The 57,302-nt window shown below is 69.1% G+C and carries 47 protein-coding genes and 1 tRNA gene (2 of these 48 running past the window's edge); 29 read left to right on the forward strand and 19 right to left on the reverse strand.

Annotated features, from left to right (window positions below; translation table 11 throughout):
* The 8 genes from HUA75_RS27795 to HUA75_RS27830 form a co-directional block, all read left to right on the forward strand.
* Nucleotides 1–133 carry the 3' end of a hypothetical protein gene (locus HUA75_RS27795; RefSeq protein ID WP_174457099.1) on the forward strand. 695 nt of this gene lie to the left of the window's left edge, so the window shows 133 of its 828 coding nt (coding positions 696–828); its start codon lies off the left edge, out of view; it ends in the stop codon at nucleotides 131–133.
* A complete protein-coding gene (locus HUA75_RS27800) occupies nucleotides 130–1,791 on the forward strand; it encodes a M48 family metalloprotease (RefSeq protein ID WP_174488067.1) in 1,662 nt (553 codons plus the stop codon). Before HUA75_RS27795 ends, HUA75_RS27800 begins: the two co-directional genes overlap by 4 nt.
* Complete coding sequence (locus tag HUA75_RS27805) at nucleotides 1,791–2,357, forward strand: hypothetical protein (protein ID WP_174488068.1); 567 nt, start codon at nucleotides 1,791–1,793, stop codon at nucleotides 2,355–2,357. Before HUA75_RS27800 ends, HUA75_RS27805 begins: the two co-directional genes overlap by 1 nt.
* The gene (locus tag HUA75_RS27810; protein WP_174488069.1) at nucleotides 2,345–3,670 is read left to right on the forward strand and encodes a coenzyme synthetase; all 1,326 of its coding nucleotides are present in this window, start codon (nucleotides 2,345–2,347) and stop codon (nucleotides 3,668–3,670) included. Before HUA75_RS27805 ends, HUA75_RS27810 begins: the two co-directional genes overlap by 13 nt.
* A gap of 213 nt (nucleotides 3,671–3,883) precedes the next feature.
* Nucleotides 3,884–5,080, forward strand: a complete 1,197-nt coding sequence (locus HUA75_RS27815) for a serine hydrolase (protein ID WP_174488070.1) — start codon at nucleotides 3,884–3,886, stop codon at nucleotides 5,078–5,080.
* 105 nt (nucleotides 5,081–5,185) lie between these two features.
* Entirely contained in the window at nucleotides 5,186–5,542 is a 357-nt protein-coding gene (locus HUA75_RS27820) for a hypothetical protein (RefSeq protein WP_174488071.1), read from the forward strand.
* A 295-nt stretch (nucleotides 5,543–5,837) separates the two neighbouring features.
* Nucleotides 5,838–8,018, forward strand: a complete 2,181-nt coding sequence (locus HUA75_RS27825; RefSeq protein WP_217446299.1) for an ATP-binding protein — start codon at nucleotides 5,838–5,840, stop codon at nucleotides 8,016–8,018.
* A gap of 54 nt (nucleotides 8,019–8,072) precedes the next feature.
* Nucleotides 8,073–9,071, forward strand: coding sequence for an aldo/keto reductase (locus tag HUA75_RS27830; protein ID WP_141641140.1), 999 nt, complete (start codon nucleotides 8,073–8,075; stop codon nucleotides 9,069–9,071).
* 9 nt (nucleotides 9,072–9,080) lie between these two features.
* On the opposite strand, the gene HUA75_RS27835 is transcribed toward HUA75_RS27830, so the two are convergent.
* Nucleotides 9,081–9,869, reverse strand: coding sequence for a radical SAM protein (locus HUA75_RS27835; RefSeq protein WP_174488073.1), 789 nt, complete (start codon nucleotides 9,867–9,869; stop codon nucleotides 9,081–9,083).
* 54 nt (nucleotides 9,870–9,923) lie between these two features.
* On the opposite strand from HUA75_RS27835, the gene HUA75_RS27840 reads away from it, so the two are divergent.
* The 10 genes from HUA75_RS27840 to HUA75_RS27885 all read left to right on the forward strand — a co-directional run bounded on the left by HUA75_RS27840 (nucleotide 9,924) and on the right by HUA75_RS27885 (nucleotide 20,964).
* Nucleotides 9,924–11,315, forward strand: coding sequence for an asparagine synthase-related protein (locus HUA75_RS27840; RefSeq protein WP_371746202.1), 1,392 nt, complete (start codon nucleotides 9,924–9,926; stop codon nucleotides 11,313–11,315).
* A complete protein-coding gene (locus HUA75_RS27845) occupies nucleotides 11,300–12,493 on the forward strand; it encodes a glycosyltransferase (RefSeq protein ID WP_174488074.1) in 1,194 nt (397 codons plus the stop codon). Before HUA75_RS27840 ends, HUA75_RS27845 begins: the two co-directional genes overlap by 16 nt.
* Nucleotides 12,494–12,540: 47 nt before the next feature.
* Complete coding sequence (locus HUA75_RS27850; protein WP_371746203.1) at nucleotides 12,541–13,347, forward strand: ROK family protein; 807 nt, start codon at nucleotides 12,541–12,543, stop codon at nucleotides 13,345–13,347.
* A 54-nt stretch (nucleotides 13,348–13,401) separates the two neighbouring features.
* On the forward strand, nucleotides 13,402–14,073 hold the full coding sequence (locus HUA75_RS27855) for a TIGR02269 family lipoprotein (RefSeq protein ID WP_141641136.1): 672 nt from the start codon (nucleotides 13,402–13,404) through the stop codon (nucleotides 14,071–14,073).
* A 6-nt stretch (nucleotides 14,074–14,079) separates the two neighbouring features.
* Nucleotides 14,080–14,799, forward strand: a complete 720-nt coding sequence (locus tag HUA75_RS27860; RefSeq protein WP_141641135.1) for a double-CXXCG motif protein — start codon at nucleotides 14,080–14,082, stop codon at nucleotides 14,797–14,799.
* A gap of 164 nt (nucleotides 14,800–14,963) precedes the next feature.
* Nucleotides 14,964–15,656, forward strand: a complete 693-nt coding sequence (locus HUA75_RS27865) for a hypothetical protein (RefSeq protein ID WP_174488076.1) — start codon at nucleotides 14,964–14,966, stop codon at nucleotides 15,654–15,656.
* A gap of 20 nt (nucleotides 15,657–15,676) precedes the next feature.
* A complete protein-coding gene (locus HUA75_RS27870; RefSeq protein WP_174488077.1) occupies nucleotides 15,677–18,403 on the forward strand; it encodes a hypothetical protein in 2,727 nt (908 codons plus the stop codon).
* A gap of 120 nt (nucleotides 18,404–18,523) precedes the next feature.
* A complete protein-coding gene (locus HUA75_RS27875; RefSeq protein WP_174488078.1) occupies nucleotides 18,524–19,423 on the forward strand; it encodes a S1C family serine protease in 900 nt (299 codons plus the stop codon).
* 16 nt (nucleotides 19,424–19,439) lie between these two features.
* Nucleotides 19,440–20,354 carry a S1C family serine protease gene (locus HUA75_RS27880; protein WP_141641131.1) on the forward strand — a complete coding sequence of 305 codons (915 nt, stop codon included), beginning with the start codon at nucleotides 19,440–19,442 and terminating at the stop codon, nucleotides 20,352–20,354.
* 166 nt (nucleotides 20,355–20,520) lie between these two features.
* Nucleotides 20,521–20,964 (forward strand): type II secretion system protein GspG, encoded by a 444-nt coding sequence (locus HUA75_RS27885; RefSeq protein ID WP_174488079.1) that lies wholly within the window; start codon nucleotides 20,521–20,523, stop codon nucleotides 20,962–20,964.
* On the opposite strand, the gene HUA75_RS27890 is transcribed toward HUA75_RS27885, so the two are convergent.
* Nucleotides 20,961–21,254, reverse strand: a complete 294-nt coding sequence (locus HUA75_RS27890; RefSeq protein WP_174488080.1) for a UBP-type zinc finger domain-containing protein — start codon at nucleotides 21,252–21,254, stop codon at nucleotides 20,961–20,963. The genes HUA75_RS27885 and HUA75_RS27890 overlap by 4 nt on opposite strands.
* Nucleotides 21,255–21,484: 230 nt before the next feature.
* Between HUA75_RS27890 and HUA75_RS27895 the strand changes: the two genes are divergently transcribed.
* Complete coding sequence (locus tag HUA75_RS27895) at nucleotides 21,485–22,915, forward strand: MFS transporter (RefSeq protein ID WP_371746204.1); 1,431 nt, start codon at nucleotides 21,485–21,487, stop codon at nucleotides 22,913–22,915.
* Here HUA75_RS27895 and HUA75_RS27900 read toward each other — a convergent pair.
* From HUA75_RS27900 to HUA75_RS27925, 6 genes are all read right to left on the reverse strand, one after another.
* Nucleotides 22,903–25,152, reverse strand: a complete 2,250-nt coding sequence (locus tag HUA75_RS27900) for a zinc-dependent metalloprotease (protein WP_254627824.1) — start codon at nucleotides 25,150–25,152, stop codon at nucleotides 22,903–22,905. The genes HUA75_RS27895 and HUA75_RS27900 overlap by 13 nt on opposite strands.
* A gap of 305 nt (nucleotides 25,153–25,457) precedes the next feature.
* Nucleotides 25,458–26,039, reverse strand: coding sequence for a thioredoxin family protein (locus HUA75_RS27905; RefSeq protein ID WP_174459055.1), 582 nt, complete (start codon nucleotides 26,037–26,039; stop codon nucleotides 25,458–25,460).
* Between the two features lie 46 nt (nucleotides 26,040–26,085).
* The gene (locus HUA75_RS27910; protein WP_174488083.1) at nucleotides 26,086–28,398 is read right to left on the reverse strand and encodes a protein-disulfide reductase DsbD; all 2,313 of its coding nucleotides are present in this window, start codon (nucleotides 28,396–28,398) and stop codon (nucleotides 26,086–26,088) included.
* A 208-nt stretch (nucleotides 28,399–28,606) separates the two neighbouring features.
* Nucleotides 28,607–29,860: a VWA domain-containing protein gene (locus HUA75_RS27915; RefSeq protein ID WP_174488084.1), complete on the reverse strand. Its 1,254-nt coding sequence runs from the start codon at nucleotides 29,858–29,860 to the stop codon at nucleotides 28,607–28,609.
* A 220-nt stretch (nucleotides 29,861–30,080) separates the two neighbouring features.
* Nucleotides 30,081–30,404: a hypothetical protein gene (locus HUA75_RS27920; protein ID WP_174488085.1), complete on the reverse strand. Its 324-nt coding sequence runs from the start codon at nucleotides 30,402–30,404 to the stop codon at nucleotides 30,081–30,083.
* A gap of 226 nt (nucleotides 30,405–30,630) precedes the next feature.
* Nucleotides 30,631–30,795 (reverse strand): hypothetical protein, encoded by a 165-nt coding sequence (locus tag HUA75_RS27925; protein WP_174460170.1) that lies wholly within the window; start codon nucleotides 30,793–30,795, stop codon nucleotides 30,631–30,633.
* Nucleotides 30,796–31,370: 575 nt separating this feature from the next.
* Between HUA75_RS27925 and HUA75_RS27930 the strand changes: the two genes are divergently transcribed.
* Entirely contained in the window at nucleotides 31,371–33,584 is a 2,214-nt protein-coding gene (locus HUA75_RS27930; RefSeq protein ID WP_141641122.1) for a (Fe-S)-binding protein, read from the forward strand.
* A 73-nt stretch (nucleotides 33,585–33,657) separates the two neighbouring features.
* Here the strand turns inward: HUA75_RS27930 and HUA75_RS27935 are convergent, their stop codons facing one another.
* The 7 genes from HUA75_RS27935 to HUA75_RS27965 form a co-directional block, all read right to left on the reverse strand.
* The gene (locus tag HUA75_RS27935; RefSeq protein WP_141641121.1) at nucleotides 33,658–34,212 is read right to left on the reverse strand and encodes a DUF2378 family protein; all 555 of its coding nucleotides are present in this window, start codon (nucleotides 34,210–34,212) and stop codon (nucleotides 33,658–33,660) included.
* A gap of 116 nt (nucleotides 34,213–34,328) precedes the next feature.
* The gene (locus HUA75_RS27940) at nucleotides 34,329–34,805 is read right to left on the reverse strand and encodes an ankyrin repeat domain-containing protein (RefSeq protein ID WP_174488086.1); all 477 of its coding nucleotides are present in this window, start codon (nucleotides 34,803–34,805) and stop codon (nucleotides 34,329–34,331) included.
* 72 nt (nucleotides 34,806–34,877) lie between these two features.
* Complete coding sequence (locus HUA75_RS27945; protein ID WP_141641119.1) at nucleotides 34,878–35,852, reverse strand: PD40 domain-containing protein; 975 nt, start codon at nucleotides 35,850–35,852, stop codon at nucleotides 34,878–34,880.
* Between the two features lie 110 nt (nucleotides 35,853–35,962).
* A complete protein-coding gene (locus HUA75_RS27950; RefSeq protein ID WP_141641118.1) occupies nucleotides 35,963–36,490 on the reverse strand; it encodes a non-proteolytic archaemetzincin-like protein in 528 nt (175 codons plus the stop codon).
* Between the two features lie 66 nt (nucleotides 36,491–36,556).
* Nucleotides 36,557–36,627 (reverse strand) — tRNA-Gln (locus tag HUA75_RS27955).
* A gap of 222 nt (nucleotides 36,628–36,849) precedes the next feature.
* Complete coding sequence (locus tag HUA75_RS27960) at nucleotides 36,850–38,007, reverse strand: RtcB family protein (RefSeq protein ID WP_174488087.1); 1,158 nt, start codon at nucleotides 38,005–38,007, stop codon at nucleotides 36,850–36,852.
* The gene (locus HUA75_RS27965; RefSeq protein ID WP_174488088.1) at nucleotides 38,004–38,498 is read right to left on the reverse strand and encodes a ribosome-binding factor A; all 495 of its coding nucleotides are present in this window, start codon (nucleotides 38,496–38,498) and stop codon (nucleotides 38,004–38,006) included. The genes HUA75_RS27960 and HUA75_RS27965 overlap by 4 nt, the downstream gene beginning before the upstream one ends.
* A 573-nt stretch (nucleotides 38,499–39,071) precedes the next feature.
* On the opposite strand from HUA75_RS27965, the gene HUA75_RS27970 reads away from it, so the two are divergent.
* The 8 genes from HUA75_RS27970 to HUA75_RS28005 all read left to right on the forward strand — a co-directional run bounded on the left by HUA75_RS27970 (nucleotide 39,072) and on the right by HUA75_RS28005 (nucleotide 49,622).
* Nucleotides 39,072–40,463, forward strand: coding sequence for an NAD(P)/FAD-dependent oxidoreductase (locus HUA75_RS27970; protein WP_174488089.1), 1,392 nt, complete (start codon nucleotides 39,072–39,074; stop codon nucleotides 40,461–40,463).
* Nucleotides 40,464–40,954: 491 nt separating this feature from the next.
* A complete protein-coding gene (locus HUA75_RS27975; RefSeq protein ID WP_141642073.1) occupies nucleotides 40,955–42,217 on the forward strand; it encodes a glycosyltransferase family 87 protein in 1,263 nt (420 codons plus the stop codon).
* Nucleotides 42,218–42,299: 82 nt separating this feature from the next.
* Nucleotides 42,300–43,073, forward strand: coding sequence for an energy transducer TonB (locus tag HUA75_RS27980; RefSeq protein ID WP_174488090.1), 774 nt, complete (start codon nucleotides 42,300–42,302; stop codon nucleotides 43,071–43,073).
* A gap of 43 nt (nucleotides 43,074–43,116) precedes the next feature.
* Nucleotides 43,117–43,869 carry a MotA/TolQ/ExbB proton channel family protein gene (locus HUA75_RS27985; protein WP_141642072.1) on the forward strand — a complete coding sequence of 251 codons (753 nt, stop codon included), beginning with the start codon at nucleotides 43,117–43,119 and terminating at the stop codon, nucleotides 43,867–43,869.
* The gene (locus HUA75_RS27990; RefSeq protein WP_174459044.1) at nucleotides 43,853–44,257 is read left to right on the forward strand and encodes a biopolymer transporter ExbD; all 405 of its coding nucleotides are present in this window, start codon (nucleotides 43,853–43,855) and stop codon (nucleotides 44,255–44,257) included. Before HUA75_RS27985 ends, HUA75_RS27990 begins: the two co-directional genes overlap by 17 nt.
* A gap of 9 nt (nucleotides 44,258–44,266) precedes the next feature.
* Nucleotides 44,267–44,698 carry a biopolymer transporter ExbD gene (locus HUA75_RS27995; protein WP_141642070.1) on the forward strand — a complete coding sequence of 144 codons (432 nt, stop codon included), beginning with the start codon at nucleotides 44,267–44,269 and terminating at the stop codon, nucleotides 44,696–44,698.
* Nucleotides 44,699–45,021: 323 nt separating this feature from the next.
* Entirely contained in the window at nucleotides 45,022–48,219 is a 3,198-nt protein-coding gene (locus HUA75_RS28000; RefSeq protein WP_371746225.1) for a TonB-dependent receptor domain-containing protein, read from the forward strand.
* A gap of 26 nt (nucleotides 48,220–48,245) precedes the next feature.
* Nucleotides 48,246–49,622 carry a hypothetical protein gene (locus HUA75_RS28005; protein ID WP_174488092.1) on the forward strand — a complete coding sequence of 459 codons (1,377 nt, stop codon included), beginning with the start codon at nucleotides 48,246–48,248 and terminating at the stop codon, nucleotides 49,620–49,622.
* Between the two features lie 149 nt (nucleotides 49,623–49,771).
* On the opposite strand, the gene HUA75_RS28010 is transcribed toward HUA75_RS28005, so the two are convergent.
* From HUA75_RS28010 to HUA75_RS28020, 3 genes are all read right to left on the reverse strand, one after another.
* Nucleotides 49,772–50,290: a hypothetical protein gene (locus tag HUA75_RS28010; RefSeq protein WP_141642067.1), complete on the reverse strand. Its 519-nt coding sequence runs from the start codon at nucleotides 50,288–50,290 to the stop codon at nucleotides 49,772–49,774.
* 157 nt (nucleotides 50,291–50,447) lie between these two features.
* On the reverse strand, nucleotides 50,448–51,557 hold the full coding sequence (locus HUA75_RS28015) for a metallophosphoesterase (protein WP_174459040.1): 1,110 nt from the start codon (nucleotides 51,555–51,557) through the stop codon (nucleotides 50,448–50,450).
* Nucleotides 51,554–53,011: a hypothetical protein gene (locus tag HUA75_RS28020; RefSeq protein WP_174488093.1), complete on the reverse strand. Its 1,458-nt coding sequence runs from the start codon at nucleotides 53,009–53,011 to the stop codon at nucleotides 51,554–51,556. Before HUA75_RS28020 ends, HUA75_RS28015 begins: the two co-directional genes overlap by 4 nt.
* 437 nt (nucleotides 53,012–53,448) lie before the next feature.
* Here HUA75_RS28020 and HUA75_RS28025 point away from each other — a divergent pair, with 437 nt between their 5' ends.
* Entirely contained in the window at nucleotides 53,449–56,319 is a 2,871-nt protein-coding gene (locus HUA75_RS28025) for a serine/threonine-protein kinase (protein WP_174488094.1), read from the forward strand.
* Between the two features lie 763 nt (nucleotides 56,320–57,082).
* Here the strand turns inward: HUA75_RS28025 and HUA75_RS28030 are convergent.
* Nucleotides 57,083–57,302, reverse strand: partial view of an FMN-binding negative transcriptional regulator gene (locus HUA75_RS28030; protein WP_141642063.1) — the 3' end only. Its footprint extends 410 nt past the window's final position; 220 of the gene's 630 nt are visible here — the last part of the coding sequence; its start codon lies off the right edge, out of view; the stop codon is at nucleotides 57,083–57,085.

A 57,302-nucleotide genomic window follows, 5' to 3' on the forward strand; every position in this document is an offset into this window, starting at 1 on the left:
GAGCCCGCACCTGTCCACCGTGGCGTGGAGGGATGCGCGCGTGGACTCCTGGTTCGCCACCGTGACGAATGACTGGCGCGCCGCCGGCACGCTGGACACCTCGCAGCACGTCGTGGTGCTCGTGCCCGTATGAGCACGTCGCGCTTCACGCCAGAGCACATCGCGGGATGCTGGCGGGACGCGCTGGCGCTGTGGGACGTGCAGGTGCGGCTCAGCCCTCCGGAGCCTCACATCCCCTTCCGTCCGGACGCGGACCACGCGAACGAGCCGCTCGCGTACATCGACCTCACGAAGCGTCAGGTCTTCGTCCACTTCGAGCTGCTGGAGTCCATGGGCGCGGCGGACAGCTTGATGGCGGTGCTCGCGCACGAAATCGGCCACCACGCGCGCTTCCCGCACACGCTGGGTTGGGACGCGGAGCTGCGCGTCATGGAGCAGCGGCTGCTCCCTGGCCTGAAGCAGTCCCTCACCAACCTCTTCTACGACCTCCAGGTGAACGAGTTCGTGGGTCGCACGCACCCGGAGGACCTGTGCCGGGTGTATCGCGGGTTCCAGCGCACGCAAGGCGGCGGCGAAGTCTCGCCGATGTTCTTCTTCTATCTCGCCATCTACGAGGAACTGTGGGGACGCGAGCCTGGAGACCTGGTGCCTCGCGCGGCGATGGCGCCGATGGAAGAGCGGTTCCCTGGCCTGCGCGCGGAGGCACGCATGTTCGCGCAGACCTTCTATGCGCTGCCGCACCCGCGCCTCCAGTTCCTCTACTTCTGCGCCACGTTCATCCGCTACCTCGGCAAGCTCCACGAGACGACGTACACCCTGCCGCTGGGTGACGACGTGTCGCTGCCGGACGTGGATGACTGGGACTCCGCGCTCCAGAGTGGTGGCAGGTGGGACGACGCGCTGGAGGAGGCTCGCGCGAAGGGCTGGCTCGACGAGGCCCACGACACGAAGGCGCCGGACGCGCTGGACCACATCAACCGCGTCACCCAACACCTGCCGGGCACGGGCAGAGGAAAGCTGCGCCGCGCGCTCGTGGCTCGGCACTACCGGCGGCTCGTCGACCAGCACCTGCTGAAGCTCCCCTCCGTACCCTCGAAGCCGGAGCCGTACCTGCGCACCACACCCGAGGCGTGGGAGTACGGCGATGACCCCTCCGCCATCGACTGGACCTTGACGGTGCTCACCCAGGGGCACCTCGCTGCGGTGTCGCCGCTGCGTCGCGAACTGGAGGCCGACGTGCCTCCCGCGTCCGAGCTCGGTGTGCCCTCCGTGGAGCTGTACCTGGACACCAGCGGCTCCATGCCGAACCCGGATGCACAGCTCAACACGATGACGCTGGCCGCGCAGGTGCTGTCCGCCTCGGCGCTGCGCAAGCAGGCGAAGGTGCGCGGCATCATCTACTCACACACCGACCCCAAGCTCTCCCCGTGGATGTACGACGAGGAGACGGCGCGCGAGTTCCTCCTGCACTACATCGGCGGGGGGACGATGTTCCCCTTCGACGTACTGGGCACGCTGTCCAAGGAGCGGCCGGACGCGCTGCGCGTCATCATCTCCGACAGCGACCTCCTGTCGAACGTGGCGACGGACGAGAACATGAAGATGCTGGTGGAGGCGACGCGGCGCTCTCGCCTGCTCGTCGCGCTCCTCGCGCTGCCGGACGAGCACCGGGCGCGGCAGGTGCTGGCGCCCGCGCTGAAGGAGCGCAACTTCCGCCTGGTGGTGGTGAAATGGCTGTCGGACTTCGGCCCCGCCGCCGCGGCCTTGTCCCAGGCTTTGCTGGAGAAGTGATGGCCTTCGACGTCAAGAACATCCAGAAGCAGCTCACCGACGTGCCTCTCGTTTCGCCGTATCCGCACGAGCTCGCGGTGGCCATCATCTGCGACACCTTCCGCCTCGCGGGCGTGCGTCCTCCGTCGCGCGCGGACTGGGAGGACATGGAGCGCAGAGCGAAGACGCCAGCGCTCTGGAGGGAGCAGGTGGTGATGCTCGCGTACGTGCTGACGTCGTCCTCGCTGGGTGCGGACACGGCGGCGATGCTGAGGAAGAACGCGGACGCCGCCACCGTGATGCGGGGGTTCTTCGTGTGGGTGGAGCCCCTGACGGCGGAGATGGTGCGCTCCAACGCCTTCCGTCAGGAGGAGTTCCTGCGCAAGTGGGTGCACGCGGTGGACGGACAGGTGAAGGACGAGTCATCCCGTGACACCTCCGCGCGGCTGAAGCAGCTCGACTACCGCGCCGCGCTTCAGGAGATGGAGCGAGCGGAGCAGGCCCGCCGCCGGGAAGCGGACAAGCGCGCCAAGGACCTCGCGGATGCGGCCCAGCGCGCCGCCGACGCTCGAGGATGGCGCGAGTGACGTTGGGGCTCCCTTCGGATGCACGCGTGGCTCCCCGCGCGAACATCCGCCGGGACACCGCCACCCAGCGTCCCCATGTTCCGTGGGCGGAGTCCATCGCCCGGGGCCTGTCGCGCTTCGCCGCCCTCCCTGACGAGGCAGCGGCCCGCGCGGAGCTGGAGTCGCGACTGGAAGGGCTGCGCGCCGCGCTGCTCGCCTCGCCCTATTACACACAGCGCTTGCGGGAGGCAGGGTTGCACCCTGGAGACCTCCGGACGCTCGCGGACCTGAGGCACTTCCCCACGCTGGAGCGAGGCACGCTGGCGCGACACTGGGATGAAGTGCCCACGCCGCTGTCCCGTGAGGACGAGAGCGTGGTGGTGAGAAGCTCCGGCTCCACGGGCGAGCCGGTGAAGGTGGTGAGAGACAGGCGCGACTGCCTGCACATGTGGGCGGTGCTGCGGTTCTGGCTGGAGCGCGCGCGGGCCATGCTGCCACCGCGTCCCCGCGTGGTGCTGCTGGATGCCCTGCCGGGTGGACTCGAGTACTCGGTGCGGCTGCCCATCCTCCAGGACGGTGCGCTGCACCGCATCTCCGTGCTGCGAGACAATGCACGCGAGCGGCTGAGCCGCGTACGTCCCGCCGTCATCTTCTCGGACCCGGAGGGACTGCGGTGGCTCTCCGAGCAGCGCGACCTCCCGGCCCCCGCGCTGCTGCTCACCTCCGCGCAGTACCTGCCTCAGGACACCCGGGACGCCCTGGCGCGCACGGTGCCCGCGCCGCTGCTGAACTACTACGCAACGACGGAGACGGGGCCCCTCGCCTGGGAGTGCCTGGAAGGGCCGGGGCGCTTCCATGTCCTCGCGCCCGACGTGTGGCTGGAGCCGGGACTCGACGAGGTGGTGGTGACGCGGCTGCGTCCCAGCGTGCTGCCGCTCCTGCGCTATCTGCCGGGTGACTCGGGCACGGTGGACAGGGACGCGTGCGCGTGCGGCTTCCACGGCTGGACGCTGGAGCACTTCGGCGGTCGCGGCGCGTGCCACTTCACGACGCCTACGGGCCGGACGGTGGATGCGTGGGCGCTCGCCTGGGTGTTCAAGCACCACGCCCTGCGCGCCTTCCGGCTGACGCAGATGACACCCTCTTCCTTCGAGCTGGAGCTGGCCGGCGCGGACGCCTCCGAGGTAACGCCACTGTGTGAGCGACTCGTCGCCGCCCTGCGCAACCTCGGGTGGAGCGGGTCACCGCGACTGGACGTGCGGCACGTGAGCGCGGAGGACCTGGCCACCGGCACCAAGCCCCTGCCGTTCCGAAGCCGCGTCCGCGTTCCGTAGGGCCGGCTCCACTCGCGCGGCGCGGGTCCTGCCCCCAATGACAGACACCGCGCGACGGCCTGAATCGCGCGGCCGCACCACAGGTCATCCCTCCGGGGCAGACCCGCACGCGTCGTCTCGCACGACTCAGTCATCGCGTAACAACCACCTCGGCGTGTCGGCACGAGACCGCTCGGAATTGCGACAACCTGGCCGTCACCACATTCTCCAGGCATGCCCTCCTCGCTCGTTCGTCCCCTCGCCCGTCTCCTCCTCCCGAGCCTGCTGGGTCTGCTGGGCCTGCTCTCCGCGTGCACCAGGGTGTGTTCCCTGCCCGAGCCTGAACCCGTGCGCCACGGCCCGGACATCGATGCCACCGCCGTGCGCCTCATGACCGAGGCGAAGCTGCCCGGGCTCGCGCTGGCCATCATCGAGGAGGGCCAGGTCGTCGCCGTGAAGGCTTACGGACTGCGCGACGTCGAGCAGGCCGCGCCCCTCAAGACCGACACCGTCATGTACGGCGCATCACTGACCAAGCTCGTCTTCGGCTACCTCGTCATGCAGCTCGTCGACGAGGGCGTGCTGGACCTGGACACGCCCATCGCGCGCTACCTCAAGAAGCCCCTGCCCGAGTTCAAGAAGTACGAGGACCTCGCGGCGGACCCTCGCTGGAAGCAGCTCACGCCGCGCATGCTGCTGAGCCACTCGCCTGGCTTCCCCAACTTCCGCTTCGTCAATCCGGACGGGAAGCTCGACTTCAAGTTCGACCCGGGCACGCGCTACGCCTACTCCGGCGAAGGCATCAACCTGCTCCAGTTCGTCCTCGAGGACGCGGGCCTCGGACTCGACGCCGGCCAGGAGTTCCAGCGGCGCGTCTTCGACCGCTTCGGCATGCGCCGCACCAGCATGGTCTGGCGGGACGACTTCGCCCCCAACGTCACCACCGGCTACGACGAGCACGGCGTGGCCAAGGCCCACCACCAGCGCGGCAGCGTCCGCGCCGCCGGCTCCATGGACACCACCATCGAGGACTACGCGAAGTTCCTCGCCGGCCTCATGCGCGGAGAAGGCCTCTCCTCCAAGGCGCGCGCGGAGCTGCTCTCCCCGCAGCTCGCCATCCCCTGGGCCCACCAGTTCCCCACCCTCACCGAGGAGAAGGACCCGCGCAACCAGGCCATCGCCCTGTCCGCCGGACTGGGCATGGTGCTCTTCAATGACCGCTCCGGCCCCGCCTTCTTCAAGGGCGGCCACGACGAGCACACCGACAACTTCGCCCTCTGCCTGGAGCGCGGCGCGCGCTGCGTCGTCCTGCTCGCCAACAGCGTGAAGGGCCCCCACGTCTTCCCTCCGCTCATCGAAGCCGTCCTGGGCCCCACGGACATGCCCTGGCGCTGGGACTACAACCCGTATCCGCCGCCCACCGTGAAGTGACGCACCGGGCCGCGCTCACGCCAGCGCGGCCCCTGTCGAGGCGATGTAACCGTGTGCGCGTGTGCGCCGTAATGAAGCCACACCGCCCACTTGGAGGTACACGCCATGACCCCGAAGCTCTCTTCCGCCAGGCACACGCTTCACATGCGGCAGGTCCAGAAGCAGCCGGCCATGCAGGAGCCCATCACCATCCAGGGCGCCACGGGCAACGGTGGCTCCGCACCTCCGGGGAGCTTCATCGGCAATCCCATGCTGATGCGGGACCGCTTCGACATGGGCCCGAGCAACATGGGCGGCCCGAGCATGGGCATCGATGGTCACTGCTGCCCCACCCGGAAGTACAACAAGGGCATGTCCCAGGGCCCCGGCCTCCTGTCCCAGTCGGACTCGTTCAGCATGGGGAGGCCTCAGGACCGCGATTCGATGCGCATGCGTGACATGCTCGAAGCTCCAATGATTTGACGCCAGCCCTCACACGGCGCCATTCACAAACAACATACCTGAAAGACTTCATCGTCAGCGTCAGGGAACACCGGGTCGGTGGTGCCCCGTCCCTCTCGGGGGAGCTGTCCACTCAACAAGTCGGAGCAAGAAGTCGCGCGTTGAACCGCCGAGCGTGCTCCTTCAATCACTTGCATCCGAGAAGAAGGCAGACGAGCGCCAAGTAGGACCATCATGCGCGGACCCCGCCTCGCGCCGGGAGCGTTTCGATTCCGGACGCTCGCGGTGCTCCCTCGCCGTGAGGAGGCCCCTCGCCTTGCCCACGCCCGTCTCGCATCTGGAAACCACCCGTCCGTCGGGGAGCACGCGCTCCCTGTCGGCTCCGCTCGAGCAGCGCCTCACGCAGGACCCCCGGAAGGCCTGGAGCTGGCTTCAGAAGTCCCGACTGGGCCGCTATGGCGTCGCCCTGCTCTTCTTCCTCTGCGCGCTGCTGCTCCAGATGGAGCTCGCGTCGCTGATGTCCACCAGCCCCTTCCTCTTCTTCTATGGCGCCGTCATGGTGGCCGGCTGGTGGGGAGGCTGGGGGCCCGCGCTCCTGGTGACGGCGCTGTCGCTGGGGGCCGTGGACCACGAGTTCCTCCCGCCGCGGCTGACACTCCAGATGAGGTCCGCGGATGTGCTGTCCCTGGGCATCTTCGCCCTGCTCGCCATCTTCATCACCAAGCTGAACGTGTCGCTCAGCCGGGCCATGGAGGAGCGTGCGGGGCTGCTGGAGAGCGAGCGACAGGCCCGCGCCGCGTCCGAGGCCGCGAGGACTCGCCTGCACACCATCTTCATGCAGGCCCCCGCGCAGATTTTCTTCCTGCGCGGCGCCACGCACGACTTCGACTTCTCCAACGCGCGCAACAGCTCGCTCTTGAAGAGCCGGGACACCCTGGGCATGCCCTTCCAGGAGGGCGTGGTGAAGGTGGCGGAGCAGGACGCGCGCGACGTGCTGGACCGCGTCTTCGCCACGGGCGAGCCCTTCGTGGGCAACGCCGTGCCGCTGCGCTTCCTCCAGACGGATGGGATGGAGAAGGAGACCTTCCACAACCTCGTCTACCAGCCCACCCGCGACACCCAGGGACAGGTGGACGGCATCGCGGGCTTCGGCTTCGACGTGACGGACCTGGTGCATGCACGCCAGCGCGCGGAGGCCCTGGCCATCGAGTTGCGCCAGGCCGAGTTCCGCACCCGCGTCCTCGCCGAGGTGAGCACGGTGCTCGCGTCCTCGCTCGACTACGAGGCGACGATGCGCAACCTGGCCAAGCTCGTGGTGCCCGCGCTCGCGGACTGGTGCTTCGTGGACCTGGCGCAACCCGATGGCAACTTCCGCCGGCTGGAGGTCGCCCACGCACGCCCCGAGGACGCCGCCACCGCCGCGGAGGTCCTCAACTTCCAGCTCATGCCGGAGGGCAACCCGCGCCATCCGCCCACCGCGGCGCTCCTGCGCGGCGAGGCCATCCTCCTGGAGGAGATGACGCCCGCGCACATCAAGCGCAGCGCCCACAACGAGAACCACGCCCGGGTGATGCTGGCCACCGGCCTGCGCTCCTTCATCGCCGTGCCGCTGGTGGTGCGCGGCCACACGCTGGGAGTCTTCAGCTTCTTCACCTCGTTCTCCAACCGCCGCTACACCCAGGCGGACCTCGCCTTCGGGCTGGAGCTGGCGTACCGCGCCGCGCTCTCCATGGAGAACGCGCGCCTGTACCGCGAGGCCCAGGAGGCCATCCGCCTGCGCGACGAGTTCCTCTCCATCGCCAGTCACGAGCTAAAGACGCCCCTCACCCCGCTGAGCCTCAAGCTCCAGGCGCTCGCGCGCGAGCTGGAGCGCCACCCCGACGCCATCCCCTACTCCGTCGTGAAAGGCTACGTGGACACGGGCGCCCGGCAGGTGAAGAAGCTGGCGGAGCTCGTGGGAGATTTGCTCGACGTGTCGCGCATCGCCGCGGGCAGGCTGGCCCTGGAACTGGAGGACGTGGACCTGGGCGCGCTCATCCGCGAGGTGGTGGTGCGCTACGAGCCCCATGCAACCCGGGCCGGCTCCACGCTGGAGGTGGAGGGCGGTGAGTCGGGCCTCATCGGTCGATGGGACCGGCTCCGGCTGGAGCAGGTCGTCACCAACCTCATCGACAACGCGGTGAAGTACGGCTCGGGCAAACCCATCCAGCTGAGCCTGGAGCAGGGCCCCACCCGTGCGCGCTTGCGGGTGAGGGACCAGGGCATCGGGATTGCGCCCGAGCACCTGCCGCGCCTCTTCGGCCGCTTCGAGCGCGCCGTGTCGGAACGGCACTATGGCGGCCTGGGCCTGGGCCTCTACATCACCCGGACGCTGGTGGAGGCCATGGGAGGGCGGGTGCGCGTGGAGAGCGAGCAGGGGCGCGGCTCCACCTTCACCGTCGATTTGCCTCGGGAGCGAACGCTTCCAGTTGACGTGTCGGTGGCCCAGCCACAGTAAAGGCTCCGCGCGAAAACGGACGCCATGTCGGCGGCCGGCGAAGGGGCTGTCGACATGGAGACACGGACTCTCGGAAAGCAGGGCCTGAAGGTGTCCGCCTTGGGCCTGGGCTGCATGGGGATGTCGGATTTCTACGCGGGGCGGGATGACGCCGAGTCGGAAGCCACGCTGCTGCACGCGCTGGACAAGGGCATCACCTTCTTCGACACGGCGGACATGTACGGCTCCGGAAGCAACGAGGAGCTGGTGGGCCGGGTGCTCAAGCCCCACCGCGCGAAGGTCGTCCTGGCCACCAAGTTCGGCATCGTCCGGGACCCGAACAACCCGCAGGCGCGCGGCATCAACGGCAGCCCCGAGTACGTGAAGCGCGCGTGCGAGGCCAGCCTGCGCCGGCTGGGCGTGGACGTCATCGACCTGTACTACCTGCACCGGCTGGACGCGTCGACGCCCATCGAGGACACGGTGGGGGCCATGGCGGACCTGGTGCGCGCGGGCAAGGTGCGGCACCTGGGGTTGTCGGAGGTGGATGCGGACACGCTGCGCCGGGCCTCCAAGGTGCACCCCATCGCCGCGCTCCAGAGTGAGTACTCGCTGTGGAGCCGCGAGCCGGAGGACGGGGTGCTCCAGGCCTGCCACGAGCTGGGCATCGGCTTCGTGCCGTACAGCCCGCTGGGGCGCGGCTTCCTGACGGGGCAAATCAAGCGCTACGAGGACCTGGCCGCGGACGACTACCGCCGCCACTCGCCGCGCTTCCAGGGGGAGAACTTCACGCGCAACCTGGAGCTGGTGGTGAAGGTGGAGCGACTGGCGAAGGACAAGGGCTGCACGCCGGCGCAGCTCGCGCTCGCGTGGGTGATGGCGCGCGGCCAGGACGTGGTCCCCATCCCGGGCACCAAGCGGCGCAAGTACCTGGATGAGAACCTGGGCGCGCTCGACGTGAAGCTCACGGAGAAGGACCTGAAGGACATCGACCTCGTGGCGCCTCCGGGCGTCGCGGTGGGAGACCGCTATCCGGCGTCGATGCAGCGCGCGCTGTCGAAGTCCCGAGAGTAGCCTCGGGGGTCAGCCGTGGGCCCGTGGGAGCTGCGCGTGCGGCTGCCACGGGCCACTGGCGCCCAGGCAGTAGCGACAGGTGGCCAGCGGCGTGTCCCGCTCCAGGTGGCCGAGCATCCGCTCCAGCAGCTCCGGAGCGTCGAGGCGCACACCATCCACCTCGGCCAGCGCGGGCATCTCCGGGTGCGAGGGGCCCAGCACCGTGGCCACGTGGGGCGGACGGGTGCAGGTGTAGAAGTGGCCCCGGTGGACCAGGTGGCAGCGGACCTTGAGCCAGCAGCGCGCGTGGACGTCGCGGACCTCCGCGTCGGTGGCCAGGGGCGCATCCGGGGTGAGCTGCTGGAAGGCGTCGATGTGCTTCACCGTGAGGAGGACATCGTGTCGCGCGCAGCGCTCGGTGATGCGGGCCAGGGACTTCTCTGGCAGCGGCGCGGAGGAGTAGACGGACAGGGTCATCCGGTCCAGGCGCTCGTAGGCGGCGTCGGGCGCGCTCTGGGCGAGGAAGCCGTTGGTGGTGACGGAGAGCTGCTCGGAGATGCCGGATGCGCGGACGGCGTCGAGCACGGCGGGCAGGTCCGGGTGGAGGAAGGGCTCGCCGCCGGTGAGCTTGAAGATGTTGGGCTTGAGCACGCGGGCGAGCCGGGTGAGGTCGGCGCCGAGCACGGCGGGCTCCACGGCCCAGGCGGGCAGGTGGGGCGACATGGGGCAACACTGCACGCAGCGCAGGTTGCAGTGGGTGACGACGTGCGTCTCCAGGGACCAGGTGAGGATTCGGCCGTCGTGCAGCTCGTAACGCACGGAGGGACTATAGCGGGGTTGCCGGGTGCCCCCGGGGCTTGCGACAGTCCCCGCGTGTCCGACGCCCCCGGCGACCCGAGCGGCCCGCTCGCCGCCCTGCCCTCCTACCAGCCGACAGCCGGACCCCGGACGAGCGCTCCCGTGGAGTCGGTGTGGCGCCTGCTTCCGCTCCTGAGCGGTGAAGTCGTGGGCCTGGAGCCTGCCTCCGTCACGGCATTCCTGCGACACAGCCTGCCGGCGACCTGGAGCCTCTTTCGAGGCGTAAGCCGCGTGGCGCCGCTCCCGCCGCGAATCCGCCGCGAATCCGCAGCGCGACACCCGGAAGAAGAAGATGACGAGCCACGAGCACGGGCGCTCCTGGCCACGTGCTCCGACGCTGTCGGTACCCGGGTGGCTTCGGGCGCGCTGGACGTGAGCCTGAGCGGCGGCGTGGACAGCGCAGTGCTGTGCACGCTGGCGGCGCGGCATGCACCAGGCCAGGTTCGCGCGTGGAGCATGGATGTCCACTTCGCCGACGCGGTCGAGCGACACAACGCGAGGACAGTGGCCCGGCTCGCGGGCGTGGAGCAGGTCGACGTTCCGATTCCGGATGCCCTCCTGCCGGACCTGTTCGAGCCCGCCGTCATCGCCAACGAGAGCGCCATCCTCAATGCACGGGCGGTGGCGAGCTTCGCGTTCTACGCGGAGGCGAAGCGGCTCGGAGCCTCGGTGATGCTGAGCGGAGCCGGCGCGGATGAGGTGTTGAGGGGCAATCCCCTGGCGCTCGCCTCGGCGCTCGCGCGCATCGAGGAAGACCGACGACTCGCACGGACGGTCCTACGCGCCGCTGTGGACAACTTGGGGAGGAGTCCAGACGAGGCCCGTGGCGGGCCCTGGTCCCAGGAGGACGGCCCGGCGCTCTCCGATGCGGCCCGTGGCGGGCCCTGGTCTCTCCAAGACACGGAGGTCTCCGAGGAGGTCCGCTACGCGGAGTGGGTACTGCGCGAGCTGGTGCTTCCTCCCGAGCTGAGGGGCGCGCGGGCCCACGGACTCACGGTGCACACGCCGTATCTCGACTCCCGGTTCGCGGACGTGGCGCTCTCGCTGCCCAAGTCCTCGCTCGTCCGCGAGGGAGTCGGCAAGTGGCTCTTCCGCCACGCGGTGCGAGGACTCGTCCCCGACGAGGTCCGGCTCGCGCGCAAGACGCCGCGCTATGGGCACACGGCACTCTCAAGCCCCGTGCGTGCCCGGTGGCTGGAGCTGTACCGCGCCTGGCTTGCGGCCTCGCGACTGGAGCCGCTGGAGGTCATCGACCCGAAGGCCGTGCTCACGCTCCTGGAGCGCTACACGCGAATGGAGCCCGAGGCTCCGGAGGCGGATGGCGTGGATCGCCTGTTGATGCGGCTGTGCTCCCTCGCCATGCTCCACGCGCACGCAGCGCACGGCTCCCCATGTCCCGAATCCTGATTGCGACCTCGCCCGAGAAGGGCCACATCAACCCGATGATGGGCGTCGCGCAGTGGCTGCGCCGCCTGGGCCACACCGTGGGCTGGCTCTGCATCCCCGAGCCCGCGCCGCAGCTCGCGAAGCTCGGTGTGGAGGTGCTGCACCTGCCTCACTCGACGAGGGATGCTCCCACCATTGAAACGGGCGGCGAGGCGCTGGCCCGACTGGTGCGTGACGAGGTGGCACTGGGGAAGTGGATTCGCGGCCTGTTGCTGGATGCGGTGCCCGCGCTCATCGAGCCCGTGCGCGAGGTGGTGCGTCGCTTCCGTCCGGACGTCATGGCGCTGGATGGGATGCAGTATGCGGCGGTGCTGGCCGCGCATCAGGAGCGGATACCGTGGGCCGGAGTGTCCTCCGCGCTCTCGCTGCTGGAGCCCATGGAGGACTACGGGCTGCGCCGCAACGTGCGCGCCCTGGCGAAGGAGCGCGCGGAGCTGTTCGCACGACATGGCTTCGTGGCGAGCTTCCGCAACTGCGAGGCCCTCTCGCCCCACCTCAACATCCTCTTCGCCACGGAGGCGTTCCTCGGACCGGAGGTGGACCTTCCTCCCGCCGGGCGGCTGGTGGGCCCGTCGATTCCGCCCGAGCCTCGGGGAGACGAGGTGGATTTCCCGTGGGAGCGATTGGGTTCGAAGCCCGTGGTGTACGTGTCCTTCGGCAGTCAGATTTCATGGCAGCCCACGCTGTTCCGCACCATCGCGGAGGCCGCCGCGCCGCTGGGCGTCACGGTGGTGTTGAGCGCGGGTGAGCTGGCGGACACGGACTTCTCGCGCGCGTTGCCAGGGGACGTGGTGGCGGTGCCCTATACGCCGCAGCGGCAGCTCCTGCCGAGGGCGTCTGTCTTTGTCTCGCATGGCGGCGCCAACTCCGTGATGGAGGCGCTGACAGTGGGCGTGCCGCTGCTGCTGTTGCCTGTTTGCAATGACCAGCCCATCCAGGCGCACTTCCTCCGGGCCTCGGGGGCGGGACTCACGCGGGAGCTGGACACGTTGACGGTGGAGGACTGTCGCGCCGCGCTTCGCCAGCTCCTGGAGCCGGGAACGCCGTTGCGCGCGAAGGTGGCGGCCATCTCGGAGTCGTATCAATCCCGAGACGGCGCGAAGGATGCAGCGGAGCGAATCGCCGGGCTCGTCGCGTGAGTTCCGCGCCGCGAAGGTGGACGGCCCGTCGTTACCACGCGGAGAGAGTGACACCGCTGGAGGTGTGGAACCTCCCGGTGTTCGGACGCGAGTTGTGGGAGTTGATTGGCGCGCCGCGAGTGGAGGCGGACCGACGCGCGGGGGTGCCCGAGGACCAGCTCGCGGAGCAACTGTTTCCAGCGCTCACGAGCGCCCTCGAACAATTGGTGCATCGGCATGCCGTGGACGCGGTGTGGTTGAGCGGAGGACTGGCATGCCTGGAGGGCTTCGAGGTGGGGGTGGCGAAGGCCACTGCCGCGCTCGGGTGTCCTGTCTATGTCTCGGAGTCGCCGCGCTTCGCGCCCGCGTACGCGGGCTTCGCGCTTGTGGCGGCGCGAACGCCGCTGGTGCTCGACGTGGGCCAGACGAGCATCAAGTGCGCGCGCCCTGGAGTCCAACGTGTCTTCGAGCGGGACCTCCACACGCTGCCCCGCCTCTTCATCGGGATGCCTCGCCCCACGGATGGGCACCACATCGTCGCGGCGGTGCACTTCATCGCCAACGCGCTGCGGGCCTGTACACGAAACCTCGGTCACCTGGCCGTGGAGGGCGTGTGTCTCGCGCTTCCCTGTCCCCTGGATGAGGCTCTCGTTCCCGGAGGCTGCACCTATGGTTGGGAAGGGCATGCATCGCTGGTGACCGACATCCTGGAGGAAGCAGCCCTGCCGGGCGGCGGAGAGGTGCTCGTGCTCAACGACGCGGAGCTCGCGGCCGAGGCAGCGCGAGTGGAGCTCAGACGGCACAGGCATCTTCGCATCCTCTGTCTGACGCTGGGCTTCGGCCCTGGAGGGGCTCTGCTCACGCACTCCACATGACCCAAAGGGTAGGGAGCGCGTCCGGTGACCAAGACATGCTAGCTTTCGCGTCCAATGCGAATCCCTCACGCACTCTGGCTTTCGCTGTTCGCCGTGTCCTGGCTGGGTTGCTCCACTGTCAGCAAGCCGCCCAGTCAACAGGCCTGGGCAGGGGCGGAGCAGGAATGCGACGACCCTGGGGAAGACCAGTGCGTCACCCTCTTCTGCGTGGAAGACCTCTGCGGTTTCTACCCCTGCGAGGACACACCGGCAGAGGTCGAGCTGGCGCGCTTCCCTCCTTCGCGTCCTCCTGCGGCAGCAGCAGCGCCGGGCAGCGGCCCTCGGAGGAATTGGGGTGGCGCGCAGAAATTGCCGCCGGGCTCCGTCATGACGTTCCCCAACTGGAACGGCGCTCCGACTGCAGTCATCCCTCCGTCCCGGCAACTCACGCCGGGGCGATGGGAAAAGCACCACATCTTCCCCCAGTCAAAGGATTTGGCGGAGTGGTTCGCGCGCCAGGAAGTGAAAATCCACGACTACACCATGCCCATTCCGCTTTCCGTTCATCGAAGGATTCATGACGGTTCCCCGCGTGGAGGGGCATGGAACGATGCGTGGCGGGACTACATGATGGCCAAGCCGTTCGCCTCTCCGGCAGAGATTTTCAGGCATGCAGGAGAGCTGATTCATCGCTTCGAGCTCATGGGCGGCCCGATCCAGCCCTACTATTCCCGGCCAGGAGCGTAGGCACGAATGAGTCGTTTCTATTGGGTCAACGAGGACAGGGCCGCCAGAACGAAGCACGGTGGCTACCTCGACGCGGCACACACGTGGGGCCTTCCCGGCATACGGTGTCACGCATGCGGAGCCACCTGGAGTGCCGTGGCACACGACTTTCCCTCGATTGACCTCTCGCTGCTTCCGGAGAGCCCTGAGTTCCTCAAGCCGAGAGCCGAACCCTTCCCCGAGTTCGTGCGCCTGCGCGAGTTGGTCCAGCCCCTCATGCCGCCCCACGTCGAGCTGCCGCCTGGAACGAGCTTCGGTCCATTGAAGGGAAGCGCCGCTGGGGAGTTCGGGGCCATGGCATGGCTGGGACCCAGACTTCTTCTGCGCCGTGACGCACTGGAGAGTCTGCAAGCAGAAGGAGTGCGCGGCCTGCTGGGCTGTCGCACGGAGCTGCGGTTCCGGAAGAAGAACGCGCCGGAGCTGCTGGAGCTCCAGATTGAGCCGCGAGGGCGCTTTCATCCGGACTGCATTCCCTCGGATGTTCCCCCGCCGTGCACGACCTGTGGCCGACACGGCTTCGGGCGCCCCGACGAACCCATCCTCGACGCCGCTTCGCTCCCCCAGGAACTCGACCTCTTCCGCGTAGGGAACTTCGCCACGATGATCATCGGCACCGAGCAGTTCATGGACGCCGTGCATCGACTCGGGCTCGTCGGCATGACCTTCCGCGAGCTGCCGACACGCTGACCCATTCCAGTCCGAACCGCGGCAACGAGGGGCAGTGGCTGAACACGCCGGGCTCCCAAGAGCGGCGTGTGCGCTGCGGAGCCGGACGGGCGGCGCGCGTGAAATTGCGCAAGAAAAGGCCCTCGGGTGTCTCCTCGCCATGAACGGGGAAGGGAAGCATCCGGATGCGCCCTGAGCTGCTGGGCGGAGGACTGTGTCTGCTGGGGGCGCTCCTGGCCTGCGGGCCTGGCGTCGATGAACGGGACTCGCCCGACGGAGACACCTACGAGGAGGAGGGGGTGCTTCAGAAACCCCTGCGAGTCGACGTGGAGGTCCTGGACCCCGAGAGCGCGGATCTCCACTTCCGGGTCTGGGGCATCGACTTCACCCCCTCCATGAATGTGCATGTCATCGGGGTGGGACTGACGACCGAGTTCGTGAGCAAGACGCAGCTTCGCGCCCGATTGAACCCCCTCCTGGTGAAGGACATGCCGGAGTTCCCGGTCGAGGTCCGCGTGGAGCCGGGCGACGTGGTCTACATGTCGGGCGCCAGGTCCCCCTCCATCACCGTGTCCATGCCAGTCCCGGAGCTGCACTCGCTCACGCCCGATGTGCTCGAGGCCAACCCCACGGCCCCCGTTCACATCGCCGTGCTCGGAAAGAACCTGGTCCATGGCACCCAGGCGGTCTTCCGGGGCATCTGGTATCCCGTCACCCTGTCGAGCACGCGCCTGGGCGAGCTGTGGTTACCTCCCGAGGCCCTGACCCCTACGTCGGGCAAGCAGTCGCTGTACCTGGAAGTCCCCCGCCCTCGCCTCCTCGACACGCCCGCCCTGTCGTTGACCGTGACGACTTCGCCCCCTGTGGCATCCCCCTGACCTCGAGAGGAATCATCCGGATGCGACCAGACGTGACACGAGGGTGGTTGTGTCTGCTGTGGGTCCTCTGCTGTGCCTGTGGGCCAGGCCTCCAGAGCCACCCGGCACCTGTCGAGGAACCTGACGCGGGCTCCCCTCCCGCGGAGGCGGAGCTGCCCTTCGTCACCCTGGGAGAGGTGGTGGTGTCGGACGTGGAGGGCTCCGAGATGAGCATGCAGGTGCTCGGCGTCGGCTTCGCCCGGTTCAGTGACGTGTTCCTGAACGACCAGCGCCTGACGACCCAGTTCGTGAGCGCCACGGAGCTGCGAGCCGTGGTTCCGTCCTCGTTCGTCACGGGCGCAACGGACCTCTTCTTCGAGGTGCGGGTTGCCCGAGGCGACCCCGAGTACGGGGAAGGCGCCCGGTCCGCTCGCATCCCGTTCACCGTGCCCGCGCCCGAGCTGACCTCCGTGACTCCAGACGCCCTGCCCTCGGAGCCCGAGGACGCCGTTCAAATCACCGTGACGGGGAAGAACCTCGTGCATGGCAGCCAGGCCCTCTTCCGCGGCACGTCCTATCCATTGACACTGACCAGCTCCCGCGAAGGGAGCTTCCTGCTTCCACCGTCGGCCCTGAAGCCCCTGGCGACACAAGACCCGCTCGTCATCCAGGTCTCGCGCCCGCGCACAGCCACCACGCAGCCCCTGCCCCTGACTGTGACGAGCCCCACCCCGGAAATCACGGGCGTGTGGCCTCCCTCGCTGAACGCCACCGACCTGCACCATGGCAACGCGGGCAGCGCCACCTTCGAGCGCATCATCGTCAGCGGGCGGCAGGTGCGCTCCACCACGGTGGTGAAGTGGGATGGCATTCCGCTGCCCACCGAGACGTATGACGGCAAGAACCGGGTCTGGGCGCAAATCCCTCTCATGGGTCGGGTCCAAGCCGGCACCGTCCAGGTGACGCTGGAGACACCCGGCGTCCATGGAGGAAGAGAGTCCTCCAGCCATGGCCTTCGCGTGAAGTCGGAGCCCGTGCTGCATGACGTGTCCCCGGCCTGGGTCCTCACGGGCTCGGAGGAGGTCAGGTTCAAGCTCAAAGGCGAAGGACTGGGGCTCTACACACAGCCGGTCGTCCACTGGAACGGCCACCCCCTGGAGCACTCCTTCGGTCCGGACTTCCAGGGGGTCTTGACGTTCATCGTCCCCGCCGCCCTGCTGACCCAGGCCGGCACCCTCCCCGTGACGGTGACACGCACCTTCGACGGGGCCGTGTCCGCGCCCCTCTTCGTCCAGGTGTTCGCCCAGGCCCCCGCGCCCATCGCCCACTCACTGCTGCCCTCCGTGCTGTCCGTCGACGATGCGCCGGGGCTCCTCTACGTCGAGGGTGCCGGCTTCACACCCCAGTCCGTCATCCTGCTGGACGGACAGGAGCGCACCACCCGTCTTCACGACCCTTCGAGGGTCTCTATCGAACTCCAGGCCGCGGACCTGTCGACGAAAGGGGTGCGCACCGTCACCGTGAGCACGCCCGCGCCAGGAGGAGGCACCACCCTGCCCCTGCTGCTCGCGGTGCATGCGGAGCGGCCCATGCCCATCATCAACCAGGTCTCGGGCAACAACGGGTATCCCCATGCCCTCGCCGGCGGTGGCGTCCTGCGTCTGCTCGTCGAGGGACAGGGCTTCGGCCCCTCCTCGGTCGTCCGGTGGAATGGACAACCGCTGCCAGCCCAGTGGGCATGCTGGACCTCGGGCGGCTGCACGGCGGGCCCTGGCGACCGGGCCCGCCTGTGGGTGGATGTCCCCGCCGACCAGGTGGCGCAGCCCGGCGTCGGCCGGGTGACGGTGTTCAACCCAGGCCTCGGAGGTGGAGAGAGCCCGGAGCAGTTCTTCGTCCTCATCGCGGCGGGACAGCCCACTGTCTACCTGGTCCCTTCCGTGGTGGATGTGGGCGCGAGCGACGCCAGCGATCGCGAGGTCACCGTCTTGATGAATGTCATGGGGCCGCTCACTCAGGCCTCGGTCCTCTTCATGAATGACATGGTGCGTGCGTTCGACAGCCCATCAGGCCTGCGCTTGAGCGATGAGGAGGTCGCGACCCCGCGGGTCCACAAGCTACAGATCTTCACCGTGGGCTCCGGCTTGAGTGCTCCCGCCTATCTGAGAGTCCAGGGCGCCCTTCCACCGCAGCTTCGCGCGACGACACCGGGGGTCGTCTCTCAAGGAGAGTGGGTCGCCTCGGAGGAACGACGCTTCTTCCTTTGGGGAGAGAACTTCTTCTGGCCCAGCAGCAACTTCCAGCGCGTCTCGGGCACCACCCTGGACTGGGATGACCAGTCACAGCCTTTCGTCAGGCCTCCGTCGCAGGGGCTGGAGGGCACGAAGCTGGAGCACGTGGGAGTCCGCTCGCTGAAGGTGTCTCGCGTCGCGGAAGGCGGTGGCGCGTCGCTGCCCGCGCTGCTCAACGTGGTCTCCGAACGACCCGTGCCGATGTTGACCGCAGTGGAACCCATGAGCGCCCTCAAGGGCGCGCCCGCGTTGACGCTCCGAATCAAGGGGAAGGGCATCCACTCCGCCACGGTGCTGCGCTGGAAGGAGTTCCGTTCGAGCCTCAAGGCCGTGTACGTCTTGGACAACGAGCCGACGCACTACGAGGCGACCCTCCCCGCTGAAGCCCTGGCGACAGCTGGAGGGGTGGACGTCACGCTGGAGACGCCCGAGCCCGGTGGCGGTGTCTCGCTCCCGCTCCACGTCATCGTCGAGGAGTAGCCCGGGGAGCTCCCCGAAAGGAGGGGCGACCTGCCTGAACGGGCAGGTGCACACCCTGCCTGGTTCGCCGATGTGGCGCGCCTTCGAGGCTTTTACCTTCCGCCTCGAAAGGAACACGCCATGTCCACCGACTTTCTTCCCGCCCTCTCCCAGTCTCTCGCCTCCCTCGTCGAGCGGGCCTCTCCGAGCGTCGTCCGCGTGGACGCTCGACGACGGCGCGGCGCCACCGGTGTCGTCTGGAGCGCCGAGGGCCACATCGTCACCACCAGCCACGCCGTCGAGCATGAGGGCCCCGTGCAAGTAGGCCTGTCCGACGGCGGCACCGTGGCCGCCGAGCTCATCGGCCGCGATGCCAGCACGGACGTGGCCCTGCTCAAAATCGACGCGGCGAAGCTCTCCCCGCTCGCGCTCGCGCCCTTGGACGCCGTGAAGGTGGGCAACCTCGTCGTCACGGTGGCGCGGCCGGGACGCACGGCGCGCGCCACGCTCGGCATGGTGAGCACGCATGGCGAGGGCTGGCGCACCCACGCGGGCGGGCGCGTGGACCGTTATCTCGAGACGGACGCGGACCTGCCGCCCGGCTTCTCTGGAGGCGCGCTGGTGGACGTGGAGGGGCGCTTCGTCGGGCTGCTCACCGCGGCGTTCTCACGCACCGCGGCCGTCGTCATTCCACATGACACGCTGACGCGGGTGACGGCGTCGCTGCGCGAGCACGGAGGCATCCGGCGCGGCTACCTGGGCGTGGGGGCGTACCCCGTGAAGCTGCCCCAACACCAGTGGGCGGCGGCGGGCGCGGAGGCGGGGCTCATCTTCCTCTCCGTGGACCCGGACGGGCCCGCGCACCGGGCCGGCCTGTTGCTCGGGGACGTGCTGGTGAGCCTGGGAGGCCAGGCGCTGCACGGCGTGGAGGACCTGCTCGGCTACCTGGGGGACGAGAAGGTGGGCACCTCCGTCCCGGCGCGCGTGCTGCGAGCCGGCGAGGTGCGTGAAGTGTCCATCACCATCGGCAAGCGTTCGTGAGGAGAGGGGTGACGCGATGAAGTTGCTGCAACAGTTCTCGGACGACCTGGAGACGCTCGTGTCGCGCGCCTCGCCCGCGGTGGTGGGCGTGGAGCACGCCAGAGGCCACGGCACCGGTCTCTTCCTCACGCCGGATGGCTATGTCCTCACCAACCGCCACGTCGTCATGCGGGGCTCTCGCAAGCTGACGGTGCAACTGTCCAACGGCGAGGAACTGCGCGGCTCGCTGGTGGGCGGGGACGCGCCCACGGACCTCGCGGTGGTGCGAGCGGAGGGCGGCGACTTCCCCACGCTGCCCCTGGCCGCGCCGGAGACGGTGCGCGTGGGGCAGTTGGTGATGGCGATTGGCAATCCCTTCCGGCTGGAGCAGTCGGTGGCGCTCGGGGTGGTGAGCGCCGTCAACCGCAGCGTCACACTGCCTGACGGCGTCATCCTGGAGGGCATGCTCCAGACAGACGCGGCCATCAACCCGGGCAACTCCGGCGGGCCGCTCATCAACACGCGGGGCGAGGTGGTGGGGCTCAACACGCTGGTGCTGCCGTACGCGCAGGGCATCGGCTTCGCGGTGAGCGCCACCACGGCGGCGTGGGTGGCCAGCCTGCTCATCCAGCGGGGGAAGGTGGAGCGGCGCTTCCTCGGCATCGCGGCGGTGGCGGTGGACCTGACGTCGGAGCATGCCCGCGACGCGGGACAGCCGCGCGCGGTGCGAATCCTCCGGGTGCAGGACGGGACGCCCGCGGACGACGCGGGGCTCCAGCCGGAGGACCTGCTGCTGGCCATCAACCGTCGCGCCGTGGGCAGCGTGGATGACCTCCAGCGGCTGATGGCCCTGGCCACCGATGAAGAGGTGTCGCTGGACGTGTTGCGCAAGGGACGGCGCAAGCAGGTCTCCGCGCGCACGCGTCCCCGCATCGAGCCCGTGGCGGCGTGAGCGGAACGTGGCTCTGGGCTCATGCGGCCCGGAGCCACGGACGCGCTGTCATTTCGACCCGGGCCCACAAGAGCCCGTGACGGAGTGACAGTCGCCCGTGAGACGCGCGGCGAGACTCCACTCCGGAGACCAGGCAGGCACGCGGCTTGAAGAGTCACGAGCCGCCATGAATGAAACGCTTCCACGCCGCACGCTGCGCCACTCGCTCCGACAGGTCCTTCCCATCCTGCTGCTTCTCTCGGCGGGGGTGGCGGCCTTCGTGCTGCCACTCTTCTTCTGGGCCGTGCTCTCCGAATGTCGGGGCGAGTCGAGACACAGTCGGGCCGAGCTCGACTTGAAGAACATCCAGAGCGCCATCCGGCTCTATCAGCGCAAGACAGGCCAGTTGCCCATGCACTCCAACGGGCTCCAACTCCTCGTGGACCATGGGGTACTCGATGAGCTGCCCCTCGACCCCTGGAACAACCCCTACCAGTACACGCTTCGCGGTGCGTGGGTGGAGCTGCGCAGCCTGGGCTCCGACGGGGTAGGTGGTGGCGAAGGTAATGAGCGGGACATCGAGCTCACGTTTCCAGTGAGCCCGCCCCCGGAGGACTCGCCCCGCCCCTAGACGCGAGCCGGGCCACCCTGCTCCGGTCTGTCGTCCAGCATGAGCCGATCCTCGAAGCACCACACCCACGTCTCACCCGGCTCGAACGACTGGATGACGGGGTGCTTCGTCTGATGGAAGTGCTTCGTCGCGTGCTTGTTCTGCGACGAGTCGCAGCACCCGACGTGACCGCACTCCAGACAGCGTCGGAGGTGGACCCACTGGGCCCCCATCTTCAGACACTCCTCGCAGCCGTCGGTCCTCGCCTCGGGGTTCCCCGCCTGCTCGATGTGCTTGCACTCGGTCGCCATCGTTCGCCTCCCTGATAACCCGTCGCCCGCGGACAGGGTGTGCACGAAGGTCCCGCGCATCCACATGCCGGGCGGCCATGCGGTCAGGCTCTCGCCACCAGGGTGGCCGACACTCGTGGGCCGCGAGGAGTGGCACGACGGAGGCGCACGTCCCACGGTTGAGCCGTATGCCTTCCGACACTTCTTCCGGCGGCGCGTCCGTTTCCTATGCCAGTGCGAGGGGACGCGGCGTGCTGCTCGCGAGCGTGCTCGGCAGTGGCATGGCCTTCCTCGACTCCACCGCCGTCAACGTGGCGCTGCCCGCGCTGGGCCGAGAGCTCCACACGGGGCTGACGGGCCTCCAGTGGGCCGTGGACGCCTACCTGCTCACCCTCGGTTCGCTGGTGCTCACCGGCGGCGCGCTCGGTGATGCCTGGGGACAGCGCCGCGTCTTCCTGTTGGGCGTGGTGGGCTTCACCGCCATGTCCGTGCTGTGCGGCCTGGCGCCGAACGCCTGGACGCTCGCCCTCTTCCGCGCCGCGCAGGGCATGGGCGCGGCGCTGCTGGTGCCCGCGAGCCTGGCGCTCTTGCGGACCTCGTTCCCCGAAGCGGACCGACAGCGCGCGGTGGCCGCATGGGCGGGCCTGTCCGGCGTCACCACCGCGCTGGGGCCGCTGTTGGGAGGCTGGCTGGTGGACGTGGCCTCCTGGCGGCTGGTGTTCTTCCTGAATCTCCCCCTGGCGGCGCTCACCGCGTGGGCCACGCTGCGCCACGTTCCGGACGACCGGCCCACGGGTGATGCGCGCAAGCTGGACCTCGCCGGTTCGGTGACGGCCGCGCTGGGGCTCGGCGGCGTCATCTACGCGCTCATCGAAGGGCCCGCGCATGGCTGGTCCGTGGCCCCCGTGCTCGCCGCGGTGTTCGGCGCGGCGATGCTGGCCGCGTTCCTCGTCATCGAGTCGCGCGCGCGAAACCCGATGTTGCCGCTCGGGCTGTTCCGTTCGCGGACCTTCTCTGGCGCCAACCTCACGACGCTGACGGTGTACTTCGCGCTGGGCGGCGTGGGCTTCCTGCTCATCCTCGCGCTGCAACAACAACTCGGGTACTCGGCGCTCGCGGCGGGAGCGTCGCTGCTGCCCATCACCGTGATGCTGCTGTTGTTCTCACCGGTGGTGGGAAGGCTCGCGGGCCGCATCGGCGCACGGCCCTTGATGACGGCGGGGCCGCTGCTGGCGGGCGTGGGCATGGCGCTGCTCACGCTCATCCACCGGGATGGAAGCTACGTGGGCACGGTGCTGCCAGGGGTGCTCGTGCTGGGCCTGGGGTTGAGTCTCACGGTGGGGCCGCTGACGGCGGTGGTGCTTGGCGCGGTGGAGGACCGGCACGCGGGCATCGCCTCGGGGGTGAACAACGCCGTGGCGCGAATCGCCGGACTCCTGGCGGTGGCACTGCTGCCGCTCCTGGGAGGACTCGCGAACAAGACGGGGGACGCGTTCCTCGCGGGGACACGTGAAGCGCTGTGGGTGTCCGCGGGCCTGTGCGTGCTGGGCGCGCTGTGCTCGTTCCTGCTGTTGCCCCGGGATGTCGGCCGGGTGAAGCGCGAGCCCTCGAGACCGAGCCCGCGCTCCACCGCGCCTCCAGGCTCACGCCCGGGTCTTCAGTTCCGGAGTCAGCGGAAGTAGGGCGAGCGGGCCACTTCGATGCGGCCCAGCAGCTCCATCGTCCCCAGTCGCTCGTCACCACTGAGCGTGGGCAGTCGTGCCGTCAGCTCCGTGTGCACCTCCTGCAACACGCCATAGGCGGCGAGCGTCTGGTGCGCCTTCAAGAGATTCACCATGACCCGGCGCACGGGGAAGGTGCGCACGCCGTCGACGTTGAGCAGGATGCCGCGCACGTCCGCGAGCAGGGCCTGCGTATACGCGGGCGTGGTCGGCGGCGGCTTCACCGCATGGGGCTGCCCGACGCGTGTGTCCAGATAGAGGAAGCTGAGGATGCGGCGGGCCAGGTCATTGGCACGGACCGCGTACGCCGCACCTTCGCCCGAGGGAGTCTGGAGGGGTGGCCGCACCTGCTGCATGAGGACGTCGTAGGCCTGGGCCTGCCCGCTCGCGTCCCCGCCCCTGACGAAGGAGTCCAGCGCCTGGAGGCTCGCGCGAAAATCGACGCCGACGGGCGCGCCACGCAGCACCTGCTCCGCCAGGGTCCGCATGTTGGGCAGATGAAAGCGCGTCAACGGGTCGTCATAGCGGTCGTAGTGGACACAAGCAGGCTCCGCCCAGGCCAGGACGTCACTGTCCGTACAGAACAGGTCCGTGGGCAGCGCCGTGGACAGTCCATAGAGGTAGCGCACCGCCGCCACGTCGTACGTGCCGGGCGCCTGCACGTGAATGGTGTCGGGCATGGCGGAGTAGTCCATGACGGTGCTCGAGCGCGGCGTTTGGGGCGTGCCGTCGTACACGCGCGACCCATTGAAGTTGTGTCGCAGGCCCAGCGTGTGACCGACCTCGTGCAGCATGATGTATGTGAGGTAGCGCTCCACCTTCTGCTTCACGGTGAGGGCGGGTCCTTCGGAGCGGTCCTCCTCGGACGACAGTCGGGCGGAGAAGCCCGATGGCAGGGACGCCGCGTCCAGCTCACAGGAGGGCTCGCGGGTGAGCCCGACCCAGTACAGCCTGGGCCTCGGGTTCTCGTCACGCGCGCTGGCCGAGGAGAAAGCCGTCAGCTCTCCCGCGAAGAAGGCCTCGGCATCGTGAATCATGGCGGCGCTGATCATGACGGTGGCCCGGCGGACCTCGCCCGTATTGGGATTCGAGCTGAAGTCAGCGATGGCCAGATGGGCGTGAACCTTCGGGTCGAGGACGGCGAAGTTCTTGTCGTCCTCTCCGATGTCCATGCTGCTGTCACCCAGCACGGCCTCGAAGACCTTGAAGCCAAACGCCGCGTTCCAACCCTCGATGCCTCGCTTCACTGCGCCCACCACGTCCGCACCCCGGTAGCGGGGGTCCTCGTTCAGTTCCAGGAAGTTGGGGGTGATGTAGAAGCGGATGGGTTTCATCCCCGGCCGGATGTTCCACTTGATGGCATTCAACGCCAGCTCGCCCGTGTTGGGGATGAAGCGGCCCTCGCTGCGGAAGTAGTGCCGCGGCTCCGGTGCTGGCATCTCCGTGAAGCCCTCACCTTCCTTGTACTTGCGCAGCGCCATGGCCAGCGTGCCCGAGGCGCGAAAGCCGTTGCGCTCCAGGGAGTCGCTCCGGTCGTCGAAGGCGTCCGTGAACCCGGTGAAGACCTGCTCGTACTGGAAACCGTCCGAGAGACGCCGAAAGCGCTGGGAGAAGAGCAGCTCCATCCGGAAGTCGATGGCCCCGGGCCCATACCAGTGGTCTCCGAGGATGCCGACACGGTTGAGCCCCGCCGCCGGGTCGATGAGCACGTACTGGTCCGAGCCTGGCAAGCGGTTGAACGGGGCGTGGTCCGTGACGATGGGATACGCCTCCACCAACGAGTCCGGCTTGAAGATGTCGTTGCGCGTCAACCCGTCGCGGGCGTCGAAGGCATAGAGCTTGCCGTTCTGCTCCTGGAAGCGAATCACCCGGGGGATGAGGTTCGCGGGGAGGCCGTAGTACTCCGGGTCGAAGTTGAGCTGTCGAAGCGTGGCGGACAGGAACCAGCGCTGCTTCAGTTCGCTCTTGCGGATGGCGAGGTAGAACGTCCGCCCCGTTGGGTCCACCACTCCGTCCAGCTTCTGCGTCACCTGCGTGTGCTGTTCGGAGGTGAGTTCACGAGGGACTTCGACGAAGTCGTCACCCAGGACCATCGCGGGCGCGGGGACCTCCGGCGCGTCGCACCCGACACCCAACGTCGCGACCAGGGCCAGCGCCCCCATCCAGGAACGCCGAGTCGAGAAGTGCTGTCTCCACATCACGATGTCTCTCCACACCGGGAGAAGAAGTCGAGACTCGTCTGCCTACAGGAGACGGCACGACGCCCCTGCTCGGTCCCCCGGCGGTCCCGGGCAAGGTCGCACCCTCATTGCCACGGTCATCGAGTTGCAATCCATGCGAGGGACCTCCTCTCCGGACATGCTTGTTCCTCGGCCAGTGGACTTTGCGGTCCATCCACCGTGCTGCTACCCGCGCGCGGGCGCGCGACTCCAGAAGCACGAAGGGCCCCCTTCCCGGTGGGAAGAGAGCCCTTGTCACCACATGGGTGCGTCCGTCGTGCGCGCTAGCTCTTGTACTTCACCGAGCAGCCATACGGCGTGGTGGTGGCGGCGGGAACGGGCTTGCCGTTGAGCACCGCGTCCACGGTCGTCTGCACGTGGTTGACCTTCTTGTCGCTCTTGCCGCGCGGGTCATCGTCGATGGCGCCCGCGTAGCGGACCACACCCTCCGCGTCGATGATGTACATGTGCGGCGTCGTCTTGGCGCCGTACGTCTTGCCCGTCGCGCCGCTGGCGTCCTGGAGCACGGGGTACGTGAAGCCCTCCGTCTTCTTCCACGTGGCGGACTTCTCCGGCGTGTTGTGCGCCGTCGAGTCCACCGCCAGCCACACCACCTTCTTGGCGTCGAAGCCCTTCAGGGTGTTGGCCATCGTGTCCGCCTCATAGTGGCGCTTCACGAAGGGGCACTCGGGGTTGGTCCACTCCAGCACCACCACCTTGCCCTTGTACTGCGACAGCGAATGCTCCTTGCCCGCCTCGTCCTTCAGCGTGAAGGCCGGGGCCGGCTTGCCGACCTCCGCGTCCGCGAAAGCGGGGACACCCACGAGTACCGAGCCGAGCGCGAGAGCGGTGAAGACCTGCTTCATGGCGTTCCTCCTGATTGGGCACTGCTTGACTGCGGATGACTGCGTTTCAAGGCCGAGGGAATCCAGCGGCGCAGAGGACCTTCGAGCCGTCCTGCCGGCGCAGCGGTGAGCACTCCGACGCACGCTTCACCGAGTCCACCACCGCATCCACCGTCAACAACTCCTGCAGCACCTCCGGCTTGTCCGGCGCGCCGGGGCTCAGCACCAGGTACATGGGCACGCCCGCGCGGCCATGGTCCGCCAGCCGCGCGGTGATGCGCGCGTCGCGGCGCGTCCAGTCCGCCACGAAGAACGCCACGTGGTGCTCCGTGAAGGCCGCGCGCACCTCCTCGCGAGCCAGCACGGTGCGCTCGTTGAACTTGCAGGTGAGGCACCAGTCCGCGGTGAAGTCGATGAACACCGGCTGCCCCGCCGCCATCGCGGAGGCCACCGCCTCGTCGCTCCAAGGCTGCGCCTGCCCCACCGTGGTTGACGCGCGCGCCGCCGGGGCCGCCTCCTCGAAGCGCAGCGCCGCCACGCCCGAGCCCACCAGCACCAGCGCCGCCACCGCCAGCGTGCCCCACCGGCGCCCGCCCTCCTGGAGCTGCGACTGGCCATACACCCAGGTGCCCAGGCCCACCGCGACGAGGAAGGCCAACAGCCGCGCCATGCCGTCCACGCCGGCAAGCCCCCCCATCACCCAGACGAGCCACACCGTGGTGCCCAGGAGCGCGAAGCCCAGCACCTGCTTGAAGCGCTCCATCCACGCGCCCGGCTTCGGCAGCTTCTGCGCGAGCCCCGGCACCAGCACCAGCAGACAGAACGGCAGCGCCAGGCCCAGGCCCAGCGCGGTGAAGACGGCGAGCACCGTGAGCGGACCCGCCGCGAAGGCGAAGCCCACCGCCGTGCCGAGCAGCGGCGCCGAGCACGGAGTCGCCAGCACCACCGCGAGCACGCCCTCGCCCGCGCTGTGAAGCAGTCCGTGGCTCTGGTCCACCTTGCCCGCGAGCGCGGTGCCATCCAGGCCCACGTTGAAGACACCAAAAAGGTTGAGGGCGAACGCCACCAACACCGCGCTCACCGCCGCGACGAAGAGTGGCTCCTGGAACTGGAAGCCCCAGCCCACGCCCGCGCCGCCCGCGCGCACCGCCAGCACCGCGCCCGCGAGCGCCAGCATGCTGGCGACGATTCCGCCCGCGTACGCCGCCGCGTGCGCGCCCACCCGGCCCTGCTCCTGGCGCACCATGCGCGTGAAGCCGTACGCCTTGAGCGCCAGCACGGGGAACACGCACGGCATCAGGTTGAGCAGCGCGCCGCCGAGGAACGCGAACAAGAGCGCCATGCCCAGCCCCATCGACGACTCCGGGGGCGCGGCCGTCGCGGCGCTCGCCACCGGCTTCACCGCCGCGAGCGAGTCCTTGATGGAGGGCGCCTTCGCCACGACGGGCGTCGGCGCCGCACCCACGGCGGCCACGAAGGGCGCCATCGGCACGTCGACTTCCAGCGCCTGATAACCCGTGGCCTCGGTCCCCAGGCGCAACACGCCCTTGAGTCGAGGCTCCGCCTTCGGTGCATCCGGCTCCGCCTTGCCCTTCAGCGCGAAGCGCCCCGGGGCCGTCTGCGTGAGCGTCACCTTGTCCAGGCCGGGGATGCGCTCGGGAACGAAGGCGTCCTTCTCCGCGGTGGGCACCGCGCCACCACCGGACTTCGCCACCGTGACGGTGCCGGTGAACTCCTGGCCCGCGGTGAGCTGCTTCACATCCAGCGCGAGCGCGGCGGTGTGGCCGGTGTCCGCCACCGGGCGAGGAACGCGCGCCTTCGCCGCGTCGAACGTCGGCGTGGTCTCCGCGTCCGCGAGCGTCGTCGGCCCCACGGGGATGGAGCGCGTGAGCATCAGGTCCGCGGGGATGCAGTGCACCTCGCACACCAACGCGTTCACCGCCGCCGACAGGTTGAGCGTGCCGACGGCCTGCTCGGAAGCGCGTGCCTCGGCGAAGAGGAGCACCTCGCCGTCATAGCCGTGGGTGACGATGAAACCGTCGGGCGTGCGGAAGGTGCTCGGGAAGGGCCACTGGAGCGCGCCCACCGTGGAGCCGGGCGTGTCCCACGCGACGTCCGTCTCCAGGCCGGAGTCACCCGGGTTCTTCCAGTAGATGTGCCAGCCCGGATCCAACCGGAAGCGCACGCCCACGCGGTAGGTGTCGCCCGGCTTCACCTGGGTGGCATCCACCAGCAGCGCGGCCTCCAAGCGCGGATCGCCCTCGTCGGGCGCGCCCGTGGCCACCGCGGACGGAGGAAGCGCCGCCTGCGCCACCGCCGCCACCAGCCACATGCCGATACCGCCCACCAGGGCGAGCCTCTTGGACACCGAGTGCTTCATGCGTCTCCCGTTAACCCACCCGAAGCCAGGTCGCCAGCATCCGACGGGCCCCGCTTCCGAGGGAGAACCTTCCAGGCGGGGGGACATTCCCCGCGCCCGCCCGCATCCGGGGCGTGCGACAGGGCAGGAAACATCCCGGGTGACTCGGCGTGGACAGAAGGACCCGCTCCGTCGGGGCGGGCGGCCGAGCGACCAGGCCGGGAGGGGCTCAGTCCTCCGACTTCCAGGGGGCCAGGGCGGGCAACGGGAGCGCCGGACCCACGCGGCTCAAGGTGACGCGGGAGACCTCGGAGTGGGCGCGGCGCATCACCAGCGCCTGGGGTTGCGCGGCGCGGCGCTCGACGATGCGGCGCAGGTCCGCCAGTCGCTCCATGTGGCGTTGCGGTGGGACTTCCAGCGAGCCCAGTCGCGCGAGCTTGTAGAGGGCGAGGTCGGCGGTCTCCAGCGCCTGCTCCGCGGCCCCCTGGTTGCGGCGGCCCAGGGCCTTCCAGGCGGAGGCCTCGGCGGCCACCAGCTCCAGCTCCGCCGACACCGCGCGCACGAAGCGGCCCTGGTCGCTGTCGGGCAGTACGCGTGACACGGGGACGGGCATGCGCCGCGTGTCCGTGCCCTCCAGGTAGGAGGTCGTCACGCCCAGGTTCCACTCGGCCGCGTCCAGCTTGCCGGAGAAGAGGACCCGACGCGGGAAGGACTGCGACACCGCGCCGAGCGACGCACTCATCGCGTCGCCTTCGACACGGGAGGAGTAGCGGTGACGGCAGCGCAGCTCCGAGAAGCCCGAGGGCAGCACGTACACGCGCGCGTCCGAGCCCACCTCGCCGAACAGCTCCGCGGACATCGTGCCCACCGCCAGCGGCAGACCCTCCGGGTCATCCACGTGGACGAAGCCGGTGCCGGACGGTCCCGTGAGGGCTTCCAGGATGTCGGGCAGGTAGTGACGCCCCAGTCCCAGCGCGTGCAGCACGACGCCAGACTCCACGACGCGCGCGCCCAGCGTCTTGAAGTCGGAGAGCTGGGAGGGGCCGACGGACGGCTCGCCATCCGTGAGCATCAGCACCTGGGGGCGCGCACCGGGGACGAGCACGCGACGCACGGCCTCCGCGCCCCGCTCGATGGCCTCGTGCAGCGCGGTGCCCTCGCCGGACTCCAGGCGCGACAGCGCCTTGAGGAACTGGGCCTTGGCGGAGGTGTCCATCGCGCGCACGGGCAGCAGTTGCTCCGGCTCCGCGTCGAAAGTGAGGAGGCCCAGGTAGTCGCGAGGGCTGGCGCGCTCCACCAGGGATTGCGCGGCCTGCACCGCGGCGAGCAGCGGGACGCCGCGCATGGACGCGCTGCGGTCCAACACGAGGTTCGCCGTCACGGGAGCCCGGGGCGCGTCCGCGTCCGCTTCCAGCGTGACGAGCAGCAACACTTCCCGGCCGTGCTCCGCGTCGCGCTCCACTGCCAAGGCCGTCTGCTTCATCCGTGCTCCCGCGCGCTCTCACGAGACATTCTGCCGCGAACCGCCCCGTGAAAGACGACGTCCCTCACGACCGGAAGTCTCATGGGCCACAACACCAATGGCATGGATCCTCACGGAAAGGCTTCCACGTCGAGGATGTGGGCAGACACACCCCGGAATCAAGAGGGGGCCAGGCCGCCACACCCGGCAGCGGGGTAGGTCCTGACCGCGTCGGGAGCGATTACCGGGACACGCCGCACGCCGCGCAGTGCCGGGCCTCGGGCGTCCGCAGGGGCTTGCCGCAGTGCGCACAAGCCGGCCCATACTGACTCAGCCGGTGGTGCATCACCGCGTTGGCGTTCGTCTCGTGGAACCCGGTGAGCCGCTCGTACTCCTCACGCACGGGCCGGAACCGCTCCTCGATGGAGCGCCGCTCCCCGCTCTGCACTTCCGCCGGGCTCCGTGGAGAAAACGCCGCCCGGTACAGTCCGGCGACCTTTGCGAACTCCTCCTCGTCGAGCATCGGCACATCCAGCTTGCAGCGCCAGCACCACAGCACCTTCATCCGGGCCTCCCGCCCTCCTCGCGCGCACGCGGCAGCTTCGCGCACCACGCCAGGGCGCACGCAACGACGTCAGCAAGAAGGAGGAGATGACGGCCGCCCCGAACACCCAGGCGTCACCGAGAGACCACCGGCCCGGGAGCCACCCACTGAGGGCGCCACCGCACGAGCCGAACCACCGGTTACAAAGAAGCGCCCCCGCGCATCCACCGGCCGCGGGGGCCGCGAATCACTCGGCCGCGCTCCAGCCGCCCCACGACTCATCCCCATAGCCCCACATCCGGCCACCGGGAGCCCCATCCACGGGAGTCACGGACTCGCTCTCACCATCTTCCGCGAGGTCCACATACGGCAGCCCTTCATCGTCCATGTAGGTGGTGTCATCGTGAACCATGTCCGACTCCTTTGGGCGCTCCGCTTCAGGGAAGGTGGACGGCCTTTCGGCTCGCCTCCTTGTGGGCGCCCCCCTGTTCGGTCCGCGTGGGTCCGCCCGATGCGGTGCCCGGCTTACGACTCGTTGACCGATTTACCGACCATGGTGCTCATGTCGCTTCGCGTTGTAAAGCCCTTGGGGAATCAAACTTCCGACCCCTGCGTCGACCCCACGTCTACTCGCCTGCCTTCCAACCTTCACCCCAACTATTTCAGCAGGTTGTGAAGGCGTTGACTGACAGACAGCGTGCGAGGCCGTCGTACAAGGTAGGTCGGCCTGGCGTCGGATGGAACCACACAGCAGTCAACACTTCGCCATTTTCAAGGCGGTAGGCTGCCAGTGCGGGTGTCAGTAAATTAGTGTAGCGGGCAAGCTTGCTCGCTCGTGGCGCCACTCCGTGCTTCAGTCCCGGACACCTCGCCCGCTCAGCGCTTGATTCGAGAATCACCCCTGTTAGGGTTGACGGGCACTCAAGTTTTGCCGCGTCGCGGCAACGGGCCTTCCGCCGCGTCCCCCCAGAGGTCCTCCGAGTCCCAATGAGTCCCATCATCACCGGCCTATTGCTTGCCATCGCCGTTCCCATCTTCGTGATGACCATGTCCGGTCGCGTGGGCGTGTTGCTCGCGATGAAGAAGGAGCGGCGGCTCGACAACATCCCGCTGCGCATCAAGCGGCTCGTGCTCTTCGGGCTCGGGCAGAAGCGCATGGTCGACCCGGAGGAGTTCACCCCGGGTTTGATGCACGTGCTCATCTACGCGGCGTTCATGGTGCTGCAGGTGCGCACCATCATGATGTTCGCGATGGGCTTCTCGTCAGGCGCGCTGGAGCTGTTCACCGACCTGAGCCACCCCTTCTGGCTGGACAACACGGTGCTGCTGGGCGCCTACCGTGGCTATCTGCTGATCAAGGACGTGGTGGCGGCCCTGGCGCTGGTGGGCTGCGGCTACTACGTGTGGACGCGCTGGAAGGTGAAGCCGGACCGCATGTCGCAGTCCTGGGAGGCGTACCTCATCCTGGGCTTCATCTCCGGGTTGATGGTCTCCGAGTTCCTGTTCGGCGGCAGCCACATGGTGGCGGCGCACGCGGCGGCGCAGCAGGTGCCGATGGGCGCCACGCAGGTGCCCGCGGCCCCGTCCGCGCTGGTGTGGTGGGAGCCGTTCACCAGCCTGGTCGGCATGGCGATGATGCCCCTGGGCTCCACGGCAGCGCACGTGCTGGGCATTGGAGGCTTCTGGACCCACCTCATCATCGTCCTGGCGTTCCTGAACTTCCTGCCCATCGGCAAGCACTTCCACATCATCACCGGCCTGCCCAACGTCTTCTTCCAGCGCACCCACTCCACCGGCAAGCTGCCCACGCCCAATCTGGAGAAGGAAGAGTTCGGCACCGCCACGGTGAGGGACCTCACGTGGAAGCAGGGCCTGGATTTGTACTCCTGCACGGAGTGCGGTCGCTGCCAGACGCACTGCCCCACGTACATCACCGGCAAGCCGCTCACGCACAAGGCCGTCAACCAGGACCTGAAGCATTGGATCTGGGACCACGAGCAGTGGGCGGAGGAGGGCTACAGCCCCAACCGCATCAAGGAGCCCCTGCCGGAAATCGTCGGCGGCGCGCTGAGCTCCGAGACGGTCTGGGCCTGTACCAGCTGCGGGTGGTGCGAGCAGGCGTGTCCGGTGTTCATCGAGAACGTGCCGCGCCTCATCGACATGCGCCGCTACCAGGTGCAGGTGAAGGCGGACTTCCCGCCTGAAATCCAGCGCGTGTTCGAAGGCATGGAGCGCCAGGGCAACCCCTGGGGCCTGGGCCAGGACCGTCGCGACGAGTGGGCCGAAGATTTGGCGCTGCCCACGTGGGGTGACGAAGGCGGCCCGTACGAGTACCTGTTCTTCGTGGGCTGCGCGGGCAGCTACGACGACAAGCAGAAGAAGGTCAGCCGCTCGCTGGTGAAAATCATGCGGGAGGCGGGCGTGAGCTTCGCCACGCTGTCCAAGCAGGAGATGTGCAACGGCGACTCCGCGCGCCGCATGGGCAACGAGTACCTGTACCAGACGATGGCGAAGACGAACGTCGAGTCGTGGAACTCGATGGGCGTCAAGGCGGTCATCACCCAGTGCCCGCACTGCTTCAACACCATCAAGAACGAGTACCCGGAGTTCGGCGGCGAGTACCGCGTCATCAATCACACGGAGCTCATCAACGAGCTGTTGCGCGACAAGCGCATCAAGCTGTCCGCGGTGATGAACACCAAGCTGACGTACCACGACCCCTGCTACCTGGGCCGGCACAACGGCGTGTATGACGCGCCCCGCGAAGTGCTCAAGGCCATCCCCGGGCTGGAAGTCGTGGAGATGCAGCGCAGCAAGCGCGAGGGCTTCTGCTGCGGCGCCGGTGGCGGCCGCATGTGGATGGAGGAGCACATCGGCACGCGCATCAACCACAACCGGTTGAACGAAGTCGCGCTGACGCTCAAGCACGCCGAGGACCCGACCACGCCGTTCCCCGACGCCGCGGACAGGAAGAAGCCGGGCCTGGTGGGCGATTACAAGGAGAAGGGCGGCACGGGCATTGTCGCCGTCGCGTGTCCCTTCTGCTCGACGATGCTGGGCGACGCGGTCAACGACACCGGCCGCGAGGGGAACATCAAGGTCAAGGACATCACCGAGCTGGTCGCCGACGCGATGGAGGTCCGCAGCGGCGCGGCCGGTGGCGTGGCTCCCGGCGCGACGCTGAGCGCCAAGCCGGAGTAACGGCGCGACTCGGAAGAGACCTGGGCCCGGAGGCTTCCACCGTGAAGCCCCGGGCCTTCGTCGTTTCAGGCGCTCACTTCACCCACTCCAGCAGGTACGTGCAGGAGGAGCCCTCGCGCACGAGCACGGAGACGCGGGGCTCCTTCGCGCCGGAGAGGGTGAGCAGGAACTCCAGGACGCCGACGTAGTAGATGGGCCTGTCGTTGATGTCGCTGAGCCACAGCTCGGCGCGCCCGGGCGAGCTGGCCTTCACCAGCGTCTCCACGTAGTTGTCCGTGCCGCGAAAGCCCCGGTTGAGCTGGAACAACATGAACTGGGGCCCCAGCGCGCGGGCGCCCACGCCCAGCATCCGGCCGAGCACCGTGGCCAGCAGTCCCTCCATCACCGCGTGCCCCAACTGACGCCAGGCCTCATCGAGCGGAAGGTGCGGCCACAAGTCACCCAGCACGATGTGTTGCCAGCGCAGCCACGAGGCCAGGGGATACGTCGGCTGCAACGGGACGGACAAATCCAACCCCGCCTCACGCAGCAGGCGCCACGCGTCCTCGGACAGACGGTCCTTCAGCGCAATCTGGAAGAGGCCCTGCACCGTCCCGCTGTGGACGATTTTTGGCTCGGACGTCGCCATGCGGTGGCTCCTCTCGGACGGGGGCGGACCGTACGTGTGAAGCCTCCCATGCGGTGCGGGGCCGCCCGCGCGTGGAGGGTGGTGAACGCCGCGAGTGTCCGGACACTGACGCGTGCTCAGGGCTTGCGTTGCTTTTCCGAACGCAGCACTCGCTCCAACCGCTTCGTGGCCCCGTCGTCCCCGAGCTTGCCCGCGACGTACGCACCCGCGGACGCGAGCTTCCGGCGGAAGTCTTCCTTCGGCGGTGTCGCGGCCGGAGAGGCCGTGCCCGGGCCGGTGATGGCATCGGTGCGCAGCAACAGGGGCACCATGGAGCGCTCGTCCTCCGTCGCGCTCTCCCAGAGCGCCGACACGGAGTTCGAGTGGCCATGGGCGGCGGCGATGATGACCGCGGACTCTCCGATGCGGTTCGTAATCGTCGCGTCCGCGCCCGCCTTCAGCAGCAGCTCCACGAGCCCGGAGTGTCCCTCTCGTGCCGCCACCATCAGCGGCGTGAGCCCCTCGTCATCGAACGGATTGGGGTCCGCGCCCGCGTCGAGCTGGGACTTCAAGGACTCGCGGTCTCCCGCGAGCACGGCATCGAAGAGGGACATGGCAGCCTCCAGCCCGACAGCATCGCGCCTCGGGGGCGCGGATACCAGGGACCTGGGAGCCTGGAGACAGGCCTACAGCGGGCCGTACGAGGGCTCGGCCGCGCTGGGCACCGCGAGCGTGACGGAGTTCGACGGCGCCGCGCTCACGGTGGAGCGGTAGATGCCCGGGTCCCCACCCGCCGAGTCGGCGAAGAGGAAGCCGACCTGGCTCGCGCCCGTCCACACCGGCCAAGTCTCCTGGGCGCTCGCGCCGCCATAGCTGGTGACGCGTCGCAAGGCGCCCAGGCGACCTCCACTCAGGGTTCCCACATAGGTGCGCACGCTGCTCGAGGAGCCGCGCCCGTCCAGCACCACCTGCGAGCCGTCCGGCGACACCGCGACACGGTTGGCCACGGTCCCGACGTCATTGCCCAGCGACGAGGCGATGATGGCGCCCCCCGAGAGCGGCACGTACGCCACCTGGTTGAGCTGCTGGAGCCCGCTGCCCGTGGGCGCGACGACGGCGGTCCCATTGGGGACGAAGGACGGCGCCCCATAGGCGACGACGGAGTTCGGGGTGAGCTCCTGGAAGCCGCTGCCGTCCGTGTTCACCCGCCCCAGCGACGTGAGGGAGCTGTTGCCGGGGGAGAAGACGAAGACGACGCCGCGGCCGTCCGGGCTGAAGGTGGGCGTGCGGAAATTGGTGCAGCCCCGCGCGCAGGCCGCGTCATTCTCGCTGAACAGCGTGGCCACGGTGCCACCCGTGGTGGGCACCGTCAGCAGCGAGGTGCCAAGACCACCGCGCTGGACGAAGACGACGCTGCGACCATCCTTCGACACCGAGGGCCAGTAGGCCCCGCCCGTGCTGGTCAGCCGCTGCGGGCTGTTGGGGTCTCCCGCGTCGTCCACCACGAAGACGTTGCGGTCGTCCTCGCGCACGAAGGCAAAGCCCTTGCTGAACCGGACGCCTCCCACGCCACCGCCGCCGCCATCATCCTCGAACGGCTCGCAGCCACCCAGCAGCCCCACCACCAACAGCCCACCGACGAAATACCGCGTGCCCGTCATCACAATCGCTCCACGTTGCCGGCCCGGTTCAGCGCCCCGCACTACAGGGCGCGCCGGGTCGGACGTCAACGCGTGCGAAGGCATTCACGGGCAAGCCCGCGCGAAGGGGCTCAGCGGTTGAGCTTGGCCAGCTCGTTGCGACACTGGTTGCAGAGCGACAGCTGCTTGCGGTCGCAGTCCTGCGGGGACTGCGCGAAGAACATCACGCACCGAGGGTCCTCGCAGTAGGACAACCCGAGCAGGTGGCCCGCCTGGTGGGTGACCTCCACCTGGATGCGCCGCCGCAGGTGCTCGCCGTCAGCGCCCTGGCGAAGCCTGAACACGCTCACCACCGCCGTGCGGGACTCGCGGTCCGCCTCGCCGAAGACAAAGGGCGAGTCCGGGACGAAGAGGTCCACGTCCGTCACGCCGAGCACCAGGTGCTGACCGGGCTCCATCATCGGCGTGAGCCGACGCATGATGGCGTTGCAGTGGTACTGGGCTCGGTCCTTGTTGAAGGCATAGGCCGGCGTCGGGAGCGCCGTCTTCGCCACCACCGAAGCGGTGCCCATCTGTGTGGTCAGTGGGTCCTGGAGGTCTTTCAACAGGGTTGCCGTTGGGCTTCCCACGGAGACCAGCAGGAGCGTCTTCTGCGGCATCGGGCCACCGTCCTTCATGCACACGGACGGACGCGCTGGCTACCGCGTCCCCCCGGAGCGGAATGACTGGGGCGCAAGGATTCGAACCTTGATACTCAGAGTCAAAGTCTGATGTCCTGCCATTAGACGACGCCCCAGCAGGTTCGCACGTGAACTTCTGGCGGCCGATTCTACGGCATCTGGACGGGCTCGGGAACCCACTCTGACGTCGGGATGTGTCGTCCCCCCTCTTCCACGCGGATCAACCCCGGAAAGTACGGGTCCGGACGCGCTGAATTCCACCAGGAGTGAATTGACCGCTCCGCGTGTATCGGCGCGAGGGCCCGGAGACGGAGCTCCGAGCCCCCGCGAGGCGGGATTCAGCCCTTGAGGACGGCGATGGGTGTCAGGCGCCGGACGGGCGTGACGAGGTCCGCCTCGTCCTCGAGGACCTCGACGATGTCGCGGTAGGCGGCGGGCGCCTCCTCCACGAGCGCCGCGGCCCGGCGGGAGTCATGCACCACCCTGCGCAGGGCGTGCTCCAGGGCCGAGGGACGGATGCGGGCGCGGGCCTCGGTCCGGGTGAGGACCCGGCCGGCGCCGTGGGAGCAGGAGCGGAACGCGCGGGGCTCGGCCCGGCCTTCCACCACATAGGAGGCGGTGCCCATCGAACCGGGGATGAGCCCTTGCCGCCCCGCCTCCAGGCCCACCGCGCCCTTGCGGTGGACCCACAGCGCGCGGCCGAAGTGCGTCTCCCTGGCGACGTGGTTGTGGTGGAGATCCACCGTGGACTCCGGCTCCGGTGAGATGCCCAGTGTCCGGGACAACACGTCCAGGGCGCGCGCGGCCAGTTCGTCGCGGTTCGCTCGGGCGAAGCGACAGGCGAGGTCCACGTCCGCGAGGCAGGCGGCTCCCTCGGGCGTGTGCAGGCTCAGGCCGGGCAGACTGCCTTCCCCGAGCGTCTTCGCGACACGCTGGTGATGCTCGCCGATGGCCGCGCCCACGCCGCGAGAGCCGGAGTGCAGGAGCAGCCAGAGGTCCCCTCCCGCGTCCCGGTCCAGCTCGAGGAAGTGGTTGCCACCGCCGAGCGTGCCCAGGTGTCGCGGCGCCAGCCGCTCCCAGGCATGGCGCAGCTTCTGGGTCGAGAGCGGCGGAGCCTCCAGCGCGGACGGAAGAGGAAGGCCGCGACCTCGATGCGTCGCGTCTCCCACCGGGATGACCTGGGACAAGCGGGTGAGCAGCAGCTCCAGCGTGTCACGCCCCAAGGCCGCGGCGGGAAACGCGAAGCGGTAGGCACTCACGCCACAGCCCAGGTCTCCACCGAGGGCACCGGGGACGACGTGGTGCTCGGTGGCGAAGACGGAGCCCACCGCGACGCCGTGCGCGACGTGGACGTCCGGCATCGCGGCCACGTGCTCGACGACGTAGGGCTGGGCGGCGAGGTGCCGGAGTTGTTTCTCCGCGCCGGGTGGAAGGGCGCGTGCCCAGACGAGGATGGGCACTGCGCCGGGCTCGGCCGGGAGGATGCGTGGATTCATCGCGCACCTCCTTCGTCATCGCCGTCCTCGTCGAAGAACCCGGGTACTTCGTCCTCGTCTTCGGGAGTGGCGGTGTCTGGGGGCTCGGCGGACAACGCCTCCGTCGGGTGCTCGGCCACGCCGATGTAGATGAAGCGCAGCTGAGGCACCCGCTTGAGGTCCAGGTGCTGTGCGAGCTGCGAGCGCAGGTAGCCACTGGCTCGGGCCAGTGCCTCCTGGACTTCACGCGCGCCCGACACCGCCGCCGGGGTGAGGGTGTAGCCAATGCGGATGAGCCGACCATCCGGTGTGAGTTCGAAGGACGCCGGTGAGACACCTTCGAGCCGAGGGTCGGACAGCTCGCTCCGGAAGAGGAGGGAGACCTCCTGGAACAGGGTGGACTGAACGCGCAGGTGACGCGCGGAGGGAGGTTCGGACGACGAGAACGACGATGCAGCAGCACCCTCGCGCCGACGGGGCGCGCGGGGACGACGATTCCTGGAAGAAGCCATGAGTGGACGAAGATTTCCCAGCAGGCCGCGCGTGCGGCGCACACCTCGTGACTCAGCTCACGAGGACGCGTGCGGCACGACGGCCGGAGTGCACGGTGACAAAGGCTTGCGCGCGGTGCTGGTTCGACGAGGACACAACCCTCTCCGACCCACTCAGCCTCGAAGGCGGGTGAGGGAGGAACTCAGCTCTCGTGAGACGAGCACGACGCGAAGCGACCCGAGACACCGTTCAATACAGTCCCCATGGCACACCTCCCGCCGCGCTCGGAGTCTCCGGCACGGGCACTCGTGGGTTTCGATGGGGAGAACGGACGGCGCTCACCGCCTGTCCGCGCACACCGGCGGACGCTGACGAAAATGCCTGGGGACTCCTGACACGCGGGGACGGGGGGCCCTCCTCTCGAGACAAGGAAGGCGTCACCTGGAGGACAGCGCGCACCGTCGAGCCTCCTGGAGAGGGGGCGGATGTCCGGTGGTCGCCACCCCTTCTTTCCACCATCCGACGAGAAGCCTCGCGTGGGATTGGCCCCTTCGCACCTCCCTGCCTACGCAGCAGGGCGCGAGGGCGAACACATGGCGGATGTCTTCGATGTGGTGGTGATTGGTGGTGGGCCCACGGGAGAGAATGCGGGAGCGCGAGCCGCCGCGGCCGGGCTTTCCGTGGCGCTGGTCGAGCACGAGCTGCTCGGCGGCGAGTGCTCCTACTGGGCCTGCGTTCCGAGCAAGGCGCTGTTGCGTCCAGCGGAGGCGCTCTGGTTGGCGAAGCACTCGCCGGGTGTGCGAGAGACCATCAAGGGGCCGCTGGTCGCCAGCGCGGTGTTGGAGCACCGCGACGCCATGGTCGGCTACTACAACGACGACTCCCAGGTGAAGTGGGCGGAGGGCGCGAAGCTGACGGTGGTGCGCGGCCACGGCAAGCTCACCGGCCCGCGCAAGGTGCGCGTCGAGGCCAAGGACGGCACCGTGCGCGAGCTGGAGGCAAAACGCGCGGTGGTGCTCGCGACGGGCAGCCGGCCGCGCATCCCGGACATCCCGGGGCTGAAGGAAGCCCGGCCGTGGGACAACCGCGAGGGCACGGGCGCGAAGCAGGTGCCCAAGCGGCTGCTGGTGCTGGGCGGCGGCGTGGTGGCGGTGGAGCTGGCGCAGGCGTGGCGCTCGCTGGGCTCGGAGGTGACGCTGGTGGAGCGCGGCAAGGCGCTGCTGTCCCGCTTCGAGCCCTTCGTGGGTGAGCAGGTGGCCCAGGCCCTGCGCGATGAAGGCGTGAAGGTGATGCTGAGCACGTCCATCGCCAGCGTGAGTCGCCCGGGAGGCCAGGGCGAGGTGACGGTGAAGCTCTCGACGGGCGAGGAGCTGAAGGGCGATGCGGTGTTGGTGGGCATGGGCCGCGTGCCGCGCACGGACTCCCTGGGCCTGGAGACAGTGGGGCTGAAGGCCGGCGAAACGGTGCAGGTGGATGACCAGCTCCGCGCGAAGGGCGTGGAGGGTGGATGGCTCTACGCCTGCGGCGATGTGAATGGCCGCAACCTGCTGACGCACATGGGCAAGTACCAGGCGCGACTGGTGGGTGACGTCATCGCGGGCAAGAAGGCGAGCGCGTGGGCGGACACGAAGGCGACGCCGCAGGTCATCTTCACGCACCCACAGGTGGCGAGCGTGGGCCTCACGGAGGCGAAGGCCCGTGAAGCGGGGCTGCCCGTGCGCACGGTGCAGTACGACCTGGGCAAGGTGTCGGGTACGTCGCTGTTCGGCGAGAAGCTCGGTGGCACGGCGAAGCTGGTGGTGGACGAGAAGCGCCGGGTCATCCTGGGCGCCACCTTCACCGGACCCGAGGTGGGCGAGATGCTTCACGCGGCCACCATCGCCGTCGCGGGTGAGGTGTCGCTCGACACGCTCTGGCATGCCGTGCCGTCGTTCCCCACGATGAGTGAGGTGTGGCTGCGCTTGCTGGAGACGTACGGCTTGTAGCGCGGGCACGTAGGCCGCTGGCGAGTGTGCGGCTCGCCAGCTCCGGCGCGCATGGCAGCCCGTGTATTGGATTGCCCAATCCCATACAGACCCCCGGAAGCACACCCACCCGGGAGCCCGAGCGTCCCCTCACGACGTCTCCACGTCGGCACGACACGGCCGCACCCGCATGTGCCGCCAGGTCAGTGAAACACCTTCCTCCGCGACGGCACCACACATCCAGGCACACTCCAGGTGACGACCTCCGCGCCATGTCCGGGCAGGCAGGCAACCCGAGGGGGGAGATCCACCTCGCCGCCTCCACACGGAGGCCGTTGCCGGGCAGGGCCCCGGCGTGAAATGGTGAACACCTCCCCCGCCCTCCCCGCCTCCTCGATGCCCGTCGACGCCCCGGGGCCGTGCCGACACCACGGCCTTCACCGCCCTTCGCCCACACCCCGCGTGAATGGGCCCGTCCACTCCCCTGTCCTCGAACCCGGGAGCCTGGCCCCGTGACGACCTCGTCCCAATCCGCGAGCGCGCTGAGCGACGCCTCCAGCCCCGCGAAGTACACCTCCACGAAGTGGGCCCGCTGGCTCTGGTGGTTGGTGCTCGCGGTGCTGCTCGTCGCCGCCGTCGCCGTGGGTCAGCACCCTCGCCGTGGCGTGGACTTCCGCGTGTATCTCACCGCCGCCGAGCGTTTCATCGAGGGCACGGACCTCTACCGCGTCTCCGACGGCACCATGCCGTTCAAGTACGCGCCCGTCACCACGCCCCTCTTCATCCCCTTCAGCTTCCTTCCCCCGCGCATGGCCGTCGCGCTGTGGAACGTCGGCTCCATCCTCGCGCTCGTGGCCGTGGCCCGCCTCACCCGCCGCTCGCCGCACGGCCCTGGTGAGGCCGCGCCGTGGGCCTGGGCCCCCGCGCTCACCACCATCGCCCTGCTGCCCGCCTTCACCTTCGAGCTGTTCTACGGCCAGGTCGACGTCGTCATGCTGCTGCTCGTCGTCGTCTCGGCGCTCGGCGCCGAGCGCGGCCAGGTGTGGCGACCGGGCGCGGCCTTCGCGGTGGCCTTCCTCCTCAAGCCCCCCGCCGCGCTCATCGGTCTGTTCTTTCTCTGGCGCCGCCACTGGCGCGTCATCGGCGCCACCGCCGTCTTCGGCGTCGTGCTCTCGCTGCCCACCCTGGCGCGCTATGGCTGGGACGGCACCCTCACCCAGTTCCAGATGTGGAGCGAGACGCTCGCCCGCACCACGCCCCCCTGGGTGCTCAGCACCAATGCGCAGGGCCTGCCCACGCTGCTCATCACCCTGTTCCACCCGGGCTCCGTCGCCACGCCGCCCTCGTTCGCCATCACCCTGGCCCAGTTCGTCGCCATCGCCCTGTTCCTCGCGGGCGTGCTGTGGGCGCGGCCGGGCCCCGCGGACCTGCTGGCCCTGTGCTGCCTGGGCGTGACGCTCCTGTCACCGTTGGGCTGGCGCGCCAACTACGTGCTCGCCTGGCCGCTGGTGCGCGCCGCCACCGAGGGCCGCTTCCGCTCCAACCTCACCCTCGTCGGAGTCATTGCCGTCATCGGCACCATGTTCTCCGACAAGGGATTGGGGTTCGACTGGTCTCGCGACGTGCTGCTGATGCGCCCTTTCGCGCTCGTGTACTCCGCGTTGCTGATCGCCATGTTGTGGCAGATCCGCCAACAAGGTGCGCCTCGCGCGATGACGCTCGGTGACACTCTCGCCCGTTTGCCTCGCACCCTGCGTGGCATGCGGGCGCCGTGACGCATCCGTCATCTTCCTGGCCTGAAAGTGTCACGGGGTCCGGACACCCCTGAAACATGGCGTCGCTATATGCGCGTCAGCCATGTTCGAAACGTTCGACAGCGCCTCCGATGTCGCCTCGGCGCGAAGGTTCGCGCTCTCCACCACGGCGTCCGTCGCGGTCTTCGTGCTCATCGGAGTCGCCGTCGTCTCCTTCGCCGGCAAGGTGCGCGAGGTCATCCAGGAGAAGAAGGGCACGGACGTCGTCTTCCGTCCGCCCCCGCCTCCCGTCGTCGAGGTGAAGCCCCCGCCTCCGCCGCCGCCCGCGCCGCCCAAGCCCAAGCTGCCTCCCAAGGCCGCTCCTCCCGCGCTCGCCAAGGCGCCGCCGCCCGCGGCTCCCCTCGTCGCGCCCGCGCCCATCGTCGCGCCGACGGTGGTGCCGCTCGACAAGCCTCCCGAGGCCGCCACGGAGACGGTGGCCGCCGCGCCCATCGCCGTGGGCGGCACTGGCGCGCTCGTGCCGGGCGGTCGGGTGGGTGGCACCGGTAGCGGCGAGGGCCTTTCCGCCGGAGGTGGTCGCGCGGCGCCCATCAACCTGCCGGAGTCGGCCACCGCGCCGGAGCCGCTCGAGTCCAACCTCATTCCCGAATACCCCTCCGAGGCCCGCTCCAAGGGTCAGGAGGGCATGGTCATCCTCAAGGGCGTCGTCGAGGTGGATGGCCGCGTCACCCAGCTCAAGGTCATGCGCGGTGATGAGCCCTTCGCCAGCGCGGCGCTCTCCGCCGTGCGCACGTGGCGCTTCAAGCCCGCCGTCGTCGACGGCCGCCCCGCAGCCGTCTTCCGCATCTTCAAGGTTCCGTTCCGTCTCAAGTCGTAGGCCGTCTGACTCACCCGCACCTGCCCCCCAGGAGCACATCGCCATGAACTTCAATCTTCGCGACATCTACAACCACATGGGCGTGTTCGCCCTGGGCATCGCCTGGACGCTGATGCTCTTCGCCGTCGCGTCCCTCGCCGTCTTCTTCGAGCGGCTGTTCGTCTTCTTCCGCTCCCGCGCCACCTCGCGCGCCTTCGCGGCTCGCGCCGGTCAGCTCCTCATGCAGCACCAGCACGAAGCACTGGTGAAGGAGGCCGAGGGCACCAAGGGAAGCCACCTGGCCGTGCTGCTCGGCGGCGGCATGAAGGCGTTCCTCGCGAAGTCGAAGCAGCCCGCGGGCAAGCTGGGCCCGGTGGAGCTCACCCGCCGCGAGCTGGTGCGCATCAATGACCGCGTCAGCGCGGACGTGCGGCGCGGCATGTCGCTGCTCGCCACGGTGGGCTCGGTGGCGCCGTTCGTCGGATTGCTCGGCACCGTGGTCGGCATCATCGAGGCCTTCGCCGGCATCGCCAAGGAGGGCTCCGGCGGCCTGGGCGCGGTGTCCGCCGGCATCGCCGAGGCGCTCGTCGTCACCGCGCTGGGCCTGCTCGTCGCCATCCCCGCGGTGCTGATGTTCAACTTCCTCTCCACTCGCGCGGACGCGCTCCAGCTCTCGCTGGATGCCGCGCGCAGCGAGCTGATGGACCACCTGGAGGACATGCCGGCCGACAAGCGCGGCGGCGTGAACAACGGCGCGGTGGCCACCGGTCCGGAGACCGTGGCGCGCCGGGAGGGGCTCGATGTCCGCCCGGCGTAGCAGCATCACCCCGGAGATGAACGTCACGCCGCTGGTCGACGTGGTGCTCGTCCTCCTCATCATCTTCATGGTCGTCACGCCCCAAATCGAGTCGGGTGCGTCCGTGGAGCTGCCCGCCGCGACGAACCCGGACAAGGAGAACAAGGAGCTGGAGCCGACCACGGTGAGCCTGGCCGCCAACGGCGCCATCTTCATGGACCGCAAGGAGCTCAAGAAGGACGCGCTGCTCGTGGAGCTGAAGGCGCTGCGCGAGAAGAAGCCGGACTCGCCGGTGGTGCTGAAGGCGGACCGGGGCGTGCGCTACTCCGAGGTGCGTGGCGTCTTCAAGAGCATGCAGGACCTGGGCTTCCCGGGCATCAACCTGCAGGTCATCGACAGGAAGAAGTAGGAGCGCGCCATGGCATTCGACCTCGGAGGCGGCAAAGCGGGCGGCCTTCGCCCGACGATGAACGTGACGCCACTGGTGGACGTGGTGCTCGTGCTGCTCATCATCTTCATGGTCGTCACCCCGCTGCTGACCAAGCAGATGTGGATGACGGTGCCCGCGAAGAGCGACAAGCAGGACGAGCCACCTCCCCCTCCGCCCGACGCATTGCCACCGGTGGTGCTCACGGTGGACCGCTCAGGCGTGCTGCGCATCAACCGGGAAGAAGTCCCGCGCGAGCAGGTCGTCGCGCGACTGCAGCGCATGCTCAACGCGCGCCCGGACAAGATCGTGTTCTTCGACGCGGGCGACGACGTGCCTTACGGCGCCGCCATGGAAGTGCTGGACCTCGCCCGGGGAGGAAATCTCACCGTGGGCGTGCTGCCGGACAAGCTCGCGGACTGAAGTGTCCGCCTGGCGGCGGGTCGTGACCTCGAGTTTTCGATCCGCCGCCTGAATCGTCACAAGCCATCCATTCCAATGCCATGCGACTCGCGTTGTTTACAGCGCGACCGTTGGCAAGGAGAGCCGTGTTGTCTCGCGCAAGCCTTCAGCGCGCCCTCGTGGCAGCGCTCATACTCATCACCTCGCCCGGGCTCGCCCTCGGTCAAACCCCTTCCCATCCTGGCTCGGAGAGCACTCCGTCGGGCACGGAGACGCAGGTCGTCCCGCCCGTGACGGACAACCAGGCGCCGCCGTCCGAGGAGCTGCGTCCCGCCGCTCCCGGCATGACCCCGGCCGCCGACGGAACGAAGCAATCACAGCCACCTCCTCCTTCCCCCACACCGACCTCTCCCCAGCAGCCGGGCACCACGCAGCCAAATGGCTCGCAGACGCCGGGCGCCGTGCAGGCTCCCACCACCGCGCAGCCGAACGGCACGCAGACGCCGGGCGCCGTGCAGGCTCCCGCGACGGTGCAGACGCCGGGCGCCACGCAGGCTCCCGCCACCACGCAGTCGAACGGCTCGCAGAGTCCGGGCGCCACGCAGGCTCCCGCCACCACGCAGTCGAACGGCTCGCAGAGTCCGGGCGCCGAGCAGGCTCCCGCCATCGCTCAGCCGCACGGCGCCGTGCAGGCTCCCGCGACGGTGCAGTCGCCGGACGCGCAGCCTGTCGACGGGGCTCCCGCGACGGTGCAGTCGCCGGACGCGCAGCCTGTTGAAGGTGAGCCCGCCACCGCGCAGCCCGCCGACGCCTCGGCCACCGATGACGAGGCCATGCTGGCCGAGTCCTCCGCGCCGCCCCCGGGCTTCACGGGCATCCACGGCAAGGTCGTCGACGAGGCCAACCAGGAGGGCCTCATCGAGGCCACCGTGAAGGTCGTCACGGGCGCGCAGAAGCAGACGCTCACCGACCTGGACGGCAACTACCGACTCGCGCTGCCGCCCGGCAAGTACGACCTGCGCGTCTTCTACGACGTGTACCAGGGCCGCCGCATCACCGGCGTCATCGTCACGGAGGGCAAGGCCACCAAGCTCGACGTCGCGCTCGGCGCGGACGTAGGCGCCGTGCAGGAGGTCGTTGTCGAGGCCCGCGCCGACCGTCGCGCGGAAGGCGCCCTCCTCCAGGAACGCAAGAAGGCCGCCGCCGTCTCCGACGCCATCAGCGCCCAGGAAATCGCCCGCACGCCCGACTCCAGCGCCTCCGATGCCGTCAAGCGCGTCGTCAGCGCCACCGTCGTCGACGGCCGCTACGTCTACCTGCGCGGCCTGGGCGGTCGCTACATCACCACCCTGCTCAATGGCGCGCTGCTGCCCAGCCCCGAGCCCGATGAGCCCAGCGTCCCGCTGGACCTCTTCCCCACCTCCCTGCTCGCCAACCTCAACGTGGTGAAGAGCTACACCGCCGACCTGCCCGGCTCCTTCGGCGGCGGCGCGCTCCTCATCGAGACCAACACCTATCCCAGCCAGTTCGAGTTCAAGCCGCGCCTCACCTTCGGCGGTGACACCGAAACCACGGGCCAGGCACGCAACACCCAGACCGGCGGTGGCGGCATGGAGTTCCTCGGCTTCCCCGGCGGCAGCCGCCGGCTGCCTTCCGCCATCCCCACGGACCACGCGCTCGGCAACGGCAACGAGTCGCTCGCCGAACAAGAACGCCAGTGGGAGAGCTTCAACAACGTGTGGAACGCGCGCAGCAAGACGGCGCTGCCCAACATCGGCCTGAGCGCGTCGCTCGGCGACACACTGCGCTTCGACAACCAGCGCCTGGGCTACCTGGCCACCGTCAACTACGGCCACCGCGAGAACACCCAGTTCACGCAGTACAGCAAGGCCTCCTATGACCTGGAGGGCAACTTCGTCAGCTACGACGACGCGCAGACGCAACTGGGCACCGAAGTCGCCAACCTGAGCGGCCTCGCCAGCGTCGGCTACCAGTTGGACCGCGACAACGAACTGACCCTCTTCAGCCTCTTCACCCGAGGCACCGAGACGCGCACCACCACCAGCGTCGGCGTGGACACGCTCAAGGGTGACCGCTACGAGGGCAGCCGCCTCCAGTTCGTCGTCCGGCAGCTCTCCTTCAACCAGCTCCGCGGCTTCCACCGCATCGGCCTCTTCGGCGACTCGGAGGTGGACTGGCAGGCCAACCTGTCCCGCGTGGACCGCGACGAGCCGGACACGCGCGACTCGCTCTACAGCGACAACCTGGGCAACCCGTCCGGCGGCATGTCGTTCCCCAACCAGGCCAACAGCGGCGAGCGTTTCTTCGCCGACCTGGGCGAGACGTCCTTCGGTGGCAGCGTCAACATCACCGTGCCCCTCGCGGACGTGCGCCTGAAGGTGGGCGGCCTCACGCAGCTGTCCTTCCGCGACTTCCGCGCACGCCGCTTCCGCTACGGCATCTCCCCCAACTCGGACGTGGACCGCTTCCTCCCGCCCGAGATGCTCTTCAGCGCGGAGTACCTGGGCAACGGGATGCGCATCCAGGAGAGCACCCGTCCGGACTCGGACGCGTATGACGCGTCACTCGGCGTCTTCGCCGGCTACGTCACCGCCGACGTCAAGGCCACCGAGGCCCTGCGCCTCGTCGGTGGCGTGCGACTGGAGAGTTCCCAGCAGAAGCTGACGGCGCTCAATCAGTTCACCGGCCTGGAGGCGTCCCGGAACGACGTCGACTACCTGGACTGGCTGCCCACGCTCAATGCCATCTACGCGCTCACCCCCACGGTGAACCTGCGCGCGGGCTACAGCTACACGCTGGCGCGGCCCACCTTCCGCGAGCTGGCGCCCTTCTCGTTCTACGACTTCGTGCGCCGCCGCAACATCTCCGGCAACCCGGAGCTGGTGCAGACGCGCATCCACAACGTGGACGCCCGCGTCGAGTGGTTCACCGGCGACAACGAGGTGCTCGCCGCGAGCGTCTTCTACAAGCGCTTCCTGAATCCCATCGAGCGCGTCATCAACTCCGTGGGCTCCGGCGACATGAACTTCGAGAACACGCCGGCCGCGAACACCTACGGCCTGGAGCTGGAGGCGCGCACCTCGCTGGGCCGCATCACCCCGGCGCTCCAGCCGTTCAAGCTGGGCGCGAACCTCACGCTCATCCAGTCGCAAATCGACCTGGGCTCGCTGCAGGGCCTGCAGACCAATGCCAAACGGCCGCAGCAGGGCCAGTCGCCCTACGTCGTCAACGTCAACCTCGGCTACGAGCGGCCCCAGAGCGGCACGGAAGTGGCGCTGCTCTACAACGTCTACGGCCGCCGCATCAGCGAAGTGGGCACCGACAACCTGCCCGACGTCTACGAGCAGCCGTTCCACCGCATGGACCTGGCCGTCACCCAGAAGCTCACCGAGGCCATGCAGCTCAAGCTGACCGCGTCCAACCTCCTCAACTCCCGAATCACCCTCCAGCAGGGCGACATCGCCCTCGTCCAGTACCGCCCGGGCCTCGCGTTCTCCGCGTCGCTCGGCCTCTCCCTGTAGTTTCCCTCCCGAAAGGAAGTCTCGCCATGAAGCGCTTGTTTGCCTCCCTCTTCATCCTGTCCAGCCTTGTCATTGGCCCTGGCTGCGGCGACGACGACAAGACCCCGGTGGACCCGCCCATCGAGGAGCCCGACGCCGAGACGGTGGAAGTGGCGCAGGACCTCACCGCGGACACGACGTGGAAGACGGGCAACACCTACGTCCTGAAGAAGTATGTCTTTGTCACCAGCGGCACGCTGACCATCGAGGCGGGCGCCATCATCAAGGGTGACCAGAGCAGCGCGCTCATCATCACCCGCAACGGGCGCATCAACGCGGTGGGCACCGCGGCGAAGCCCATCGTCTTCACGTCCTCCAAGGAGCCCGGGCAGCGCGAGCCGGGCAACTGGGGCGGCGTGGTGCTGCTCGGTCGCGCGAAGCTGAACGTGTCCGGCGGCGAGACGACCATCGAGGGGTTCTTCGCCTCCAGCGGCAATGACAACACGAAGTACGGCGGCCAGGACGACGCGCACAACTGCGGCACGCTGAAGTACGCGCGCATCGAGTTCGCCGGCTTCGAGCTCGCGCCCAACAACGAGCTCAACGGCCTCACCGTGGGCGGCTGCGGCACCGGGACGGACATCGACTACGTGCAGGTCCACAAGGGCCTGGATGACGGCATCGAGATGTTCGGCGGCACCGCGCCGCTCAAGCACATCGTCATCACCCAGGCGGATGATGACGCGCTGGACTACGACCTGGGCTACACCGGCAAGGTCCAGTTCCTCGTCGTGCAGCAGAGCCCTCGCGTGGGCGACCGCGCCATCGAGGCCTCCAGCCACAAGACGACGGCCACGCAGGAGCCCATCTCCATCCCCGAAATCTGGAACGCCAGCTTCATCGGCTCCAACGCGGACCCGGGTGGCAACCCCTCGCAGGAGGGCCTGGTGTTCAACACCGGCGCGGGCATCAAGCTGCGCAACGCCGTCGTCGCCTACTTCAAGGACCAGGCCGTGGACGTGGACGGCACGGCCTCCGCGGCGCTCTTCAACGAGGAGTCGACCGACCCTCGGCTGTCCATCCGCAACACCTTCTTCTTCGACAACGCCAACCTGAACGACACCATCCCCTTCGCGCCGAATCCGAAGGTGGAGGGTGGCGTGACGGTGGACGCGGACGTCAGCCGCTTCAACGAGGCGGAGAAGATTCTCGTCGCGGCCAACGGAGTGAAGACCCAGGACCCGCAGCTCACCGACGCGACGAACCTGACGGCGCCGAACTTCGCTCCGCGCACGGGCTCGCCGCTGCTGAACCCGGACAACGCGGCCACGCCGGGCGCGGGCTTCGACACCAGCGCGCGCTTCGTCGGCGCGGTGGGCACCACCAACTGGCTGGCGGGCTGGACGGCGTTCCCGGAGAACTGAGTCACCTCGCTTGAAACCGGTCCGCTCCGTGGCTGCCCTCGGAGCGGACCGGCACCGTGGCCCGGCCGCGGGTCTCTACCGGAGGGGGGCTCCAGGGAGGCTTCGCGTCCGGGCCTCGGCTTTTTCAGGAGGCCCTCCCCACAGGCGAATCACGCCGTGGGCAGCACGCCGTTGCCTTCGTGCGCGACGGCCAGCGCTTCCGCCGTGGCGCCTTCCGCGAACAGGGACGCACCCGCGGACGGACGCACCTTGGGCGGACGACCCCGGCGCTTCGGCGCGTTCTCCTCGTTGCCGTGCTGCGCGGCCACCGGCTCCGCCGCGACCCCCTCCACCTTCGCGCCCTTGCGCACCGGACGCGGCAAGTGAATGGAGTCCAGCTTCGTGTTCAGCTCCGGGTTCTCCTCGGAGAACACCCGCGCGTATGCCAGCGCGCGCTGGCCCTTCTGGAGCAACGCGTCCTGGCTCTCGTGCAGCGACTGCCGCGCGGCCTCCAGCGCCGCCTGCGCCTTCGCCACCGCCTCCGCCTTCACCCTCACCTGCGCCGCCGCGTCCTCCAGCACCTCCCCGCTCATGTCCGGGAAGCGCACCTCCGCCAGCTCCGTGGTGAACAGCTCCAGCAGCGCACGCAGCGCCGGGGAAATAGGGTCGTTGTCGTTCGAATCGAACATGGCGGGCCTCCTGGCTCCTCGCGATGGGGGAGGTATCTGCTCACGTGTTCAGTGTCAGATCAAGAGGGTACGCTGCCGGGCCGGAAAGTCGGCCCCGTCCGCGTTTTCTCCCACACACCGCCGGCTGACGCTTCGTTCAGTGCCAGCGCTTCGGGCCTCAATCCACGCGGACCAGGGACGCCTCGCGCAGCCCCTCGTTCGCGCCGATGTCCACCGCGAGATAGTGCCGCCCCACTCCGTCGAACGTCTCCGGAATCGCGCCGCCGCCGCCGGAGATGAACGCGGGGATGCCCGCGTTGGTGAAGGAGTAATACGAGTGGATGTGTCCGTAGAGCGTGAGGTCCACGCCCTCGCGCGCGAGCTTGCCCACCAACCCCGCCGACTCGCCCCGGTTCGCGAAGCCGCCGCCCCGCAGGCCCACCGGGTCCTGCGGCGGCACGTGCATCGCCACCACGTGCGTGCCCTGTCGTGACGACGCGAGCCACCCGTCGAGCTGCTCCTCCACGATGGGGTCCAACGTGCCGTTGCTCGAGTCCACCACGGTGAAGCGCACGCCCTGGAACACGAAGCTCTGGCTGCCTCGCCCCACGAGCGTCGTGTACTCCTCCGCGTCCTTCGAGAAGGTCTCGTGGTTGCCCAGCGTCGCGTACAGCGGAATGCGCGAGCCCGCCTCCAGGCGCTCCTGGAACTCCAGCAGTTGCTCGCGCGTGCCGTTCTCCGTCAGGTCTCCCGCGAACAGGATGAAGCGCAGCGAGTCATCCTTCACCAGCCGCGCGTAGACATCTCCCACGCGAGGCAATGCCTCCTGCACGTCCGCCAGCGCCGCGAAGCGGAAGGGCGCCGTGGAGTCCCAACCCGGAGGCGCGACTCGAAGCCTGGCCACCGCGCCGGGACGCAGTCCCACGCGCCACGCCTTCACCGTGGGAAGCGCCTGCGGCACCGGCTCCACGGCCAGCACCTCGCCGTCCTCCAATTCCGCGAGCAGCTCCGCGTCTGGCATCGCGTTGCGCACCGTGAGGACCCAGTCCGACGTCGACTCCGCGTCCAGCGTCGCCCGCGCCGTGAAGACCGGGGCATTGCCCCACAGCGTCACCTCGCCCGAGCCGACACTCCGCACCGCCGCGAGCCCGTCCGCCACCTCCAGCGACAGCCCGCCACCCTCGGCGCGGCCCACCTTGGAGTCACGCACCGCGCGGTTCTCCGCGGGCCGCAGGCACCCCGTCATCAGCAGCGCCGACAGCACGCCCATCGCACCGATGCGACTCATGACTCACCTCCCAGCGCATAGATGAGGGACAGCCGCCCCACGAGCGCGCCACCCGCTTGAAACTCCGCGGCGACGCCCCACGTCTCGGTCAGGAGCGCGCGCCCCCGGAGCCCGAAGTTGCCCACCACGCCTCCGCCCAGCGTGCGCAGCCCGCCCGCGAAGCCGTCCTTGCGGTGGTCATAGAAGAGCATCGCCTCGCCCTTGAACGGCCCACCACCGCGCCCCAGCCACACGCCGTACCCGAAGCTGAAGAGCAGCTGCGAGTGCAGGTTCCCGTCACTCACCGGGCCCGGATAGCTGTAGCCCTGGAGCGCCATGCCGATGCTCGCCTCCGCGAAGGAGCCGGCCAGGGACGGACTCACCCGCGACATGGCGTAGCGGCCCCGGAAACCCATGTCGCCGCCGACGACGGTGAAGCCCTCCGTGGGGAAGCGATGGAACAGGCCGAACAGCTCCGCGTCCAGCGACGAGCCATCCGAGCCCGCCCGCCGACGCTCCGGCTCGCCGAGCAGTCGATACGCACCGCCCAGCCGCACCTGCGTGTTGCCTTCATCCGGAGCCAGTCGAGCGATGGCCTCCAGCTTCACCTCCTCGAAGCGCGCCACCGCGCCCAGCGACACGAAGTGGTCGTAGTCGAACGAGGTGTCGCTCACGTACTGGTAGCCCATCTCGAACTCCAGCGGCGGCAACGAGGACGCGGGCACTCCCGGGTCGAACGCCGGCGACGCCACCGAGTAGAGATTGGCGAGCGCGGAGATGCCGAACACGCTGAAGCCCGCCAGCGTCACCGCGTACAAGGGAGCGATGGTGCGCCGCGACGCCCCCGTGAGCGCGATGGGCACTCCGCCCAGCGCGATGAGCCCCAGCCCCGCGCCCTCCATCGCGAAGAGCCGCTTCGCCGTGTGCCCGTCTCCCGCCAGCGCCGGCGCGAGTCCGTGGAACAACAACCCCGGCACCACCGCCACCGCCGCGGGCACCACCTGGAACGAGCGGGACGCATCCAGCAGCGCCGTCGTCGACGCGGGCAGCGGGGACAACGGGCTGTCGGGACGGACTTGCGGCGTCAGCGGCGCGGGCAGTCCCATCGGCACCTCGGACACACTCGCCGCGGCTTCGGCCGAGGCGGGCGCCAGGAGCTCCGACGAGGGGCTCGGCACGGGTGACTCCACGCGCAGCAGCTCCGGCGCGGGAAGCGGTGACTGCCTCCCCAGGTCGGGCATGGGCACCATGGCGTCGGGCATCCGGGGTCGCCTCGGCGCGCCCACCGTGGCGCGACCTGGCAGGTCCCTCGGGATGTCCGTCCCACCCAGTTGGGGGCTCCGGGCAAGCAGATCAAACGCCGTCAGCGGCTCCGCCTCCGCGTCCTGGGCCAGGGCTCGGACGGGAAGGACGAGGAACGCACCCACCACCGCCACGGCAAGGGGCCACGAGCGGGGGGACAGCTCGGACACCATGGGCTTCGCCTCGTTTCTCTGGAGAGAGCCAGACCGCCCTCATCCAACGGCCTGGGCCGTGCCGGCCTACATAACCGCCCCCCGGCCTTCCGCAGCACGGACCTGCGTGAAGAAATGTGAAGCGAGCTGACAGTCGGAGCGTGAGGGTGCCTCCGATGAATCACAACCCTTTGGAATCACTGGGAGACTTCGCGACATTCTCCCGGACCCCGGATTATCCATCCCCTCGACGAATCATTCTGAGAAGTGATGGCCCTCAGTCCGAGAGCGACGCGGCCGCTTCGAATGGGCGGGATTCGAGCCCTGGGGCGTGGATCACCCGGCAGATCCAACCATCCCACGGAAAACTTCGCGTGCGACGCGAGCCCGTTCCGGGACTTTCAGTAGAACAAGAGTATGCTCGATGTCTCACAACGTCCTGAACTGGCCTTGTAATCGTGGCGGAACCGACTCCCCAGCAATTCGGCAAATACGTCCTTCTTTCGAAGATTGCCGCGGGAGGCATGGCCGTGACCTACCGCGCCCGGATGACCGGAGCGGCGGGCGTCACGAAGCCCTGCGTCATCAAGCAGATCCTCCCCCACTTCGTGGATGACACGGACTTCGTCGAGATGTTCATCGGCGAGGCGCGGCTGGTGGCCAGCATGAGCCACAGCAACATCGCCCAGGTGTTCGACTTCGGCGAGGTGGACGGCCAGTACTTCATCGCCATGGAGCTGGTGCAGGGCCAGCCGCTCTCCAAGGTCCTGCGTCGAGCGGCGCGCGCGGGAATGACGTGCTTCCCCGAGGCCCTGGCGCTGCACGTGGGGAGCAAGCTGTGCGACGGCCTGGACTACGCGCACCGGCACGTGGGCGAGGACAACGTGGAGATGGGGCTGGTGCACCGGGACGTCTCTCCGGACAACGTCCTCATCTCGTACGAAGGTGAAATCAAGGTCATCGACTTCGGCATCGCCAAGGCCACCAGCGCGGTGGAGGCGAAGACGTCGCCGGGCACGCTCAAGGGCAAGTACCCGTACTTCTCCCCGGAGCAGGCGCAGGGCCGGCAGGATTTGGACGCCCGCACGGACGTGTACGCGGCGGGCGTGGTCCTCTACGAGATGGTGTGCGGCAAGCGTCCCTATGAGGGCGAGTTCGTCACCGTCCTGCCGCGCATCCTAACGGGCGACTGTCTGCCTCCGTCGGCGAACAACCCGTCGGTGAGCCCGGACCTCGAGACGGTCATCTCCCACGCGATGGCCATGGAGCGCGAGTCGCGCTACCAGACGGCGAAGGAGCTGAGCGAGGCGCTGGTGGAGCTGCTCTACCGCGACAACCCGCGCTTCACGCCCGCGCTGCTGTCGCAGCTCATGGCCTACCTCTTCGCCGAGGAGCTGATGGCGGAGGGCCGCAAGGCGGAGGTGTCCACCGCCTTCAAGGAGCAGATTTCGCAGTGGCAGTTGGGCACGGTGGAGCCCTCCGCGGGCCGCGCCCGGCCGCTGTCCTCCGGCAGTGGCCAGGTCGGCAGCAGTCCGCGCGCCTCCAGTCCGGGCCTGCGCTCCAAGCCGGGCAGTGACAGCGGTGCGAAGCCCCCGAGCGACGGCGCTCGTCGGCCCGCCGGCAGCAGTCCGGGGATGCGCAAGGTGACGAGCGCGGGAAGCATCCGCCGCGCGACGAACACCGGAATGCCCCGCGTGGAGAGCACGGGCTCTGGCCGCAGGCCCGTGACGAGCGAGCGCCCTGGACCTCCCGTGCCGGAGTTGCCGGAGGAGCCGGACACGGACTCGAGTGACATCATCAAGACGATGATGCCCACCGTCGTGCCCGCCGCGCTGGCCACGTTGGCCGCGCCGCTGGATACGCCCGTGGAGACGCCCGCCGTCACCGGCCAGTCCATGACGACGCAGCCCGCGGGAGTCTCCAGCGTGGCCCGGACGTACACGGGCACGGGCTACCGCACCTCGGTGGACGAAGCGCGCGAGGCGCTGGCGCGGGAAGAAGCCGAGCGCGTCGCGAAGCAGCAGAAGGCCGTGAAGCAGATGACGCTCTACGTCTTCGGCTCGGCCATCGTCATGCTGTTCATCGCGCTCTTCTACCACTTCGTCATCAAGTCGGACGCGCCCGACACCTCGGCGTCGAACAGCGCCACGCTGTGGGTCACCTCCAAGCCCGCGGGCGCCAAGGTGAAGCTCAACGGCCGCGACGTCGTCGGCAAGACACCTCTCATGGTGGAGGGTGTCCTCGTGGGCGAGGCCAACACCCTGGTGCTCACGCTGCCGGGACATCTCGCCTGGACGCGGCGTTTCACGCCGACGTCGATGATGATGGAGCCGATGAACGCGGAGCTTCAGCTCCTCGCCACGCCTCCGCCCACGGATGCGCCGCCTGTCGTGGCCGCGCCCGTGGACCCGAAGCCCGTGGGCGAGGCCCAGCCCGTCGTGGCGACGGCCCCGGACGACGGCGGCATTCCGGTGAAGGTCGACCCGGTGGTGGTGGCGGCGACGGCGACGGGCACGACGACCGACGACGATGAGGATCCACAGCCGCTGGTGGACCCCAAGGAGCCAAGCGCGGCGCTGCGAGAGTTGCATGAGGTGGACTACCCCACGCGACTGCTGGTGCTTCGGCCCATGTACAACGCGGCGCCCATTCCCGAGTACGCGACGGCCACCATCGACCTGAATCCGGGCACCTCGTATTCAGTGTGGACGCAGGGCACCGCTTCACTGGCCGAGGGCCGGGGGACCGCATCCGGGACGCTGGTCTACTTCGCCGAGGGCGACGGTCCCGTGGATGGCAGCTTCGGGCTGCTGAGCGCTTCCACGCGCACCATCAAGAACGCTCGGAAGCTGCATGTGTTCGCGGTGGACGACAACGGGCCGGAGGACAACACCGGCAGCATCCGCGTCGTCATCCGCCAGTCCGCCTACGTGCCGCCGCGCTCGCTCACCTTCGAGGCGAAGGAGCACGCGGTGCAGCTCAAGCCCGAGCACCAGGTCGTGCTGCGCGGACTCAACCCGCGCTCCACCTACCTGTTCACCGTGCGGGACGACTTCGCGGAGCTGCGCTCGGGCGCCAACGGTCGCGTGCGACAGGTGCTGTGCATCGAGCGCGGCACTTCGCCGTCCTCCGTCCGCACCTCGCACCGGATGCTCGAGACGGGCAAGCGCTACCAGGTCACCGACACCGAGGACCTGCGCTGCTTCTTCCCTGACTCGAAGCGGAGCGACAACCAGGGCGCGCTCGAAGTGGACATCGTGGATGCGACCACGCTGTCGCGGAAGGAACGGGCCGCGGTGCTTCGCGGTTCGCGACGTTCGGAGCGCTGACGCACGGCGCTTCGCGGCGCGGGCGACGCTCATCCCCGCGCGCATGAACCTCTTCGCCACGTAGAGTTGGCCTGCTACGGCGCGCACGAGTGCGTTGCAGCACATCGCGCCCCGTCCAGTGCACGCGAGAGGCAGTCACTCACATGCCGCACCTCGGCTGTCCCGTACAGGTGCGCGAGCCCCAATCACCCGCATGCCGCGCCTCGACCGCTCCGCTCGGGTGCGCAAGTCCCAGTCACTCACATGCCGCGCATCCGCTACCTAACGCAGGTGCGCAAGCGCCAGTCATTCGCATGCGGCGCATCCACCGCCCCGCGAAGGTGCGCACGCGGCCACCTCTCGCAGTGCCACGCACGGCGCCCCGCTCCGGGACGAAAGTCCCAGTGTCTCGCATGGCGCACTGTGCGTCTTTGCTCTCTAAGAGTAGACGGACAACCAGGCCTTCAGCAGTCCGCTCGTCCCACGAGCCTGCGCGGGAGCCATGCCTGGAGGGCCCGGCCTCGCGCGCCTCGAGGTGCCTAATTTCGGGGTGTCGACCTCTTCATCGGAGGCTTCGCGATGGCGTCAGCACAAGTCGCCAACAAGCCAGGCCCCGAGAAGCAGGGAGCCGTGCGGGAAGTCGCCGCCCGGCGAACGAGGGGGCAACGGGATGACAGCTTCCCGCCGTAAGGGCTAGCGGGGGCCGCGACGTACGCCGGCCCGGCTCGACAAGACGGGAAAGGCACGTGGGCGCGGAGCCGAGGAGGGCACCGGGCCCACGAGTCTATCCAGCGTCCTCACGCGCACGCATCAGCACCGCGAGCTCGGCATCCCCCGCGAAGGGACTGCGCTCCAGCGCCGCGATGACCGCCTTGCGGTCCGCCTCACCCTTGTTCTGGCTGAGCTTGAACTTGCCCTCCAGCCGCGTCACGCGCAGCTCGAACGCCACGATTCCACCCACCAGCCGGTTCACGTACTCCTCCGACTGCTCCAGAGTCCATGGC

The organism is Myxococcus sp. CA040A (assembly GCF_013336725.1).
In the GTDB taxonomy this organism is placed as follows: domain Bacteria; phylum Myxococcota; class Myxococcia; order Myxococcales; family Myxococcaceae; genus Myxococcus; species Myxococcus llanfairpwllgwyngyllgogerychwyrndrobwllllantysiliogogogochensis.

What these genes read in the sequence shown, in the direction of transcription:
- HUA75_RS27800 (WP_174488067.1), top strand. Translation starts at nt 130, where the DNA reads ATGAGCACGTCGCGCTTCACGCCAGAGCACATCGCGGGATGCTGGCGG.
- HUA75_RS27805 (WP_174488068.1), top strand. Translation starts at nt 1,791, where the DNA reads ATGGCCTTCGACGTCAAGAACATCCAGAAGCAGCTCACCGACGTGCCT.
- HUA75_RS27810 (WP_174488069.1), top strand. Translation starts at nt 2,345, where the DNA reads ATGGCGCGAGTGACGTTGGGGCTCCCTTCGGATGCACGCGTGGCTCCC.
- HUA75_RS27815 (WP_174488070.1), top strand. Translation starts at nt 3,884, where the DNA reads ATGCCCTCCTCGCTCGTTCGTCCCCTCGCCCGTCTCCTCCTCCCGAGC.
- HUA75_RS27820 (WP_174488071.1), top strand. Translation starts at nt 5,186, where the DNA reads ATGACCCCGAAGCTCTCTTCCGCCAGGCACACGCTTCACATGCGGCAG.
- HUA75_RS27830 (WP_141641140.1), top strand. Translation starts at nt 8,073, where the DNA reads ATGGAGACACGGACTCTCGGAAAGCAGGGCCTGAAGGTGTCCGCCTTG.
- HUA75_RS27845 (WP_174488074.1), top strand. Translation starts at nt 11,300, where the DNA reads ATGTCCCGAATCCTGATTGCGACCTCGCCCGAGAAGGGCCACATCAAC.
- HUA75_RS27855 (WP_141641136.1), top strand. Translation starts at nt 13,402, where the DNA reads ATGCGAATCCCTCACGCACTCTGGCTTTCGCTGTTCGCCGTGTCCTGG.
- HUA75_RS27860 (WP_141641135.1), top strand. Translation starts at nt 14,080, where the DNA reads ATGAGTCGTTTCTATTGGGTCAACGAGGACAGGGCCGCCAGAACGAAG.
- HUA75_RS27865 (WP_174488076.1), top strand. Translation starts at nt 14,964, where the DNA reads ATGCGCCCTGAGCTGCTGGGCGGAGGACTGTGTCTGCTGGGGGCGCTC.
- HUA75_RS27870 (WP_174488077.1), top strand. Translation starts at nt 15,677, where the DNA reads ATGCGACCAGACGTGACACGAGGGTGGTTGTGTCTGCTGTGGGTCCTC.
- HUA75_RS27875 (WP_174488078.1), top strand. Translation starts at nt 18,524, where the DNA reads ATGTCCACCGACTTTCTTCCCGCCCTCTCCCAGTCTCTCGCCTCCCTC.
- HUA75_RS27880 (WP_141641131.1), top strand. Translation starts at nt 19,440, where the DNA reads ATGAAGTTGCTGCAACAGTTCTCGGACGACCTGGAGACGCTCGTGTCG.
- HUA75_RS27885 (WP_174488079.1), top strand. Translation starts at nt 20,521, where the DNA reads ATGAATGAAACGCTTCCACGCCGCACGCTGCGCCACTCGCTCCGACAG.
- HUA75_RS27890 (WP_174488080.1), bottom strand. Translation starts at nt 21,254, where the DNA reads ATGGCGACCGAGTGCAAGCACATCGAGCAGGCGGGGAACCCCGAGGCG.
- HUA75_RS27900 (WP_254627824.1), bottom strand. Translation starts at nt 25,152, where the DNA reads ATGTGGAGACAGCACTTCTCGACTCGGCGTTCCTGGATGGGGGCGCTG.
- HUA75_RS27905 (WP_174459055.1), bottom strand. Translation starts at nt 26,039, where the DNA reads ATGAAGCAGGTCTTCACCGCTCTCGCGCTCGGCTCGGTACTCGTGGGT.
- HUA75_RS27910 (WP_174488083.1), bottom strand. Translation starts at nt 28,398, where the DNA reads ATGAAGCACTCGGTGTCCAAGAGGCTCGCCCTGGTGGGCGGTATCGGC.
- HUA75_RS27915 (WP_174488084.1), bottom strand. Translation starts at nt 29,860, where the DNA reads ATGAAGCAGACGGCCTTGGCAGTGGAGCGCGACGCGGAGCACGGCCGG.
- HUA75_RS27920 (WP_174488085.1), bottom strand. Translation starts at nt 30,404, where the DNA reads ATGAAGGTGCTGTGGTGCTGGCGCTGCAAGCTGGATGTGCCGATGCTC.
- HUA75_RS27925 (WP_174460170.1), bottom strand. Translation starts at nt 30,795, where the DNA reads ATGGTTCACGATGACACCACCTACATGGACGATGAAGGGCTGCCGTAT.
- HUA75_RS27930 (WP_141641122.1), top strand. Translation starts at nt 31,371, where the DNA reads ATGAGTCCCATCATCACCGGCCTATTGCTTGCCATCGCCGTTCCCATC.
- HUA75_RS27935 (WP_141641121.1), bottom strand. Translation starts at nt 34,212, where the DNA reads ATGGCGACGTCCGAGCCAAAAATCGTCCACAGCGGGACGGTGCAGGGC.
- HUA75_RS27940 (WP_174488086.1), bottom strand. Translation starts at nt 34,805, where the DNA reads ATGTCCCTCTTCGATGCCGTGCTCGCGGGAGACCGCGAGTCCTTGAAG.
- HUA75_RS27945 (WP_141641119.1), bottom strand. Translation starts at nt 35,852, where the DNA reads ATGACGGGCACGCGGTATTTCGTCGGTGGGCTGTTGGTGGTGGGGCTG.
- HUA75_RS27950 (WP_141641118.1), bottom strand. Translation starts at nt 36,490, where the DNA reads ATGCCGCAGAAGACGCTCCTGCTGGTCTCCGTGGGAAGCCCAACGGCA.
- HUA75_RS27960 (WP_174488087.1), bottom strand. Translation starts at nt 38,007, where the DNA reads ATGAATCCACGCATCCTCCCGGCCGAGCCCGGCGCAGTGCCCATCCTC.
- HUA75_RS27965 (WP_174488088.1), bottom strand. Translation starts at nt 38,498, where the DNA reads ATGGCTTCTTCCAGGAATCGTCGTCCCCGCGCGCCCCGTCGGCGCGAG.
- HUA75_RS27970 (WP_174488089.1), top strand. Translation starts at nt 39,072, where the DNA reads ATGGCGGATGTCTTCGATGTGGTGGTGATTGGTGGTGGGCCCACGGGA.
- HUA75_RS27980 (WP_174488090.1), top strand. Translation starts at nt 42,300, where the DNA reads ATGTTCGAAACGTTCGACAGCGCCTCCGATGTCGCCTCGGCGCGAAGG.
- HUA75_RS27985 (WP_141642072.1), top strand. Translation starts at nt 43,117, where the DNA reads ATGAACTTCAATCTTCGCGACATCTACAACCACATGGGCGTGTTCGCC.
- HUA75_RS27990 (WP_174459044.1), top strand. Translation starts at nt 43,853, where the DNA reads ATGTCCGCCCGGCGTAGCAGCATCACCCCGGAGATGAACGTCACGCCG.
- HUA75_RS27995 (WP_141642070.1), top strand. Translation starts at nt 44,267, where the DNA reads ATGGCATTCGACCTCGGAGGCGGCAAAGCGGGCGGCCTTCGCCCGACG.
- HUA75_RS28000 (WP_371746225.1), top strand. Translation starts at nt 45,022, where the DNA reads ATGACCCCGGCCGCCGACGGAACGAAGCAATCACAGCCACCTCCTCCT.
- HUA75_RS28005 (WP_174488092.1), top strand. Translation starts at nt 48,246, where the DNA reads ATGAAGCGCTTGTTTGCCTCCCTCTTCATCCTGTCCAGCCTTGTCATT.
- HUA75_RS28010 (WP_141642067.1), bottom strand. Translation starts at nt 50,290, where the DNA reads ATGTTCGATTCGAACGACAACGACCCTATTTCCCCGGCGCTGCGTGCG.
- HUA75_RS28015 (WP_174459040.1), bottom strand. Translation starts at nt 51,557, where the DNA reads ATGAGTCGCATCGGTGCGATGGGCGTGCTGTCGGCGCTGCTGATGACG.
- HUA75_RS28020 (WP_174488093.1), bottom strand. Translation starts at nt 53,011, where the DNA reads ATGGTGTCCGAGCTGTCCCCCCGCTCGTGGCCCCTTGCCGTGGCGGTG.